Consider the following 42,839-nt stretch of genomic DNA (forward strand, 5'->3'; position numbering starts at 1 on the left):
GGGTCGGCCCGAACTCACGACGGGTCGGCCCGAACTCACGACGGGTCGAGAAAACCGCTTGTGAGTGAGTGCTCACTCATTTACTGTTGCGGACGTGACTCCTCGCGCCGCACCCATGTCTCCCGACGACCGCCGTCGTGCGATCCTCGACGCCGTCATCCCGCTGATCGTCGAGACCGGTGAGGCCCCCAGCACCAAGCAGATCGCCGTCGCCGCCGGCATCGCCGAGGGCACGATCTTCCGGGTCTACCCCGACAAGGCCTCGCTGATGATGGCGGTCGCGGCCGAGGCGATCAGTCCGCGTGAGGGTGAAGCGGCGTTCGACGCGATGCTGGCCGAGGTGCCCGACCTGCGTGGCCGCGTCGAGCGCGCAGCGGTGTCGCTGACCGACCAGATGCATCGAGCGATGAAGGTGATGTTCGCCGTTCGGCGCCAACTCGTGCCCGAGTCGGGCGAGACGAGGAACCCGAAGGGCCCACCGCAGTTCATCCTTCGCGCGAACCGAGAGCTGCTGACCATGCTCACCCGCTTGTTCGAGCCCTACCGCGACCAGCTCACGATGCCGCCCGAGACCGCGGCCGTGGTGCTGCGCAGCCTCGTCTTCGGCTCCCGGCACCCCGGCATGCAGATCGCCGCCGACCTCACCCCCGAACAGATTGCCGACGTCATCATCGACGGCGTCGTGAAGAAGGAGACCCCCTGATGCTCGTGCGACTCCTCCGCACCTACCTCGCGCCCTACAAGACCTGGATCGCGATCGTGGTCGCCCTGCAGTTCGTCTCGACCGTGGCGATGCTGTTCCTGCCCAGCCTCAACGCCGACATCATCGACCAGGGCGTTGCCGTCGGAGACACGGGCTACATCATGCGCACCGGCGGGCTGATGCTCGCCGTCTCGCTCGTGCAGATCCTCTGTTCCGTGGTGGCGGTCTGGTTCTCCGCGCGGACGGCGATGGCGTTCGGTCGCGACCTGCGGGCGGCGGTCTTCCATCGGGTCGGCACCTACTCCGGGCGCGAGGTGGGCCAGTTCGGCGCGCCGTCACTGATCACCCGCAACACCAACGACGTGCAGCAGGTGCAGATGCTGGCGCTGATGACCTGCACGATGGCCGTTGCCGTGCCGATCATGATGGTCGGTGGCGTGTTGATGGCGATGCGTGAGGACCTCGGACTCTCCTGGTTGCTCGCGGTCGTCGTACCAGCACTGTTCCTGGCGGTGGGCGTCGTGGTCTCCCGCATGGTGCCCAGCTTCCGCCTCGTGCAGGAGCGCATCGACGGGGTCAACCGGGTGCTGCGCGAGCAGATCACCGGCATCCGCGTGGTGCGGGCGTTCGTGCGCGAGCCGCACGAGACCCGCCGCTTCCAGAAGGCCAACGACGACCTCACCGACGTCTCGATCAGGGCCGGCCGCTGGATGGCCACGATGTTCCCGCTGGTGATGCTGATCGTGAACGTCTCGAGCGTGGCCGTGCTCTGGTTCGGCGGCCACCGGGTCGACAGCGGCCAGATGGAGATCGGCTCGCTGACCGCGTTCCTCTCCTATCTGATGCAGATCCTGATGTCGGTGATGATGGGCACCTTCATGCTGATGATGGTGCCTCGCGCGTCGGTCTGCGCCGACAGGATCACCGAGGTGCTCGACACGCAGAGCAGCGTGCTGCCGCCGGCGAACGGGGTCACCAGCCTCGACCACGCGGGTCGCCTGGTGCTCGAGGACGTCGGCTTCACCTACCCGGGCGCCGAGCAGCCCGTCCTCCAGGACCTCAGCTTCGAGGCCGCCCCCGGCCAGACGGTCGCCATCATCGGATCGACCGGATCCGGCAAGTCGACGCTGGTCAACCTGGTGCCCCGCCTCTTCGACGCCACCTCCGGGAGTGTGCGGATCGACGGGGTCGACGTCCGTGACCTCGACCCCGAGACCCTGTGGCACCGCATCGGGCTGGTGCCGCAGCAGGCGTTCCTGTTCTCGGGCACCGTGGCCAGCAACCTGCGCCACGGCAAGCCCGACGCGACGGACGCCGAGCTGTGGCGGGCGCTCGAGATCGCCCAGGGACGCGACTTCGTCGAGGCGATGCCCGAGGGGCTCGACTCACCGATCACCCAGGGCGGCACCAACGTCTCGGGTGGCCAGCGGCAACGGCTGGCCATTGCTCGAGCCCTGATCAGGGAGCCGGAGATCTATCTGTTCGACGACTCGTTCTCGGCGCTCGACCTGGCCACCGACGCCCGGCTCCGAGCCGCCCTGGTGCCGGTCACCCGGGAGGCGACCGTCGTGCTCGTGGCCCAACGGGTCTCCACCATCCGCGACGCCGACCTGATCCTCGTCCTGGAGGACGGGGTGGTCGTCGGCCGTGGCACCCACGACGAGCTCCTGGCCGGGTGCGAGACCTACCAGGAGATCGTCGAGTCGCAGATGACCGCGGAGGAGGCAGCATGAGTGAGACCGAGAAGACCACCAAGCCCGGCGGCACCCTCAAGGAGACCGAGCGCATCCAGGCCGGCCCCGGTGGACCCGGTCGTGGTCCGATGGGCGGCGGCATGGTCGGCCAGAAGGCGATGACGTTTGGCCCCTCTGCCAAGCGACTGATCCGCCGCATCTCGCCGTACCGCGTCAAGGCGATCGGCCTACTGGTGCTGGCGATCGGCAGCGTCGTGCTCACCGCGCTCGGCCCCCGCATCCTCGGCCACGCCACCGACCTCATCTTCGACGGGCTGTTCGGCAACCGGTTCGACTCCGGCCTCACCCAGGAGCAGGTCGTCCAGGCTGCCCGCGACCGCGGCGACGGCCGCCTCGCCGACATGATGGCGGCGATGGACTTCGTGCCCGGTCAGGGCGTCGACTTCGGTGCCGTCGGCGCCGTGCTGCTGATCGTGCTGGCGTTGTACGCCGGGGCGTCCCTGCTGTCGTTCCTGCAGGGCTTCCTGCTCAACGACGTGGTGCAGGGCACCGTCATGGACATGCGCTCCGACGTCGAGGACAAGGTCAACGCGCTGCCCCTGGAGTACTTCGACCGCCAACCGCGCGGTGAGCTGCTGAGCCGGGTCACCAACGACATCGACAACATCAGCCAGACCCTGCAACAGACGCTGAGCCAGCTGCTGACCTCACTGCTGACCGTGGTCGCGGTGATCTCGATGATGTTCTGGATCTCGCCGCTGCTGGCGTTGATCGCCCTGGTCTCGGTGCCGATCTCGATGTATGCCACCTCGCTGATCATGAAGCGCTCGCAGAGCCAGTTCATCGCCCAGTGGCGCCTGACCGGCAAGCTCAACGCGCACATCGAGGAGACCTACTCCGGTCATGCCCTGGTCAAGGTCTTCGGCCGTCAGCACGAGGTGGAGCAGCGCTTCGCCGAGGAGAACGAGCAGCTCTACGAGGCGTCGTTCAAGGCCCAGTTCGTGAGTGGGCTGATCATGCCGCTGATGATGTTCATCGGAAACCTCAACTACGTCGTGATCGCCGTGGTCGGCGGACTGCGGGTGGCGAGTGGATCGTTGAGCCTGGGCGAGGTGCAGGCGTTCATCCAGTACACCCGCCAGTTCACCCAGCCGTTGACCGCTGTGGCCTCGATGATGAACCTGCTCCAGTCGGGCGTCGCGAGCGCCGAGCGGGTCTTCGAGCTGCTCGACGCCGACGAGCAACGCCCGGACGGCGACGCCGCCCCGGCCGCCCTCGCGGACCGTCACGGCGAGGTCGTCTTCGAGCGGGTCTCGTTCCGCTACGACCCCGACAAGCCACTCATCGAGGACCTCTCGCTGGTGGCGCAGCCCGGCCAGACCGTCGCGATCGTCGGCCCCACCGGTGCCGGCAAGACCACCTTGGTCAACCTGGTGATGCGCTTCTACGAGGTCACCGGTGGGCGGATCACGCTCGACGGGGTCGACGTCTCGGCGATGCCGCGCGAGCGGTTGCGCGAACAGATCGGCATGGTGCTGCAGGACGCGTGGCTCTTCGAGGGCACGATCCGCGACAACATCGCCTACGGTCGACCGGACGCCACCGAGGAAGAGATCCTCGAGGCCGCGCGGGCCACGTTCGTGGACCGTTTCGTGCACTCGCTGCCCGACGGCTACGACACCGTGATCGACGAGGACGGCGGCAACATCAGCGCCGGCGAGCGTCAGCTGATCACCATCGCCCGTGCCTTCGTCTCCGACCCGGCGCTGCTGATCCTCGACGAGGCCACCAGCTCGGTCGACACCCGCACCGAGCTGCTGCTGCAGCAGGCGATGGCGGCACTGCGCAGTGACCGTACGTCGTTCGTGATCGCCCACCGGCTCTCCACGATCCGGGACGCGGACCTGATCCTGGTGATGGAGGACGGCGCGATCGTCGAGCAGGGCACGCACGACGAGCTGCTCGCAGCAGACGGCGCGTACGCCGCGCTCTACCAGTCCCAGTTCGCAGCGGCGGTGGTCTGAGCCGGGTGACCAGAGATCAGCCCGGAAATGGGAACGACCCGCAGGCGTTGGGATGCGGTTTCCCCGAGGGGACCTGCACCACCGTCTTCCGGCGGACCAAATTGTCCGGAAGCGCCTGCGGGTCGGGTGACTGCCTGGAATTCGCTGGCCGCTTGCAACGCTGCGCAGTGAATTCTGTCGGCAGTGGAGCTGCTAGCGGGCAGCCACCTCACGAGTCCGACAAGAATGCATCTTCTGGACCACCTCCTCTCACGTGTCCTGCCAAGGTACGTCTCCGGGAAGGCGCCCACAAGGGGTTATCTCCCCGCGAAACCCCTCATCGCAGCCAGACGGCGGTGTCGGCAGGCAGCCCGCCGTCGACCGGACCGCTGGTCATCAGCACATCGCCCTCGGGCAAGGGGACGGTCGCGGGGCCGCAGTTGAGCACGACCGTCACCGGACCTCGGCGAAACGCGAGCACGTCGTCCCCGAGGTCGAGCAGCTCGACGTCGTCACCGGCCGTGGTGGCGAACGTGCGGCGTACCCGCAGGGCGGCGCGGTAGAAGGCCAGCGTCGAGTCGGGATCGGCGTCCTGAGCGGCAGCGGTCAGCGAGGACCAGTCGGCCGGTTGCGGGATCCACGGCTGCCCCTCGCCGGGCCCGAACCCGAACGGCGGAGCGTCCCCGGACCACGGCAACGGCACCCGGCACCCGTCGCGGGTCAGCTTGCCCGGCGTTCCGGCCTGCGGGTCCTGCCAGAACTCGGGCGCCACATCGACCTCCTCGAGGCCCAGTTCCTCACCTCCATAGAGGTAGGACGACCCGGGCAGCGCGAGCATGGTCAGGGTGGCGGCACGCGCGCGGGCCAGACCCACGGCGCCGCCGCCGTAGCGGGTCACGTGGCGCACCACGTCGTGGTTGCTCAGCACCCACGTGGGTGAGGCGGCCACGGGTCGTACGGCGGCCAGGGTGTCGGCGATGACCTTCGCGAACGCATCGGCCGACCAGGGGGCGCTGAGCCAGTGGAAGTTGAAGGACTGGTGGAGCTCGTCCGGACGGATGTAGCGGGCCATCGACTCGGCGTCCTTCGTCCAGGCCTCACCGACCGCCATCCGATCGCCGTCGTAGGAGTCGAGGATCGTGCGCCATCGGCGGTAGACCTCGTGCACCTCGGGCTGGTCCCACATCGGCGTGTGCTCCGTGTGCTCGTGCACCATGATCTGGGCGGATTCCCGGGCGGCCCGCTCGGCGGGTGTGAGCCGCTGGTCGGGGAGCGTGGCCTCCTTGAACAGGCCGTGCGTCACATCGACGCGGAAGCCGTCCACGCCGCGATCGAGCCAGAACCTGAGCACCTCGTCGAACATCTCGGCGACCTCGGGATTGCGCCAGTCGAGGTCAGGCTGGGTGGTGTCGAAGAGGTGGAGGTACCACTGGCCGTCGGGCACCCGGGTCCAGGCCGGGCCACCGAAGACCGACTGCCAGTTGTTGGGCGGGGCGTCCCCGCTGCCGTCGCGGAAGAGGTAGCGCGCACGTTCGGGACTGTCCGGCGGCGCGGCCAGCGCCGCCCGGAACCACTCGTGCTGGTCGGAGGTGTGGTTGGGCACCAGGTCGACGATCACGCGGATGTCGAGGTCGTGCGCCTTCTCGAGCAGTTCGTCGACGTCGGCCAGCTTGCCGAACAGAGGGTCGACGTCGCGGTAGTCGGCCACGTCGTAGCCGTGGTCGTGCTGAGGCGACCTGTAGAACGGCGTGATCCACAGGGCATCGACGCCGAGGTCGGACAGATAGGGCAGCCGGGAGGAGATGCCGGGCAGGTCGCCGACCCCGTCACCGTCGCTGTCGGCGAAGCTCCGCACGTAGACCTGGTAGCAGGCGGCGTGACGCCACCACGGCGGTGCGCTCACGTGAAGCTGGCCGGATCGATGGCGATCCAGGTGTGCTCGGCCCGCGCGACCACGCGCCCGTCCGCGTCGTAGAGAGTGCTGGCGGTGAACGTCTTGCGGCCCTGGTGCCCACGGCCCTGCCCCACCACGACGTGCTCCTCGCCGATCGCCGGCAGCGCGTCGACGGCGGCGGTCATCCGGCCGAGCACCATCAACCGCTCCTCGAGGTCGCCGGCCCAACCGCCGACACAGTCCAGGGCCGCCCAGGTGGCGGCGAGCGAGGCACGACCGTGCTCGTCGACGTACTCGTGGAAGTCCTCCTGGACGCTCGGGTGCGGCGTCCAGGTCGCGGCCACCCGGGCCAGGCCTTCGACCTGGTCGACGACCCCCGGGAAGATGCGCAGCCCGTCGCCCTGCTCGCGGTCGACGCCACAGGCGAAGCACCCGGGGAACGGGTGGGAGCGGTGACCGGCGTACGTCGGCTCGGCGGCTCGGGCCTGCTCGGGGGAGACCTCGTCGACCGGGGACAGGGTGTCGTCGGCGAGCACGCGCGCCGAGAGCACCGGGGCCCCACCGAACGCGGCCACGATGCTGCCGTCGTCCGCGCCGGTCACCGACATCGGAGCATCGAGCGGGGGCGGCTGGCGCAGGGTCACCTCGATCACCGGCCACCGCTCGGCCCGGTTGTCGGGGCAGTCGTGCTGGATGAGGGCGGCCAGTGCGCCGGCGCTCCACCCACCGTTTCCGGACGACGGCGGGCCGCAGTAGCGAGCGGGAATGCTCAACTCGGTGGCCGGGAAGTGCTGCATCGGTGGATCTCCAGACTGGTCGTACGACGATCGGCGGTGCGTGGCAACGAACGTAGCCTGAAGTCAGGACGGGCCGAAAGGCGAGGCCGCGAGAGCCGGACACCCGTCGTGCCGACCAGTAGGCCACAATGGGTCGTGTGAGCGACCTGATCGACACCACCGAGATGTACCTCCGCACGATCTACGAGCTCGTGGAGGAGGGAATCGTGCCGTTGCGCGCCCGCATCGCCGAGCGCCTGCACCAGAGCGGCCCGACGGTCAGCCAGACCGTTGCGCGCATGGAACGCGACGGACTGCTCACCGTCGAGGGTGACCGCCACCTCGAGCTGACCGACGAGGGCCTGCGCCTGGCCACCCGCGTGATGCGCAAGCACCGGCTGGCCGAGCGGTTGCTGACCGACGTGATCGGCCTCGACTGGGAGCTCGTGCACGCCGAGGCCTGTCGGTGGGAGCACGTGATGTCCGAGACCGTCGAGCGTCGGCTGGTCGAGCTTCTCGATCACCCCACTGAGTCGCCGTACGGCAACCCGATCCCGGGTCTCCACGAGCTCGGCGAGTCGGACCTGGGCGAGAACTTCATGCAAGGCGTCGAGTCCCTCTCGACCGTCGCCGGCCCCGAGGAGTCGCGGGTCCACATCCGTCGCATCTCCGAGGAGATGCAGAAGGACGAGGACCTCATGGGCGCCCTGCGCCGGGTCGGTGCCGTGCCGGACAAGACCGTCGTGGTGGTCGCCACTGCCGAGGGCGTCCTGATCGGCTCGGGTGGCGAGAGCGCCGAGATCATCCCCGAGGCCGCCGACCACATCTTCGTCAAGCGCCTCTGAGCTCGCTGCCGGCCAGCTCACCCAGGAACTCGCTGCACCCGGCGTCGAGCTTGTACGTCGCCAGGTCGTCGCCGCGGGTCGCTCCACGGTTGACGATCACCACGGGCACGCCGAGCTTCGCGGCTCGTTTGACGAACCTCAGGCCCGACATCACCGTCAGGGACGACCCGGCGACCAGCAGGGCACCGTGCCGGTCGACCAGGGCCTCGACCGCGTCGTAACACCGTTGCACCCGCGGTGTCGGGACGTTCTCGCCGAAGAACACCACGTGCGGCTTGAGCACGCCACCGCACGCGTCACAGTCGGGTACGACGAACGCGGACGTGTCGTCGAGATCGACGTCGCCGTCGGGCCGTGAGGCGACGTCGACGTGCTGTTCGGCGTACCGGGGATTGAGCCGCTGCAGGCGTTCGTGGAGGGACGAGCGACTCGAGATCGTGCGACAGGCGAGGCAGACCACCTCGGCGATGCGACCGTGCAGGGCCAAGGCGTTGCTGCCGGCGGCCTCGTGCAGGCCGTCGACGTTCTGGGTGATCAGCAGGTCGATCCGGCCGCGCGCCTCCAGCGCGGCGAGTGCCCGGTGCCCGGGGTTGGGCACGGCCCCGGTCATCCGGCTCCAGCCGATGTGGCTGCGAGCCCAGTAGCGCTGCCGGGCCGTGGGGCCGGAGACGAACTCGCCGTAGGTCATCGGCAGGCGTGCGGGGGCGTTCGGTCCGCGGTAGTCGGGCACGCCGGAGTCGGTGGAGAGCCCGGCCCCGGTGAGCGTCACGAGAGGTCGGGCGCTGAGGAACTCGAGGACGTGCGCCCCACCTGTCGCACGACCTCGGGTCGCACCCGTCGAGACCACGCTCAACGGGCGTACCGCAGCTCCGCACGCGCCTTGCGCTTGGCCGCCTCCACGTCACGGTCCTTGGGCGGCGCGGTGGTGACCAGGTTGTCGAGGAGGTGTGCGGTGATGTGGGCGATCTCGTGCACGGCCTCGTCGAAGGCAGCCTGGTTGGCCTGCGAGGGCTTGACCGTGCCACTGACCTTGCGGACGTACTGCAGGGCGGCGGCGGTCACCTCGTCGGGGGTGGCAGGGGGCTCGAAGTTGTTGAGCGGTCGGATGTTGCGGCACATGCCTCCCACGGTACGCCGCGCGCGGGGGGCCGGGTGGCACAGTTGCGCCATGGCAGATCGCGACTTCGACATCGTCCTCTTCGGTGCGACCGGCTTCACCGGTGGCCTGACCGCGGACTACCTCGCCCGGCATGCACCGGCCCGCCTCCGCTGGGCACTGGCCGGTCGCAGCCTGGCCAAGCTCGAGGCGGTGCGTGACCGACTGACCGCCGTCGACCCGCGCCTGGAGGTCATGGAGCTCCTGGTCGTCGACGCCGCCGATGCGTCCGCACTGGCCGAGGTGGCCGCCCGCACCCGGGTCGCGATCAGCACGGTCGGTCCCTACGTGGCCCATGGCGAGCCGCTGGTCGCGGCGTGTGCCGGAGCCGGCACCGACTACGTCGACCTGACCGGGGAGCCGGAGTTCGTCGACCGGATGTGGTTGGCCCACCACCAGACCGCAGTCGCCTCCGGAGCCCGGCTGGTGCATTCGTGCGGCTTCGACTCGATCCCGCACGACCTGGGCGTCTTCTACACGATGAAGCACCTGCCCAGCGAGGGGCCGGTGACGGTGCGGGGCGTCGTGCGAAGCAATGCCACGTTCTCCGGCGGCACCTTCCACTCCGCCCTCGGGGCGATGGAGCGAGCCCGTCAGATGAAGGCGGCCTTCGCTGAGCGCCGCCGCAAGGAGGGCCGTCCCGAAGGGCGCTCGAGCCGTGCCGCCGCGGGCAAGCCGCACCGCGACAAGGTGCTGGGCTACTGGCTGCTGCCACTCCCGACGATCGACCCGCAGGTGGTGCAGCGCAGCGGGGCGGCCCTGCCGTCGTACGGCCCGAAGTTCACCTACTCCCACTACGCAGGCACCAAGACCCTCCGCTACGCGGCTGCGGGTGCCGTGGGGGTCACCGCCGTCGCGGCTGCCGCGCAGCTGGGCCCGGTGCGCAACTTCCTCAAGGGCAAGGTCAAGCAGGGCGAGGGCCCGTCGGAGTCGCGGCGTCGGTCGTCATGGTTCACCGTCGACTTCGTCGGGGAGGCCGACGGCGAGCTCGTGCACACGCGGGTCTCCGGTGGCGATCCCGGCTACACCGAGACCTCCAAGATGCTCGCCGAGTCCGCGCTGTGCCTCGCCTTCGACGAGACCCCGAAGACCTCCGGTCAGGTGACCACGGCGGTCGCGATGGGCGACCTGCTGCTCGAGCGGTTGCGCAACGCCGGAATGAGGTTCGAGGTCATCGACCAGGTGTGACGCAGCCGGGGTGGTCCGGCGGTTTCGGCGCGCGAGCAGCGGGGGACAATCTCCCGTGATCGCAGCCCCCTCCATCGAAGGACATCCCATGCGCCATCGCCGCATCCGTTTCGGAACCACAGTCGTCGCCGCCGTCCTGGCCCCGCTCCTGGTGCTCAGCGCCTGCGGCTCGGACGACAAGGACGACGACAAGAGTGACAAGGACGACTCGAGCTCGTCCAGCACCGAAGGCGCGGCGAGCGACGACGCCAGCGCGGACACCACGTCGGAGGACCCGAGCGACGTGGTGGCCGAGTCCCCGTCGGAGTCCCCGGCAGAGACGGGCGACCCCGCCGCCAGTGGGACGCAGCCGACGTGGGCGCTGCCGGTCACCAAGCCCGGTGAGCTGCTGACCACCGGAGAGGTCGGCGACGTCACGGTCGCGATCTACCAGGTCGGCCACGCCAAGGCGACCGACGACGGCATGTTCGTCGACCCCGACACCAACAAGCCGATCCTGAAGAAGGGCGACGACCTGATCGTCGTCAACTACGTCGTCACCAACAACGGCGCCCCCATCGATCTCGGCTCCAGCCGGGTCTCGATCAGCGCGCGGTACGACGACTGGAAGTGGATGCAGGGCATGGACGGCGACACCGACGACTCGATCTACGAGTCGCTGGGCGTCAACGAGGACAAGCTGGCCGACGGCGGCTACAACGAGGCCGGCATCTACCCGTTCGGGCCCGGCCAGACCTACTCCTTCGGCGAGAACTTCAAGTACCAGAAGAAGTCCCCGATCACCTTCGACGTCACCATCACCCCGGTCGACGCCAGGGGCGAGCTGATGCACGACAAGAAGTCCGAGGGCGAGATCAAGACCACCATCAAGTGACCCGATGAGAAGGGGCCCCGCACGTCGAACGTGCGGGGCCCCTTCTCGTCCCCAGGCATGGATCGCGGACCAGGACTCAGACCTGGGCGATTGAGACCTACGGACACCGAAAGGCGCCCGTGGTCAAGGCTAGGCATTGCCCCGGTGTGACGCGCGCCACTGGCTGTCAGGGTGACGGGAATGTCCGAAAAGACCTGAACCGGAGACTCTCATGACCAGCACTTCAGCCACTGCGGAAGTCCGCCGCAGCCGCACCCTCGGATGGGTGGTCGGGCTCTCCTTCGCGGCCCTCCTCTTCGACGGCTACGACCTCGTCGTCTACGGCACCGTGGTGCCCACCCTCCTCGCCGACGACTCCCAGATCGGTCGCCTCACGCCCGAGCAGGCAGGCACGCTCGGCAGCTGGGCGCTGATCGGCGTGCTCGTGGGCGCCCTCACCGCCGGCGCGATCGGCGACCTGGTCGGGAGGCGCCGGATCATGCTGGTCAACATCGCGTGGTTCTCGGTGGGGATGGCCCTGACGGCGACGACCTCGAGCGTCGTCACCTTCGGCGCCGGTCGCTTCCTGACCGGAATCGGGGTGGGGGCGCTCGTGGCCACCGTGGGGGCCCTGGTGGCGGAGTTCGCGCCCGAAGGCCGCCGCAACCGCTACAACGCGATCGTCTACAGCGGCATCCCCGCGGGCGGTGTCGTGGCCGCGCTGGCCGCCATCGCGCTCGATGACGTGGCCGGCTGGCGTGGGCTGTTCTGGCTCGGCGCTCTCCCGATCGTGCTCCTGCTGCCGCTGGCGTGGTTGAAGCTCCCCGAGTCGCCGCTGTGGCTGCTCTCCTGTGGGAAGAATGCGCGTGCCGTCGAGGCCTCGCGCCGAACCGGCGTCGCGCTGCCCGACTCAAGCGCCCTGGCCGCCGCACGTGCGGCCCGTTCCGAGAAGGTCGGGTACGCCGCCCTCGCCTCACGGCCGCTGCTCGTGCCCACCGTCCTGCTCGGCCTGATGAGCTTCTCCGGGTTGCTCCTGACCTACGGCCTGAACACCTGGCTGCCCCAGATCATGGAGGGCAAGGGCTACGGCAAGGACTACGCGCTCGCCTTCCTGCTGCTCCTCAACCTCGGTGCCATCGTCGGCGGGCTGATCGCGTCCTGGGTCGCCGACCGTCGGGGCGCGCGCAGCGTGGTCGCGACGACGTTCCTGCTTGCTGCGGTGGCGCTGGTGTTGATGCCGTTCGACCTGCCGTTCACCGCGGTGCTGGCCGCCGTGGCCGTAGCCGGTGTCGGCTCCATCGGCACCCAGGTGCTGATCTACGGACTTGTCTCGAACTACTACCCGACCTCGGCTCGAGCAGCCGGCGTCGCCTGGTGCGCCGGGTTCGGTCGACTCGGCGGCATCGTCGGCCCGGTCCTCGGCGGCGTCCTCGTCGGCGCCGGAGTCGGGGGCTCGACCGCCTTCCAACTGTTCGCCGCGGTCAGTCTCGTCGGCGCGTTGGTCACCCTGTGCGTGCGCGGCGTGGCCGGCGGGCGTACGACGACCGTCGTCGGCCCGGACGAGTCCGTGGCCGAGCCGAAGGTGAGCGTGGCCGTCTGAGGTGACCATGCACGAAGGCCCGGCACCAGCGAGATCGCGGTGCCGGACCTTCGTCGTCCGTGCCCCAGGCAAGAGTCGAACTTGCGACCTTTCGCTTAGGAGGCGGCTGCTCTATCCACTGAGCTACTGGGGCGGGTGCCGCACATCTTGCCATGCCCGGTCCGAAGCTGTTTTGGCGGATTCCGGGTTGAACCGCACAATTTGGTGGGCTGCATTACCGTTCATCGGGCGCAGCCCGCCCCGAAGACCCCCAGCATTCAGTGAGAAGTCCAGTTGAGCGACGCAGAATCGAACGGCCGCCATCGTGGCGAGACCGAGCACAAGCATCGCCTCTTGAGCCTGCTCGGCTACGGGATCCTCGTCCTCACGCTCGGCATGGGTCTCTTCGCCGTCTACACCTACCGCCACCTCACCGAGAACCTCAACGTGCTCAACGTCGAGAAGCAGCTCGGAGACGATCGGCCCGACGAGGCCGATCTCACCAAGCCCGGCAAGCCCCTCAACGTGATGATCATGGGCTCGGACTCGCGTGAGGGCGCCGGCAACAACATCGACGGGCTGACCGGCGGCGGCCAGCGCTCGGACACCACGATCGTGATGCACCTCTCGGGCGACCGGAAGTTCGCCTACGGCGTGAGCCTGCCGCGCGACGCGATGGTGGAGCGGCCCACCTGCTACAACGACGACATGGAGGAGATCCCCGGGGGCTTCGACATGTGGAACGCGGCCTTCGCCTACGGCGGGCCCGCCTGCGCGATCCGCCAGTTCGAACAGCTCAGTGGCGTGCGCATCAACCACTTCGTGGTCGTCGACTTCAACGGGTTCAAGGACATGGTCGACGCCATCGACGGTGTCGAGGTCTGCATCCCCGAAGACGTCGACGACCCGGTCGGCAACATCCACCTCAAGGCCGGCACTCGCGAGCTCGAGGGACAGGAGGCGCTCGACTACGTGCGCGTCCGTCACAACATCTCCAACAACGGCGACATCGGCCGGATGAAGCGTCAGCAGGCCTTCTTGGCAGCATTGGCGAACAAGGTGATGAGCAAGGGTGTGCTCGCCCGACCCGACCGCCTCTACGACTTCCTCGACGCGACCACCAAGTCACTCACCGTCGACCAGCGTCTGGGCTCGCCGAAGAAGATCGCGGACCTGGCCGGCAAGTTCCAGGACCTCGGCACCCAGAACATCAAGTTCATCACCGTGCCGTGGGACTTCTACGAACCCGACCCCAACCGGCTGGTCTGGGCCGAGGACGCCAACCTGCTGTGGAAGAAGATGAGGTTCGACGAGCCGCTGAGCAAGCGACTGAGCTCGGACGTGATCACCGCGGCCCGACGGCCGGGCTCCACGGCGACGCCCGACCCCGACTCCACCGAGTCCCCGTCGGCCGATCCCTCCGACGACGCCAGTGAGTCCGAGGCGGAGACCGAGGCGGCCGAGTCGGCCGAGGCCAACGGACTGTGCGGCTGACTCGTGCCTGAGCAGGAGGAGCGGGAGCCGGGCAAGAGCGATCGGCCCGAGCAGGAGCCCGAGCCCGAGACCGAGCAGGAGCCGGCCAAGGAGACCGCGTGGCAGCGGCGCAAGCGGCTGGCTGCGATCTTCGGCGACGTGCTGCCCGAGACCACCGGCGACGAGCGTGGGCCCGAGTCCTCGGGCAAGGGCGACGAGTGGTACCGCGGCCAGGTGCCGCCTCATCACGGCTGACCATCGGCCCACCACGACGAACGAGGCCCGCCCCCGAAGGGACGGACCTCGTCAGTGGTGCGCGTGGGTCTGAATCAGGGACGCGCGGCGAGCTGGTCGCGGATCTGCGCAAGCAGGTCGACCTCGGTCGGGCCGGCGGCCTCGCCCGGGAAGAAGCGCTCCTTGGCCTTGGTGTAGGGCACCACGACGAAGAAGTAGACGACGGCACCCATGATGATGAACGCGACGATGGCGTTGAGGAACGCACCGAACGAGTTGATCTCGTTGCTGAAGAAGTCGTCGGCGCTGTCCGGCAGCAGGCTGGTGAGCCAGTTGGTGAACGTGGTGACGACGTCGGCGAAAGCCAGCGCCATGATCAGACCGGTGGCGATCTCCACCAAGTTTCCGCGGAGCAGGAAGTTCTTGAATCCGTCCATTTGTGTTTCTCCTTCTTGATCCGGGCTCCCGAGGGGCGCCGGAATCCCAATGTGGGGACTAGACAGCGCAACACGCTAGCGCGAAATCGTCGCCGTGAGATAGCGCGTCGCCGCAGACGCAGCGACAATTTCGGCGGTCTCAGGTGTGCTTCCCACCACGATGAGGCGTCCGGATGCACCGGTTGCCTGCGAATCCGGACCTTCGCGGGGCAGGGCGATCACGGGCACGTCGTCCCCGACCCGGTCGGTCTGGCCGGTGCGTTGGTCGGTGGCCAGCAGGTCGATTCGATCACCCACGCGCAACAGCGCGGCCGCTCCGTCGTCGGGGACCCGCACCGGGACCGCCACCAGCCCGGGGTAGCCGTCGAGGAGCCCGGCGCCGACCAGGCGGACGTCGGTCATCGGCTCACCGCGTCGCACCGGACCCGTCGTCGTGCGGCCCACGGCGTAGGACGTACTCGTCACCTTGTCGGGCGCGGCGGCCGCGGGCAGCTCGACCGTGGTCAGGTCACCGGCGGTGAGGACGGCGCCGGCGGGTAGGTCGTGCGCGGCGACCGTGACCGGCACGGTGGGTGGCGGGGTCGGGGCCAGCGCCCGGACGGTCGCGAAGACGGCCCCGGCCACGCACAGGGCGCAGAGCAGGCGTCGTCGAGCCAGGATCGCCCGGGCGACGGTGCGTCGGGCATCGGTCAGTCGTTGGCGCAGATCGCTCGGTGAGCTGGCGGGTGAGCTGGCGGGGGAGGAAGAACCGGTGCGGGCCATGACAGCGAGGCTAGGTCTGCCCGGAGGAGCGTGAATCAGTTCTCCACAGGTGCCGTATCATTGGCAGTCGGCCCGCTCGAGTGCCAGCCCGAGCCCCCCGTCGACCCGACCGCTGTCTCCCGGAGGATTTCCAGCCCGTGCCCACCTACCAGTACGCCTGCACCGAGTGCGGCCACGCCTTCGAGCAGGTCCAGAAGTTCACCGACGACGCGCTCACCGTGTGCCCCGAGTGCCAGGGTCGCCTGCGCAAGGTCTTCAACGCGGTGGGCGTGGTCTTCAAGGGCTCCGGCTTCTACCGCACTGACTCGCGCAGCGGCTCCAGCTCGTCGCTCGCGTCCTCCGGCGGCAGCGACTCCGGCAGCAGCGACTCGGGCAGCAAGGACTCCGGCAGCACGGGCTCTGGCAGCACGGGCTCTGGCAGCACGGGCTCGAGCAGCACGGGCTCTGGCAGCACGGGCTCGAGCAGCACAGGCTCGAGCAGCACGGGCTCCGGCTCCACGAGCTCCAGCACCTCGAGCAGCGCGTCCTCCGCCTCCTGACCGCGCGCCACGGGACAATGCCGGGGTGAATCTCAAGCAGGGCTGGAGCACCTTCCGAGGCTGGCCGTGGGCCGCGCGCGCGGCGTCGTACGTCGCTCTGGGCCTGGTGCTCGTGCTCATCGGCGGCCTCGTCACCGGTGTGGTCCTGGTCCGCCGTTCGTTCCCGCAGATGGACGGCGAGATCGCCGTCCCGGGCCTCGAGGGCAAGGTCACCGTCGTGCGTGACGGGCACGGCATCCCGCAGATCTACGCCGACACCACCGGCGACCTGATGCGCGCCCAGGGCTATGTGCACGCCCAGGACCGCTTCTACGAGATGGACGTACGTCGCCACATCACGGCCGGTCGGCTCTCGGAGATGTTCGGCAAGACCACCCTCGACACCGACAAGACGATCCGCACCATGGGGTGGCGCCGGGTGGCCGAGCGTGAGCTGGCCATGCTCAAGCCCGAGACGCGGTCGGCGCTCGAGGCCTACGCCGACGGGGTCAACGCCTATCTCGAGGACCACTCGCTCTCCGAGATCTCGCTGGAATACACGATCCTGCGCGCCGGCGGGCTCGACTACCACCTCGAGGAGTGGACCCCGGTCGACTCCCTGGCGTGGCTCAAGGCGATGGCGTGGGACCTGCGCGGCAACATGGAGGACGAGATCGCCCGGGTGCTGCTCTCGGTCGACCACACCCCCGAGCACGTCGCCGAGCTCTACCCGCCCTACGACTTCACCAAGCACGCCCCGATCGTGGGCCAGGGTGCCCTCGTCGACGGACGCTACGAGCCCGAGGCCACGCGTCCCGGCAGCCGCAACCCGGCGCGGCCGCCGTACACCGCCGGCCAGGTGCGGGCGGTCGCGGCGGCACAACGCGGCATGGACGCGGTGCCGGCACTGCTGGGCAAGGGCGACGGCATCGGCAGCAACAGCTGGGTCGTCGACGGCGACCACTCCACGACCGGTGAGCCGATCCTGGCCAACGACCCGCACCTCGGCACCAGCCTGCCCGGCATCTGGTACCAGGTCGGACTGCACTGCCGCACCGTCTCCGACGCGTGTCCCTTCGAGGTCTCCGGGTTCAGCTTCGCCGGCGTCCCCGGCGTGGTGATCGGCCACAACGCCGACATCGCGTGGGGCTTCACCAACCTCGGCCCCGATGTCAGCGACCTCTTCCTGGAGAGGCTCGACGGCAACAGGTGGCTGTACGACGGCCGCTACCGGCCGCTGAAGACGCGCACCGAGACGATCAAGGTCCACGACGGCGACGACTTCGAGCTGACGGTAAGGGAGACCGACCACGGGCCTCTGCTCTCCGACGTGTCCTCGCAGCTGAGCTCGGTGGGCGCCAACGCGGAGGCGCCGAAGGGCCCCGAGCGCGGCAACGGCTATGCGGTGGCCCTGCGCTGGACGGCACTCGACCCGGCGCCGACGGCCGACGCGATCCTCGAGCTCAACCAGGCCTCCGACTGGAACGAGTTCCGAAGTGCCGCCGCTGACTTCGCGGTGCCGGCCCAGAACCTCGTCTACGCCGACCGCGAGGGTCACATCGGCTACCAGGCACCGGGGCGCATCCCGATCCGCAAGTCCGGCAACGACGGCTCCGTGCCGGTGGCGGGATGGCTCCCGGAGAACGACTGGAGCAGCCTGACCGTCCCGTTCGAGGCGCTGCCCAAGCTCTACGACCCCGACGAGGGGTTCGTGGTCACCGCGAACCAGGCCGTGGTCGACGGCTCCTACCCGAACTACCTGACCGACGACTGGGACCGGGGCTACCGCTCCCAGCGCATTCGCGACCTGATCGAGGCGCGCGACGAACTCTCGGTCGACGACATGACCGACCTGCAACTCGACGACCGCAGTGCGCTGGCCGATGCGCTCGTGCCGCACCTGCTCGACATCCGCCTGCCGGCCGGCTACCAACACGACGGCCAGAGGGTGCTCCGCGACTGGGACCGCACGCAGGGCGCGTCGTCCGCGGGGGCGGCGTACTTCAACGTCGTGTGGCGCAACCTGCTGGAGCTGACCTTCCACGACGAGGTCCGCGAGTCGCTGCGACCCGACGGTGGCGACCGCTGGTGGGCCGTGGTCTCCGGCCTGCTCGAGGATCCGAGCAACGAGTGGTGGGACGACCGGCGAACCGACGAGGTCGAGGACCGCGACGACATCCTGCGGCAGGCGATGCTGGCGGCCAGTGACGAGATCATCCGGCTGATGGCACGCGACCCCGACGACTGGGAGTGGGGGCGCCTGCACCAGCTTGACCTGCGCAACCAGACCCTGGGCACCTCCGGCATCGGCGCCGTCGAGGCGCTGTTCAACCGCGAGTTCCGCGTCGGCGGTGGCAGCTCGCTGGTCAACGCCACGTCGTGGGACGCCGCCGAGGGCTACGAGGTGACCTCCGCGCCGTCGATGCGGATGGTGGTCTCGCTGGCCGACTTCGACGACTCACGCTGGATCAACCTGACCGGCAACTCCGGCCACGCCTACCACTCGAACTACACCGACCAGACCGAGCTGTTCGTCGAGGGGCGCACCCTGCCGTGGGTGTTCAGTGAGGACGCCGTCGACGATGCCGAGGAGCACACCCTGACCCTCACCCCGTGAAGCGGTGGAGGCCGGAGGGGGTGACGGCGGCGGTGACGCGACGGTCGTGCGGTTCGGCAGGCACACCGACGACCCGCTCGTCGTCGTACAGCAGCACACAGGTGAAGGTGCCGACCGGCACTCGGGACAGCGCGCGGTCATAGGAGCCGCCGCCGCGTCCCATCCGCATTCCGTCGGCGCCCACGGCCAGGCCGGGCACGAGGACGACGTCCGGCGTGGCGACGGCGTCAGGGCCGAGACGGGGTCCGGTCGGCTCGAGCAGTCCCCGCCGGGCCGGCGTCAGCGAGCCGTCGTACGCCGCCCAGTCGAGGTCGTCGTCGGCCTGCAGCACCGGCAGGATCACCCGCTTGCCGGCCGCCATCAGCCCGTCGATGAGCAGCCCGGTGCCGGGCTCGTTGCCGATCGAGACGTACGCCGCCACGCTGGCCGCTCGCCGCACCTCGGGGGTGGCCAGCAGGTGCTCGGCGATGGCGACGCCGGCTGCGGACACCTCGGCCAGTGACAACCGGTTGCGCGCGGTGAGCAACTGGTCGCGCAACGCCGTCTTCGGGACGTTCTGGGCTGCTGACATGTCCCACACATTAGGCGGTGGTTGTTGCTCCGGGCGCGGCTCGGCCTACGATCGAAGGTATGGGCAGTTCCGCACTCAACCGTGCTCTCGACAAGATGGCCGCCGCCGAGATCGAACCCGGCGCGCGTGAGGTCTTCGCGCACTACTTCCGGCTCCTCGAGGCGGGTGAGACCGGTATGATCCCGGAGGAGGCGATCGACCCGCTGGAGATGGAGTCGCTGGCCGACGTCAGCGTCGACGACGAGACCGCCGCCGCGGCCATCGCGAAGACCGCGGTGATCAAGCTCAACGGCGGCCTCGGCACGTCGATGGGCATGGACCGCGCCAAGTCGCTGCTCTGCGTGCGTCGCGGGCTGTCGTTCCTCGACATCATCAGCCGGCAGGTGCTCGCCCTCCGCAAGGAGTACGGCGCCCCGCTGCCGCTGATCTTCATGAACAGCTTCCGCACCTCCGAGGACACGATGGCGGCGCTGAGCCGCTACGAGGACCTGCCGGTGGCCGGCCTGCCCCTGGAGTTCCTCCAGAACAAGGAGCCCAAGCTCCTGGTCGACGACCTCTCCCCGGTGGTCTGGCCGAAGAGCCCCGACCTCGAGTGGTGTCCGCCCGGCCACGGTGACATCTACACCGCCCTGGTCGGCAGTGGCCTGCTCGACCAGTTGATCGAGGCCGGCTACCAGCGCGTGTTCGTGTCCAACTCCGACAACCTCGGTGCCGTCCCCGATGCCCGGGTCGCGGGTTGGTTCGCCCAGTCCGGTGCGCCGTTCGCGATCGAGGCCGTCCGACGTACCGCCGCCGACCGCAAGGGCGGGCACTTCGCCCGACGCAAGAGCGACGGCCGCATCATCCTGCGCGAGTCGGCGCAGACCCTCGACGCCGACCGGACGGCGCTGGCCGACCTCGACCGGCATCGGTTCACCAGCACCAACAACCTGTGGTTCGACCTGACCGCGATGAAGCAGACACTGACCGAGCGCCACGGCGTGCTCGGCCTCCCGCTGATCCGCAACCTCAAGCACGTCGACCCCGGCGACAAGACGTCGCCCGAGGTGATCCAGATCGAGACCGCGATGGGTGCCGCGATCGAGGTGTTCGAGGATGCTCGCACCATCGAGGTCGGGCGCGAGCGGTTCGTCCCGGTCAAGACCACCGAGGATCTGCTGGTGCTGCGCTCCGACGTCTACGACATCAGCTCCGACTTCGTGCTCGAGCAGGCGGGGGAGCGGATCCCGCTGATCACCCTCGACCCGGCGTTCTACCGGCTGGTCGGCGAGTTCGACAAGCGCTTCCCGCAGGGCGCGCCGTCCCTGCGTGGTGCCGACTCGTTCAGCATCGACGGTGACTTCACCTTCGAGGCCAACGTGAAGGTGACCGGCGAGGTTGCCCTCGACTCCGCCAAGGGCGCCCAGCGGGTGGCCTCGGGGACGGTGCTCGATGGCTGAGCCGGGGCCGATCTCTGTCGCTGACCACCTCGCCCGCATCCTCGACTCGATCGAGCCCCTGGGCGTCTACGACCAGTCACTGCTCGACGCGGTCGGCCTGCCGATCGCGGAAGACGTGACCGCGCCGATGCCGCTGCCACCCTTCGACAACTCCGCGATGGACGGCTATGCGGTGGCCTTCCACGACGTGGCCGACGCCGCCGAGGACCACCACATCCACCTGCCGGTCGTCGGTGAGATCGGCGCCGGCCAGTCCCGTCTGGTCGCCCTGTCGCCGGGAACCGCGGTCAAGATCATGACCGGCGCCCCGGTGCCGCACGGCGCCGATGCGGTCGTGCCCTACGAGTGGACCGATCGGGGCGTGGCTCACGTCGAGATCAGTCGCGCGCCCCAGCTGGGCCAGCACGTCCGCCGTGCGGGTGAGGACGTCGAGAAGGGCGAGGTGCTGGTCTCCGAGGGCACCGTGCTGGGCCCGCGTCACGTCGGGTTGTTGGCCGCGGTCGGTCGTTCCTCGGTGAAGGCGCGCCCGCGACCCCGGGTCGTGGTGCTCTCCACCGGCTCCGAGCTGCGCGAGCCCGGTGACGCGCTGGCGCCGGACTCGATCTACGACTCCAACTCCTACATGCTGGCCGCCGCCGTCCGCGCGGCGGGCGGCATCCCCTACCGGGTCGGTTCGGTGCCCGACGACGCGGCGGGGTTCACCGAGGCCCTGCACGACCAGTTGGTGCGGGCCGACCTGGTGGTCACCAGTGGCGGTGTCAGTGAGGGCGACTACGACGTGGTCAAGGAGGCACTGCGCGACACCGGCACCATGTGGTTCGGCAAGGTCGCCATGCAACCAGGCAAGCCTCAGGGCTTCGGCTTCATCGGCGACGACGAGGTGCCGATTCTCACGCTGCCGGGCAACCCGGTGTCGTCGTACATCTCCTTCCAGGTCTTCGTGCTGCCCGCGCTGCGCCGGCTCCAAGGTCGTACGCCGTACGAACGGCCCACCCGCACCGCACGGCTCACCCACGGGTTCTCCTCGCCGGAGGGTCGTGAGCAGTTCGTGCGCGCCGACTATGACGCCTCGGTCGTCACGCCGGTCGGTGGTCACGGGTCCCACCTGCTCGGCGACCTGGCGACCGCGAACGCGCTGATCAACGTGCCCGCCGACGTCACCAGCCTCACGCCGGGTGACTCGGTGCAGGTGCTGTTGCTCGACGAGGACTTCTGATGAGGAGCAGCTGATGGGCGACCGGCTGACCCACGTCGACGAGGCCGGGGCGGCCCGCATGGTCGACGTGTCCGACAAGGCGGTCACCGCGCGTGAGGCCACTGCCTCCGGCCGGGTGCTCGTCTCCGCGGCCGTCGTGTCGTTGCTGCGCGGCGAGGGCGTGCCGAAGGGCGACGCACTGGGCGTGGCCCGGCTGGCCGGCATCATGGGCGCCAAGCAGACTCCGTCGCTGATCCCGCTGTGCCACCCGCTGGCGATCTCGGGCGTCACGGTCGACCTGGTCGTGGGCGACGAGTCGGTCGACATCACCGCCACCGTGCGCACCACCGACCGCACCGGCGTCGAGATGGAGGCCCTCACCGCGGTCTCGGTCGCGGCGTTGACCGTGATCGACATGGTCAAGGCGGTCGACAAGGGCGCGGTGATCACCGACGTGCGCATCGAGGCGAAGTCCGGCGGAAAGTCGGGGGAGTGGACCCGGTGAAGGGTGGGCCCGACCGCCTGCCTGCCGCCGTGGTCGTCGCGTCCAACCGTGCCGCTGCCGGCGTGTACGCCGACGAGACCGGCCCGTTGATCGTCTCTGCCTTGCAGGGTTGGGGATTCTCGGCCTCCGAGCCGGCCGTCGTGCCCGACGGTGATCCCGTCGGCGCCGCCATCGCGGCCGCCGTCGAGGCCGGAGCCCGGGTCGTCCTGACCACCGGCGGCACCGGCCTGACACCGACCGACCGCACTCCCGAGGCCACCCGACCGCTCCTCGACCGAGAGGTGCCCGGGTTGGCCGAGTCGATCCGCGCGTACGGCGTGGGCAAGGGCATCCCGACCGCGGCTCTGTCACGCGGCCTGGCCGGGGTCTCGGGAGACTGTCTCGTCGTGAACCTTCCCGGATCGCGCGGTGGCGTGAAAGATGGTCTGGCCGTGCTCGAACCCGTGCTGCGGCACGCCGTCGAGCAGATCACCGGAAGCGATCACACATGAGCCACTGGCCCGTCACCCTCGAGCACGGCGAGGTGACGTTGCGGCCGATCGAGCAGTCCGATGCTCGTGCCTGGCGTGAGGCGCGCACCCGCAATGCGGCATGGCTCAAACCGTGGGACGCGACCGTCCCGCCCGGCGCCAGGGGCCGGCCGGCCACATTCCGGGGCATGGTCAAGCGCCTGACCAAGCTGGCGCGTGAGGACCAGGCGATGCCGTTCGTCGTCGAGGTCGACGGCGTGCTGGTCGGGCAGGTGACGGTCAACAACATCGTGCGCGGATCCGGGCAGTTCGCCTCGGTCGGCTACTGGGTAGACCAGCGCGTGGCCGGGCGCGGTGTGATCCCGCTGGCGGTGGCGATGACGATCGACTACTGCTTCCTGGTCGCCGGACTGCACCGCATCGAGATCTCGATCCGCCCCGAGAACACCAACTCCCTGCGGGTGGTGGAGAAGCTGGGCATCCACGAGGTCGGCTACGCGCCGCGGTTCCTGCACATCGACGGCGCCTGGCGGGACCACCGTCAGTTCGCGATCACGGCCGAGGAGTGTCCCGGCGGGCTGGTGCGACGGCTTGAGTCCGCAGCCGACACCTAAAGCGTGAACAACTTCCTGCAGAGCGCCTGAATCACACAGGTCACACCAGTTGTTTTGCGACACACCTATGGACATCCGCCTCACAGTTCGCTAAGGCTCATAACCTTCGAGGCGTGGAACTGTCCGGAATCATCTTCGTCGCCCTTGCCGTCGCCTGGGCTGCCTACTTGCTGCCCAAGGCTCTCCGTCACCATGACGAGGTCTCGCGAAGTCGCTCGGTCGAACGGTTCTCCAACACCATGCGGGTCCTGGCCCGCCGGGAACCGGTCACCCGTGGCAGCGCGCGTCTGGTCGTTCAGCCCGGTCGCTCCGACAACACCACCGAGGTGAGCGTCAAGGGTGCTGCGGCGTCGTCTCCGGTGGCCACGCCCGAGCATCTGCGTGCCCGGCGCGAGGCGACCCGAGTCGCCACTGCCCGCCGCCGCCGCGTGTTCGGCATCCTGCTCTTCCTCAACGTCGCCGTCGCCGCCGTGGCCACCGCGGGCGCGATCGGCTGGATCTGGCAGAGCGTGCCGGTCGGCCTGATGGTGGTCTGGCTGGTGCTGTGCCGGTTGATGGTCAAGTCCGAGATCGCCGCGGACGCCGTCCTCCTGGGCACCGCGCCGATCGAGAGTGCCGCCGATGACGAGCAGGACGACCTCCCCGACGACATTCCCGAGGACTACGACGTCTCTCGCAACGAGCAGGGCTTCGACGAGGTCGCCCCGTCGGCCGAGACCGCCACGATCGACGCCGTCGATGCCGAACTGTGGGACCCGGTCCCGGTCACCCTCCCGACCTACGTCAGCAAGCCGGCCGCCGTACGCCGCACCGTGCGCACCATCAACCTCGGCGAGCCGGGCGCGTGGACCTCGGGTCGCACCGACGAGGACGCCGCGATCGCCCGTGAGGCCGACGCTGTCGACCAGGCCGCGCGTGACGACCGCGACCAGGGCGACGAGAAGCAGGTCGTCAACTCCTGACGTCCGCCGCCGGTTGAGGAGGTCGCAGGCCGGCACCAATTCGGAACCACCCGGGCGCTGGTGATATCTTTTTGCCTCGCGTGAGTACGTCGACGCGATGGGGCTGTGGCGCAGTTGGTAGCGCGTCTCGTTCGCAATGAGAAGGTCAGGGGTTCGAATCCCCTCAGCTCCACCACATGGTTCTTGATCGAACCCTCGACACGATGAAGACCAAGATCACCGACAGCGGATCCTACGGGTCTGCTGTTTGGCTTCTGGGTTCGTGCACGACGCTCCGCCCTCCTCGTGGAACTGAATGACACTCGATCGGAGCGGCCGGAACCGCATGGCTGCGGCTGAGCTTCGGAGCGGATCTTCCTCGCCCTCCGGCCTACCCGAACGCGTCACCCAGCCTCAAGGCGGGGTGCGACCCGTCGAAGCGTGACCGGGGCCGTCCTATGATGGAACACACCCTCGGGAAGGCGACGGCAATGTCAGAATTCAAGGTCGGCGATCATGTGAGCTGGAACTCCGAGGCCGGAGACGTCTCGGGCACCATCACGAAGGTTCACGTCAAGGAGTTCACCTACAAGGGCCACCCCCGTCAGCATCCGAGGACGACCCGCAGTACGAGATCAAGAGTGACAAGACCGATCACATCGCAGCCCACAAGGGGCAGGCGTTGACCAAGGTATCGCGATGACGCCTGCTCGAACGTGTTGTCGTTGAGCGCACCGAACGCCATCTGTACGATCGGGCACTCCAATCGGGACTTCGACGATGTGCTCGCGATGCTGCGCGCGAACGCGATCACCGACCTGGTCGACATCCGCTCGTTCCCGTCGTCGCGGACGTTTCCGCAATGGAACCAGGACCGGATCATCGACGTCCTTCCCACCGACATCGACTACCACTGGATCCGCAACCTCGGCGGCCGTCGCCACACCCCGAAGGACGTGCCGAGCCCGAACACCGGCTGGAACGTCAAGGCGTTCCGCGACTACGCCGACTACACGGCCACCCCTGAGTTCGGGCAGGGTCTGGCAGAGCTGATCGAGCTCGCCCGGCAAGGCCGGCCAGCGATCATGTGCAGCGAGGCCGTGCCGTGGCGCTGCCACCGCCGCCTGGTCACCGACGCGCTGTTGGTCGCCGGGATCGATGTGGAGCACATCATGTCCCTCACGTTGACGACACCCGCGACTCTCACCGGTCACGCGCATCTGGACGACGGGCACCTGACCTATCCACCGGCGGGTGAGTGAGCGGTGGGTCTGATCGACGATGTGCGCGAGGAAGTGTGCGCCATACCGCCAGGCCAGGTTTGGTCCTACGGCGACATTGGTGAAGTGCTGCACATCAGCGCCCGGCAGGTCGGGCGTGTGATGGGGATACTCGACGACGACGACGCGGTGCCGTGGTGGCGCGTTGTGCGTGCCGACGGCACGCCGGCCACCTGTCACGAGGGCACGGCGCCTGAGCTTTTGGCCCAAGAAGGCACGCCGATGCGCGGTAGCCGGGTCGACATGAGACTCGCCCGACGCCAGCCGCGCCAGTAGGCGTACCCGAGTGCTTCTGCGGCATCCGGACAGGCCGGACCCATCACTTGGGCCCCGCCTGTTGGGTTTGCGGGGTCTGGCCCCGCATGGCGGACCGCTCGACAGGTAAGTCGCTGCTCTGACGCGGATCGCTCCGCCTGAGAGGTCCCATGTGTGTCGCAGTTACCAGTCGTGCGGTCCGTTCAGCCCCTAGGACCACCGACTGGCGTCACCGATTCTCGTTGGCGGTGCGGGTCTCCCCGCGGTCAGTCGGCGCGGGTCACAGTGCGAGTCGGCGTACGTCGGCGGCGAGCTGCGTGAGGTGGGCGGTGAAACGGGCCGCCAGTGCGCCGTCGATCACCCGGTGGTCGTAGGACAGGCACAGCGGCAGCATCAGCCGGGGCGCGAAGGTCTCGCCGTCCCAGACCGGCGCCATCTTGGAGCGCACGACGCCGAGGATGGCGACCTCGGGGGCGTTGACGATCGGGGTGAAGGCGGTGCCCCCGATGCCACCGAGGCTGCTGATGGTGAAGGTCGCGCCCTGCATGTCGGTCGCGGTGAGCCTGCCCTCCCGGGCCCGGGCAGACAGGTCGCCGAGCTCGCGGCTGAGCTCGAGTGCACCCTTGCGGTCCACGTCGCGGACGACGGGCACCACGAGGCCGTCGGGTGTGTCGACGGCGACGCCGATGTGGACGTAGTCCTTGAGCACGAGCTCGTCGCCGGCCAGTGAGCTGTTGACCTCCGGGAACTTCCGCAGGCTGGCGGCCACAGCCTTGAGCAGGAAGCTCAGCAGCGTGACGCGGTATCCCTCGGGGCGGGCCGTGTCGTCGAGCTCGCGGCGGTAGGCGTCGAGGTCGGTGATGTCGGCCTCGTCCGAGTGGGTGACGTGCGGGACATTGAGCCAGGAGCGGTGCAGGTGAGGTCCGGAGAGCTTCTTGATCCGCGAGAGCGGCACCGTGCGGATCGGCCCGAACTTCGAGAAGTCGACCTCGGGGACGGCAGGGATCCCGGCCGTGCCCGCGGAGGCGGAGGGTACGAGCGAGGTCTCGTAGTGGGTGAGCAGGTCCTGCTTGGTCACGCGCTTGCCCGGGCCGCTGCCGGTGACCCCCGCGAGGTCGACCTCGAGCTCACGGGCAAGTCGGCGTACGAGCGGAGTGGCACGCAGGGTGGCGCTGGTCCCGGAGTCCGTGCCGGGTTCATCCCTGACGGGCGCCGCCGCTGCCGGTGCGGGCTGGACCGGCTCGGGAGCCGGCACCTCAGCCGCAGGAGCGGGAGCGGATGCCGGTGTCGGGTCGGGGGCGGCATCCGCGGCCGGGGGCGAGTCAAGGGCCTCGGCGATCGCGATCACGCTGCCCTGGCTGACGGTGTCGTCGACCTGGACCGACAGCGACACGATCGTGCCGGCGATCGGGGACGGAATCTCCATGGTGGCCTTGTCGGTCTCCAGGGTGACGAGCGGGTCCTCCGCCTGGACGACGTCCCCGGCGCTGACCAGGATCTCGATGACGGGTACGTCGGCGAAGTCGCCGATGTCGGGAACCTTGATCTCCATCGTTGCTGTCCTCACGCGTGGGCCGGGTCGGGCCGGTTGGGGTCGATGCCGTACTTCTCGATCGCCTGGGCGACCACGTCCCTGCTGACCTTGCCGTCGGCGGCCAGGCTGCTGAGTGCGGCGACGGTGATGTGGTGGCGGTCCACCTCGAAGTGACTGCGCAGGTTGCGGCGGTAGTCGGACCGGCCGAACCCGTCAGTGCCCAGTGCGGTGTAGCTGCCGGGCACGAAGCGCGCGATCTGGTCGGCGAATGACTTCATGTAGTCGGTTGCCGCCACCACCGGGATCCGGGCGTCGCCGAGGCACTCCTCGACGTACGACGTCCGCTGCTCCTCGAGCGGGTGGAGGGTGTTCCACCGCTCGGTGGCCAGGCCGTCGCGGCGCAGTTCGGTGAAGCTGGGTGCGCTCCACACGTCGGCCTTGATCTTGAAGTCGCTGGCCAGCAGGTCGGCGGCGGCGAGCACCTCCCGCAGGATGGTGCCCGAACCGAGGAGGTTCACCTTCGCGGCACCGCGGCCCTTGCCGGGCTGCAGCCGGTAGAGGCCCTTGAGGATCCCGTCGGTGACGCCCTCGGGCATCGGCGGGTGCTCGTAGTTCTCGTTCATCAGCGTGAGGTAGTAGAAGACGTCCTCCTGCTCGGCGTACATCCGGCGCAGCCCGTCGGCGACGATGACCGCCAGCTCGAAGGCGTACGTCGGGTCGTAGGCCACGCAGTTCGGGATCATCGCGGCCTGCAGGTGGCTGTGTCCGTCCTCGTGCTGCAGACCCTCGCCGTTGAGCGTCGTACGACCGGCGGTCCCGCCGAGCAGGAACCCGCGGGCCCGCATGTCGCCGGCCGCCCAGGCGAGGTCGCCGATGCGCTGGAACCCGAACATTGAGTAGTAGATGTAGAACGGGATCATCGGGGTGTCGTTGCTGGAGTACGACGTCGCCGCGGCGATCCAGGACGACATGGCGCCGGCCTCGTTGATGCCCTCCTGGAGGATCTGGCCGCCGGCGTCCTCCTTGTAGAACATCAGCTGCTCGGCGTCCTCGGGCGTGTAGAGCTGGCCGGACTGCGAGAAGATCCCGACCTGGCGGAACAGCCCCTCCATGCCGAAGGTGCGCGCCTCGTCAGGGACGATCGGGACCACCCGGTTGCCGACGTTCTTGTCGCGCAGCAGCTTGGTGAGCACCTGGACGAACGCCATGGTGGTCGAGATCGCGCGGCCCTTCGACCCAGCGGTCTGGGCGGCAAATGCCTCGACTCCCGGGACCTCCAGGGGCGTCGAGGCGCGCCGCCGCTCGGGCAGGTAGCCGCCGAGCTCCTCGCGCCGTGCGTGGAGGTACTTGTGCTCGACGGAGCCCGCCTCGAAGGAGACGTAGGGCAGGTCGGGGAGCTGCTCGTCCGGGACCGGGATCGAGAAACGGTCGCGGAAGGCGCGGAGCGCGGGGTCGGCGACCTTCTTCGCCTGGTGCGTGATGTTCTGGGCCTCACCGGCGGCTCCGAGGCCGTAGCCCTTCACCGTCTTGGCCAGCACGACGGTGGGAGATCCGGTGTGGGCGTTGGCGGCGGCGTAGGCGGCGTACACCTTCTGCGGGTCGTGTCCGCCACGGGTGAGGCGCCAGATCTCGTCATCGGTCCAGTCCGCGACCATTCGCGCGAGCTCCGGATCGACGCCGAAGAAGTGCTCACGGACGTAGGCGCCGTCCTTGGACTTGAAGGTCTGGTACTCGCCGTCGACGCACTCCATCATCCGTCGCTTGAGGGCGCCGGACGAGTCCTTGGCGAGCAGCTGGTCCCAGCCCGAGCCCCAGATGACCTTGATGACGTTCCATCCGGCACCGCGGAAGACGCCTTCGAGCTCCTGGATGATCTTGCCGTTGCCGCGCACCGGTCCGTCCAGTCGCTGCAGGTTGCAGTTGACCACGAAGACCAGGTTGTCGAGCTTCTCGCGCGCCGCCATCGAGATCGCGCCCAGTGACTCGGGCTCGTCGGTCTCGCCGTCCCCGAGGAACGCCCAGACCTTGCGGTCGGCGGTGTCTGCCAGGCCGCGGGCGTGGAGGTACTTGAGGAAGCGTGCCTGGTAGATCGCCATCAGGGGACCGAGCCCCATCGAGACGGTCGGGAACTGCCAGAAGTCGGGCATCAGCCAGGGGTGGGGGTACGACGAGAGCCCGGCGCCGCCGGTCTCCTGACGGAAGTTGTCGAGCTGCGCCTCGGTGAGCCGGCCCTCGAGGAACGCGCGGGCGTAGATGCCGGGGGAGAGGTGGCCCTGGACGTAGACCAGGTCGCCGCCGTGGTCGTCGGACGCGGCGTGCCAGAAGTGCTGGAAGCCCACGTCGTACAGGGTCGCGGCGGACTGGAAGCTGGAGAGGTGGCCGCCGAGCTCGGTCGACTCCTTGTTGGCCCGGAGCACCATCGCCAGGGCGTTCCAACGGATCACGGAGCGGATGCTGTGCTCGATGTCGCGGTCGCCCGGATGGGTCGGCTCGTCACTCACCGCGACCGTGTTGACGTACGGCGTCGTGGCCGAGAACGGCACCCGGGAACCAAGGCGCTGCGCCTCCTCGAGGACCTGGTCGAGCAGGAACTCGGTGCGCGCCTCACCCTCGAACTCCAGGACGGCGGCGAGTGCGTCGCGCCACTCCTGTGTCTCGGCGGGGTCGATGTCTGTCATCCCGTGTCCTCAGGTTGATGGAGATGTCCGTCCCCCATCCTCAGGGCAGTTCTGGAATGCGTCTAATGCCTAGTTGAGCATCGATTCATGCGTCGGAGACATGAATGCGCGAGCTGGTCCGGAGCGCGTGGTCGCGAAACTGTGCGGAGGCCGGCGGCAGGTGGCGGTCACGGATCCAGGCCAGGCCGATCTCCCGGGAGGCGCGCACGTCGGTGATGCGCAGGGAGGGCGCGATCGGTGTGGCGCCGCTCCGTGGCTCGGGCAGCAGGGCAACGCCGAGGCCCGCCGAGACCAGCCCGCGGAGGGTCTCGACCTCCTCGCCCTCGAATCCGATCTGCGGCGTGAAACCGACCCTGTCGCACAGGTCCTCGGTGACCGAACGCAGGCTGAAACCCGGCTTCAGCACGATGAACTGCTCGCGCGCGACGTCGCCGAGTCTCGCCGTCCGACGGGATGCGAGCCGGTGGTCGGGTGGCACCACCAGGCGCAGGGGCTCGAGGAACAGCCGTCGGCTCTCGATCTGTTTCAGCTGCGGTCGGTCGCCGGTGACGGCGAGGTCCACGACACCGTTGAGCAGGTCGTCGATCAGGCCCGCGTCACCGTGTTGGCGCAGGTCGAACCGCACACTGGGCCGTTCGGCACGAAAGGCGCGGATCAGCTCGGGCACGAGCCAGGTCCCGAGGGTGTGCAGGAAGGCCAGGGGCACGAAGCCGCCCTCGGGGGCGGTGATGTCCTGCACTGATCGCACGCCGCGCTCGTAGGCGTCGAGGGTGTCACGGGCGTGACCGGCCAGCTCTCGGCCGGCCGGGGTCAGGGTCAGGCCGCGACCGACTCGTTGGAGCAGCGGTGTGCCCACCTCGCGCTCGAGCCTGGCCAGGGCGCGGGACACCGCGGGTTGCGTGCGGTGGAGCTGCTCGGCAGTCTCGGTCACCGTGCTGCCGTCGGCCACGGCGAGGAATGCGCGAATCGTCTCCAGCTCCATGAACCCATGATGTCAGGACATGGATCGGGATCTCAGCGGCCGCCCGCGGCCCGCAGGCCGGCACCCACGTGGTGCAGGTGGCCGATCGCCGCGGCGTAGGACGCGACGGCCGAGCACTCGACGTACCGGATTCCGTGCTCCTCGCAGAAGCGTTGGACCACCGGTTGGGCATGGCGCAGGTTGGCCCGCGGCATGCTCGGGTAGAGATGGTGCTCGATCTGGTAGTTCAGCCCGCCGAATGCGGCGTCGGTGAAGAACCCGCCACGGATGTTGCGCGACGTCAGCACCTGCCTCAGCAACGGATCCCGCGCCTGCTCGGCATCGAGGACCGGCATTCCCTTGTGGTTGGGTGCGAAGGAGCAACCCAGATAGAGACCCTGCACGCCCTTGTGGATCGCCACGAACGCAATCGCCTGCCACCAGGTGAAGGCGACCACCAGAAGGGCGAGGTAGCCGAGGAAGTGCGCCAGCATCAGGAGACCCTCAAGCGCGCGTTGTCGCAGACCGGGGACGAACAGCTCACGCACGCTGGCGACGTGCAGGTTGACCGCCTCGCCGAGCAGCAGGGGGAAGAACAGCAGCGCCTGGTGTCGGGTGGCCCATGCGGCGGCGCCCCGCCGCTCGCCGGCCTGGTCGGCGTCGAAGACGAGCATCCCGACACGGACGTCGGGGTCGACCTCCAGGTCGTTGGGGTGCGCGTGGTGGGCGTTGTGCTTGCGCACCCACCAGCCGTAGCTCAGACCGGCCATCAGGTTGGCGACCACGAGCCCGATCACCCGGCTGTGCCGGGCGTTGCGGGTGACCTGGAGGTGGCCGACGTCGTGTCCGAGGAATCCGATCTGGGTGGACACCAACCCGAGCGGAACGGCCAGGAACAGCAGCCACCACGAGTCGCGCCAGACCAGCGGAGGCACCACGACCAGGGCCAGGCCGGCGAGCACGACGGCGCCGTGTCCGGCGTACGACCATGGTCGGCTGCGCAGCAGGCCCAGTGCTCGGATCTGCTTGGTGAGTTCGGCATAGGTGCCGGGGATGTGTACCGATTGCGTGGTCATGAATGCCACCGCCTAACGGGTGTGCTGCCCTCGTCAGAATCGAGGTGTGCTGGGCGTCATGGGGCGCCCGTTGACCTGAGGGTCGCAGTCCTGTTCCTTCCACCGTAGCGCGGAGGACACGACGGAGGGTGGACTCAGCTGCCGCCGGCCGGCAGCGCCTCGAGCATCACGTCCGGGTTGTCACGAGCGGTCGCGGTGGCGCGCCACTGGTCGGTGAAGATGGCCAGGTGGGTGCCGTCGGAGCGCTGCAGCACCTCGCAGCCGCGGGCGCCGGCCAAGGCCTTGGCGCCCTCGGCATCGGTGCGGCGGGCCACCTGGTAGTCGAGTCGCGAGAGCCTGATCGGTGAGTTGAACTCGTTGGTCATGCGATCCTGCACGACCTCGAACTGCATCGGGCCCACGGCCGCCAGCACCGGGCTCTGGTCACCGCGCAGGTCCGAGCGCAGGACTTGTACGACGCCCTCTTGGTCAAGTTGCTCGATGCCGCGACGGAACTGCTTGTAGCGCCCGATGTCGGAGGCACTGGCGGTCATGAAGTGCTCGGGCGCGAAGGTCGGCACGGGCGGGAACTCGATCGGGTCGCCGGTGTAGACGGTGTCGCCCACGCGCAGGGCCTGGGCGTTGACGAACCCGACGATGTCGCCGGGGAAGGCGTGGTCGATCGAGGTCACCTCGCGACCGAACACGGCCTGGGCGTACTTGGTCGCGAACGGCTTCCCGGTCGACGCATGCGTCACCACCATGCCGCGGTCGAAGGTCCCCGAGACGATGCGGGCGTAGGCCAGCCGGTCGCGGTGGGCGGCGTTCATGCCGGACTGCACCTTGAACACGAACGCACTGAACTCGTCGTCGACCTGGCGCAGGGTGCCGTCGACACCGGCCGTGACGTGCGGCGCCGGAGCCAGGTCGAGCAGCAGGTCGAGCAGTTGCGCGACACCGAAGTTCTGCAGGGCGCTGGCGAACATCACCGGGGTGGTCTCCCCGGCCAGGAAGCGTGCCTGGTCGTGGTCGGCGTCGTCGGCGGCGAGCAGTTCGTGCTCCTCGACCGCGTCGGCCCACACATCGGCGTCGGCGGCCTCCACCTCGTCGGCGGGCATCCGGCGTTCGGGTGCGCGGGTGGCGCCGCCTGCGGTGCGGGTGTACTTCACGAACTCACCGGTGCGACGGTCCAGCACGCCGCGGAAGTCGCCGGCCTCACCCACTGGCCAGGTCAGGGGAGTGGGCCGCAGCTTGATCTGCTTCTCGATCAGGTCCATCAGCTCGAGCGCCGCCAGGCCGGGCCGGTCCCACTTGTTGATCACGGTGATCACGGGGATGCCGCGCAGGGCGCACACCTTGAACAGCTTCAGCGTCTGCGGTTCGAGCCCCTTTCCGGCGTCGACCAGCATCACCGCCGAGTCGACCGCGGAGAGCACCCGGTAGGTGTCCTCGGAGAAGTCGCTGTGCCCGGGGGTGTCGACCAGGTTGATGACGTGGTCGCGATAGTCGAACTGCAGGGCCGCCGAGGTGATCGAGATCCCGCGCGCCTGCTCCATCGACATCCAGTCCGAGACCGTCGTACGACGTCCGCCCTTGCCGTGCACCGCACCGGCCTCGGTGATCACCCGGGCGTGGAGGGCGAGGGCCTCGGTGAGCGTGGACTTGCCGGCGTCGGGGTGGCTGATGACGGCGAAGGTACGGCGGGGGCGCTTGTCTGACACGCGCCGAATCTACCGGCGAGAGGTGCGGGGAGCAGTATCGCGATCCGAACCGCGACCCGAATGCTGGTCAGGACGCCGGCAATGCGTACACTGGTCTCCGTAGAGGGCAGGCTTCCCGACCCCTCAGTTCCACCGGTTCAAATCTCTGAACCGCGGGAACGACTCGCTCGGCCGGCGGCTGATGCTCGAACCATGTGGTTCCGACTCCGTCCAGTGTTCGACTCAGGTCGACCGACCAGCGGTGCCGCCTCCACGCCCTGACCGGGCCCTCCAGAGGAGCAGATTCTTGGCAAGACGAGGCCAGCGCCGACAGACCGGTGGCACGCGACCCGCGCAGTCGAACCGGCAACGCGGCAACCAGAACGGCAACCAGCGTCGTAAGCGTCCCCTCGACAACGAGGGCATCATCCCGGTGCTCGCCCGCGCCGTGCGCGAGGTCGAGATCGCCGTCCAGAAGGGTGCCGTGCAGCGGCCCGACCGCACCAAGTTCCAGGTGGTGGCGCTGCTCGTGCGCGAGGAGCGGGCCCGCATCAAGGCCGACACCGAGACCACCGAGGCCAAGCGGGCCGACGAGCTGAAGCGTCTCGACGGCATCGCCACGATCCTGGCCAAGACCACTGCCCGTGACACGTCGCTGCTCGAGCTGCTCACCGAGGAGTCCGAGGTCTCCGACGCCGCCCGGGCCCTGAAGCGCGAGATGCTCGAGGCCGCCGGTCTCGACGTACCGCCGGAGGAGGTGGCCACCCCGGAGCCTGCAGTGGCCAACGGCTCTCATTCCGAGCGTCGCGTGGTGCCCCAGTCGGTGATCTCGCGCCAGCTCTCCAACCCGTTCCTCGTGCCTGACTTCTCCGTGCCGGCGCCGGTGTCACCGAAGACCCACCGACTCGCGTCGTGGGAGCTGCTCGGCCCGCTGTTCCGCTCGTTCGAGTACGGCGGCGCGTCGTCCTGCATGGAGCTGCCCGAACCGACGACCCTGATGACGCCCGGCGGCAAGGAGCTGATGCACCACCAGGCCGAGGTCGTCGCGGCCGCGGCCGAGGGGCACCGCACCTTCCTGCTCGCCGACGAGCCGGGCCTGGGCAAGACCGCGCAGGCGCTGCTCGCCGCACGGGCCGCCGAGGCCTACCCCCTGCTGGTCGTGGTGCCCTCGGTGGTCAAGACCAACTGGGCCCGCGAGGCCGACATCTGGACGCCGCAGCGGCCGGTCACCGTGATCCACGGTGACGGCGACAGTGTCGACGGCTTCGCCGACATCGTGATCATCAACTACGAGGTGCTCGACCGGCACGTCGGCTGGCTGGGCAACTTCGGGTTCCGCGGCATGGTCATCGACGAGGCCCACTTCATCAAGAACAAGTCGTCCCAGCGCTCGCAGCACGCCCTGGAGATCGCGGATCGCATCCGGGCCCGAACCCCGCGACCCTTGATGATGGCGCTGACCGGCACGCCGTTGATCAACGACATCGAGGACTTCCGCGCGATCTGGCAGTTCCTGGGCTGGATCGACGACAAGAAGCCGCGCCCCGAGCTGATGGCTGCCCTGGAGGAGACCGGCCTCTCGCCGGTCGACGCCGGCTTCTACTCCGCTGCTCGTGCCGCCGTGATCGAGCAGGGCATCGTGCGGCGCCGCAAGGTCGACGTCGCCTCCGACATCCCGGCTCGTCGGGTCGCCGACCTGCCCGTGGAGCTCGACGACGCCCTGGGGCGCTCGATCCGCGACTCGGAGCGCAAGCTGGCCAAGCGGCTGCTCAAGCGCTACCAGACCGCGCTGGAGACGCGCACCTCCGGCGTCACCGTCGAGGGCATCGACCACGAGCTCGTGCGCCGGGTGGCGACGTGGGAGCGCGAGGACAACAGCGACAACGCTTCGGGCGAGAACGTCTTCACGATGATGCGCCGCATCGGCCAGGCCAAGGCCGGGCTCGCCGCCGACTATGCGGCTCAGCTCGCCCGCAACGTCGGCAAGGTGGTCTTCTTCGCCAAGCACATCGACGTGATGGACGTCGCGCAGGAGACCTTCGCCAAGCGCGAGATCCGCTACTCCTCGATCCGTGGAGACCAGACCCCACGCGAGCGGCAGAAGAACATCGACGCGTTCATCAACGATCCCGGGGTCGAGATCGTGGTGTGCTCGTTGACCGCCGCCGGCGTGGGGCTCAACCTGCAGGTGGCCTCCAACATGGTGCTCGCCGAACTGTCGTGGACCGATGCCGAGCAGACCCAGGCGATCGACCGCATCCACCGCATCGGTCAGGCCGAGCCGGTCACCGCGTGGCGGATCATCGCCTCGCAGACCCTCGACACCAAGATCGCCGAGCTGATCGACAGCAAGGCAGGTCTGGCTGCGCGGGCGCTCGACGGGTCCGACGAGGAGATCGCCGACTCGGCCGACGTACAGCTCGAGGCGTTGGTCGCGCTGCTCACCGACGAGCTGGAGCGCCTGGGCTGATCGGGGCACCCGCCTCACGGCGGTCGTCGCGGCCTCCGGTTGACTGGCCGCATGAACGGACGACAGATCGGCGGCCTCATCGGCGCCGTCGGGGGACTGGTCTTCGTGCTCGCCAATGCCGGTGAGCTGCCGGCCTCGACGACACTGCGCGTCGTCGGGGTGGTCGCTTTCGTGGCGGTGGTCGCCTGGCTGGTGCTGCGTACGCCGGAAGCGCCGCCGGTGCCGTCACCTGCGGCGCTGCGCATCTATTGGACCTGCGTGATCGGGGAGCTGGTCAGCATTCCGGCAGGGGCCGCGGTGCTGCGCCGACTCGACCACGCCGAGCTCGTGCCGAGCTGGGTGGTGCTCGTCGTCGGCGTCCACTTCGTGCCGTTCGCGCAGGCGTTCAAGGTGCCGCTCTTCCGGACTCTGGGCCTCGTGCTGGTCGCGATCGCGGCGCTCGGCATGGCCGGTACGCTGCTGGGCTTCGACGACGGCGTCCCGCTGGCGGCGGTCGTGGCCGGCTTCGTGCTGTTCACCGCCGTGTACGCCGGTTCGCGGGATCCCGCGGTCAACACCGCAACAGGCGCCCGGAGCTGACCTGGTCGGCGTACCACGCCTTCCTGTGGCAGAACTGAGGTGCAGGGGCTAGCGTGACGTCGACATGGCCCGATCGGTGGGCCGACCGCCTCGCGCGGGAGGTCGCGATGCAACCCTCACTCCGTCAGGACCCGCCCCCGGGACTGCGCATCCTCGTTGCGGACACGCTGCCGCAGCAGGCCCTGGACCAGCTCGAGCAGCGTGGCCACGACTGCGTCGTCGACGCCTCCTTGGGCAAGTCCGACCTGATCGGGAGCATCCCCGGCTTCGACGTCCTCGTGGTGCGCAGCACCAAGGTGACCGAGCAGGCGCTCGAGGCCGCGGACCGGCTCGCCCTGGTCATTCGCGCCGGCGCCGGCACGAACACGATCGACACCGCCGCTGCCGCCGCTCGCGGCGTGCTGGTGGCCAACGTGCCCGGTCGCAACTCCGCGGCGGTCGCCGAGCTCACCATGGGGTTGCTCCTCGCCGTCGACCGGCGGATCGCCGACAACGTCGCCGACCTGCGAGCCGGCGCATGGCGGAAGAAGACCTACGGCAAGGCCACCGGGCTGCTCGGCTCCACGATGGCGATCATCGGGCTCGGCTCCATCGGCTTCGAGGTCGCCGCCCGCGCAGCCGCGTTCGGCATCGCCGTGCAGGCGCTGGACAAGCCCCGTGGTTCCACGGCCACGACGCGCATCGCCGAGCTGGGCATCGCCCTGGTGCCCTCACTCGAGCAGCTCGTCAGGTCCTCCGACATCGTCTCCCTGCACGCCCCCTCCACGTCGCACACCCATGACCTCGTGGACCGGGAGTTCCTCGGTTGGATGCGCCACGGCGCGATCCTGCTGAACACCTCACGTGGAGACCTCGTTGACGAGACCGCCCTGCTCGAGTCACTCGAGGCAGGTGCGGTTCGGGCCGGCCTCGACGTCTACCGCGACGAGCCCGCGGGCGGCAACGGCGCGTGGGAGTCACCACTGGCCCGGCACCCGGGTGTCGTCGGCACCCACCACATCGGCGCCTCGACCGTCCAAGCCCAGGTCGCGACCGCTGCCGGAGTGGTCGAGATCGTGGACGCGTTCACCCAGGGGGCGGTGCGCAACTGTGTCAACCTCGAACCCAGCCGGCTGGGCGCGGTGACGCTCACGGTCCGCCATCTCGACCGCCCCGGAGTCCTGGCCCGACTGCTCGACCTGTTGCGAACGGCCGGACTGAACGTCGAGAACATGGAGAACCGCGTCTTCCGAGGTGGCCAGGCGGCCGTGGCGTCGATGGATGTCGCGGGCGCCGTGCCGCCCTCCCTGGTGGAGGAGATGGCCGCCATCCCGGAGGTCCTCGGTGTCTCCGCGACACCCCTGGCAGGTCGCTCGTGAGCTGGATGGTGCGGCCCGCCGAAGCGCGCGTCGTGCGCTCGGACGCAGCAGCCCGCAACGTCACACCGATGACGGACGCGCTGGCGGCGGGCAGCGGCACCCGTCCCGACCCGATGCATGACCCGGCCGCGGACGACTACCACCCTCCGACGACCGGAATCTGCGTCTACCGGCTCCAGCGCGGTGCGGACCAGCACGTCGGGGTGGTGGCCGACGTGAGCATCCTCGCCTTCACCGACGGACGGGTCCGGGGCCACGAGTCCGTCTGCCCGGCTCGCGTGGAGGGACTCGTCGAACACTTCGCCGCGGTGCCCAGGCGCACCGAGCTGATTGCCCTGCTGCACGACGCCGGTCAGAACGTCGACCGGATCACGGCGGCGGTGCTGGAAAGGCCGCCACTGGTCGACTTCACCGGCTCGGACGGCTGGCGTCAGTCCGTCTGGCGGGTCTCGGAGGCTGCCGGTCGGCAGCTCGTCGACGCCCTGGACAGGGCCGTGCACTACATCGCGGACGGCCATCACCGTGTTGCCGCCAGTCTTGCCCTCTGGGAGCGGGCGGGCCGACCGGCGGAGGCCGCACTGCTGTGCGTTCTCTATCCCCTGCACGGACTCCGCCTGCGGGCCTTCCGTCGACGGGTCAGCGGTCCGGTCGACCCCGTCCGGCTCCGGCGGCTTCTCGATCGGTGCTGCGAGGTCACGGAGAGCGCCTCCGGTGGGAGCCCTGACGCCGGTGGCACCAAGGTGTACGTCGACGGCACCTGGCTCGTTGTCGATCCAGCGGGCGACCGCCCGGCCGGGGTGGAAGGCCTCGACCTCACCATCCTCGAACGCCACGTGCTGGCTCCACTGCTCGGAGCCGCGGCGGCCGACCGGACGGAGAGCATCTCGGTGACGACGCCACTCGGCGAGCTGGCCGGCCTCTGCGATCAGGACGGGGGAGCTCTGTTCGTGTTGGCGCCTCCGGCCCTCGAGCAGCTGAGGGAGGTGGCCGATCTCGGCCAGGTGATGCCACCGAAGACGACGTACTTCGACCCCAAGCCCTATGCCGGCATCATCGTGCGCTGACGCGCACTCAGACCTCGCCGAGGAGCACGACCCCGGTGATGACGAGCAGCACCACCTTGGCGACCTCAAGTGCGATGTAGACCAGGTGCGCCTGCGAACGCTGCCCGGTTGCCCCTGACAGCACGGCGTCGCTGCGCCTGGTGAGCGCCGGGCGCACGGCGACCAGCTGGATGACCAGCACCACTGCCGCCAAGGACGCAACCGCCAACTTGCTGCCCTCCTCGTGGTCGATGAGCAGGGCGAGGAACATCACTGCCGCCAACACGGCCTCGACCGCGTTGAGCGCCCTGAACACCAACCGGCCGATGCCGAGACCGATCCTGCTGGTGACACCGGGCGCCCGGAACTTCAGCGGCGCCTCGATGAAGGAGATCGCCGCCACCATGCCGAGCCAGACGAAGGTGGCGGCGATGGCGATGGCGTGCGCGGTGCTCATGGTGTTGCTCCGGTCCTCGGTGGGTCTCCCCTGCATTGTGCCCGGTCATCGGCTGCCGGACGCGATCCGGTGCCGGGGCCGCCGTCATGCTCACGCCCGGCAGGACCTCGACGGCGAGATTGGTGCCGTCAGCGTGGCGATGGTCACTGCTGGGCGGCGGCCACTGATCGGCGGGTCACCACCAGGAGGCCGAGCGAGATCGCCTGCAGCACGGCGACGATCACGATCAGCAGCGTGAGGTGGTCGCGATAGAGACCACCGGCCAGCGCGCCACCCACGAGTGCGGCACCGCCCTGGAACGCGGCGAAGACGCCGTACGCCGTGGCGAGTGATCCCGAGGGGACAAGGTCGGCCACCAGTGCCTTGACCGTCGAGTCCTGGATGCCGGTGGCCAATCCCCACAACGCCACGCCGCCCAGCACCCAGCCGAGCTGTCCGGCCAGCGAGAGTGCCGGGACGAACGCGATCGTCACCGGCAGGACGTAGAGCACCTTGGCGTGCCAGCGGTCGTAGGCGAACCCGGTGCCCAGGGCGGCAACGGCCTCGATCGCCATCGCCATCGCGTAGATCACCGGGACGGCGGCCGCGCCGGCGAGCCCGGCATCGACCACGTGGAATGAGATCACCCCGAAGGTCATCAGGCCCAGGGTTCCGGCCGCGCACGACGAGGCGAACACGTAGAAGGCCATCGGCAGCCTCGCGGGTTCACGAGGTTCGGGAACGACGTCGGGGACCTTGTCGTCCGCGAGCGTCGTACGCCGTCGCACCTGCGCCAGCAGGACCAAGGACAGGACACCGGGCACGGCGAGCACGGCGAACGCCAACCAGAGCCGCCCGGTGGCGGCGACCACGGCCGCGATCAGCAAGGGCCCGGCGAAGGCGCCCACCTGGTCGAGTGCCTTGTGTACGGCGAACCCACGGCCGCGGCCGACCGACTTCGAGACCTGGGCCAAGAGAGCCGACTTCGACGGGCTGCGTACCGCCTTGCCCGTGCGTTCGAGCAGGATCAGCGTGGTGGCCACAGCCAACCCGGCGACGCCGAGAAAGGGCGTGATCGCCAGCAGGGGCACGCAGATCGCGGTCATCGCGTAGCCGACGAACGTCAGCCGCCAGTAGCGCCCGGTGCGATCGGCCATCCGGCCGGTCAACAGGCGCAGGGCCAGGGCGATCCCCTCGCCCGCGCCGGTGACGATGCCGACTGTCAGCGCCGAGGCGCCGAGGGAGCCGAGCAGCGGCCCGGCCATCGAGCGCATGCCCTCGTAGACCATGTCGGCAGCGAGGCTGACGATGCCGAAGGCGAAGACGGATCGCCACGGGCTCCAGACCGGCCGGTTCGCTCGACCGGCCCGATCCTCGTGTTCAGCCGGACTCAGATCCATCGGGAGAACCACATCCGGTCCAGCCACTCCGAGCGGGTGAGCAGCTCATTGGTCCAGATCGGCCAGAACCACGCGAAGTTCAGCACCACCAGGATGAAGAACGAGCCGGTGATGATCGTGCCGACGGTGCGTCGTCTGGACGGCCCGGGATCTCGCCCGAGGATCTCGCCCATGGCCAGGGTCAGCGCCACGATCGTGAACGGCAGGATCGCCGAGGCATAGAAGGAGAAGATCGGCCGGTCGTCGTTGAGCTCCCACGGCAGCCACATCGTCAGGGCCCCGACGACGGCGAAGCCGTAACGCCAGTCGCGCTTGCCGACCCAGGCGACGGCTGCCCAGATCAACGCCAGTGCGCCACCCCACCACAGCAGGGGCGTGCCCAGCAGCACGACCTCGCGCAGGCAGGTGCTGCCTTCGGCGGCCTGGCATCCCTGGCTCCCGGGCTGGATGTCGTTCTCGACGTTGACCCCGACCGCCCGGTTGAGCAGCAGCCAGCCGCGCGGGTCGGACTGGTACTTGTGGGTGCTGCAATTGAGGAAGTGGGTGTGGAAGATGTAGACGTCGTGGTGGTACGACGCCAATGAGCGCAGCGACTGGGTCACTTCGCCGAACCCCGAGGCGTCCTTCTCCTTCGCGGTCGGCCACTGGACGTCGGGGTCCCGCTTCTCCTTGCAGTCCTCGTCCATCGACACGAACTGGGCGTACTGGGTCTGGGAGAACTCCTTCTCGTACTCGTCGGCATGGATCAACCAGCCGGTCCACGAGGCGACGTACACGACGAACGCGACCAGCACGAGGTGGACGAAGGCCGGCACCCCGTCGACCAGCGCCGACTTCAGTGCCGCGCGTCGTACGCCGAGAGCACGGCGACCGCCGGCATCCCACAACCAGATCAGCACGCCGAACGCGGCCAAGGGGTAGAGCGCGCTCCACTTGGTGCCGATGGCGAGGCCGAAGCAGATGCCCGCGACCAGGCGCCAGGGGCGGAACCACAGTCCCTTCAGTGGGCCCCAACTGCCGCCCGGGAGCCGGGCCATCCGTTCCCGAGTCCAGTCGCGGTCCACCACGAGTGCGGTCACCGCGCAGAGGATCCAGAACGCCAGGAAGATGTCGAGCAGCGCCAGTCGGGAGAGCACCAGGTGCATCCCGTCGAAGCACAGCAGCAGCCCGGCGATGCATCCCAGCAACGTCGAGCCGGTGAGGCGTCGTACCAACCGGCACATGACCAGGATCATCAGTGAGCCGACGACAGCGGCCGAGACGCGCCACCCGAACGGGTCCATCCCGAAGGCCTTCTCGCCCACGGCGATCATCCACTTGCCGACCTCGGGGTGCACGATCATCGACGGCGCCGGGGCGTCCCACGCACCGCGGGTCTGGCCGTTGAGGATCAGCTTGTCAGCATCCTCGACGTACTTCTGGACGTAGCCGTGGTTGAGCATCGACCAGGCGTCCTTGGCGTAGTACGTCTCGTCGAACTCGAACTCCTTGGGGGTGCCGAGCTTCCACAGGCGTAGGAACAGCGCGAGGGCGGTCACCGCGATCGCCGCGATCCAGCCGATCAGCGGATCCTCGAGCCGGGCCAGCGGCCGCCACCGCTCCTTCACCCGCGGCAGCGGCTCC

38 protein-coding genes, 2 tRNA genes and 2 pseudogenes are annotated in these 42,839 nt (G+C 69.2%); 26 read left to right on the forward strand and 16 right to left on the reverse strand.

Going from position 1 to position 42,839, the window contains the following annotated elements; all coding sequences use genetic code 11:
• Positions 1-94 precede the first annotated feature (94 nt).
• Genes NJ4_RS12710 through NJ4_RS12720 form a run of 3 tightly spaced genes read left to right on the forward strand, consistent with a single transcriptional unit; the run spans position 95 to position 4,421 of the window.
• Positions 95-703: a TetR/AcrR family transcriptional regulator gene (locus tag NJ4_RS12710; protein ID WP_157551115.1), complete on the forward strand. Its 609-nt coding sequence runs from the start codon at positions 95-97 to the stop codon at positions 701-703.
• Entirely contained in the window at positions 703-2,436 is a 1,734-nt protein-coding gene (locus NJ4_RS12715; protein ID WP_067435444.1) for an ABC transporter ATP-binding protein, read from the forward strand. The genes NJ4_RS12710 and NJ4_RS12715 overlap by 1 nt, the downstream gene beginning before the upstream one ends.
• On the forward strand, positions 2,433-4,421 hold the full coding sequence (locus tag NJ4_RS12720; RefSeq protein WP_067435447.1) for an ABC transporter ATP-binding protein: 1,989 nt from the start codon (positions 2,433-2,435) through the stop codon (positions 4,419-4,421). Before NJ4_RS12715 ends, NJ4_RS12720 begins: the two co-directional genes overlap by 4 nt.
• 316 nt (positions 4,422-4,737) lie before the next feature.
• Here NJ4_RS12720 and NJ4_RS12725 read toward each other — a convergent pair whose 3' ends face one another.
• A complete protein-coding gene (locus NJ4_RS12725; RefSeq protein ID WP_082748514.1) occupies positions 4,738-6,303 on the reverse strand; it encodes a glycoside hydrolase family 13 protein in 1,566 nt (521 codons plus the stop codon).
• Positions 6,300-7,091, reverse strand: coding sequence for a hypothetical protein (locus tag NJ4_RS12730; RefSeq protein WP_067435450.1), 792 nt, complete (start codon positions 7,089-7,091; stop codon positions 6,300-6,302). Before NJ4_RS12730 ends, NJ4_RS12725 begins: the two co-directional genes overlap by 4 nt.
• A gap of 137 nt (positions 7,092-7,228) precedes the next feature.
• Here NJ4_RS12730 and NJ4_RS12735 point away from each other — a divergent pair, with 137 nt between their 5' ends.
• Entirely contained in the window at positions 7,229-7,915 is a 687-nt protein-coding gene (locus tag NJ4_RS12735) for a metal-dependent transcriptional regulator (RefSeq protein ID WP_067435537.1), read from the forward strand.
• Here NJ4_RS12735 and NJ4_RS12740 read toward each other — a convergent pair.
• Positions 7,902-8,684 (reverse strand): Sir2 family NAD-dependent protein deacetylase, encoded by a 783-nt coding sequence (locus NJ4_RS12740; RefSeq protein ID WP_245644552.1) that lies wholly within the window; start codon positions 8,682-8,684, stop codon positions 7,902-7,904. The genes NJ4_RS12735 and NJ4_RS12740 overlap by 14 nt on opposite strands.
• Before the next feature lie 80 nt (positions 8,685-8,764).
• Positions 8,765-9,034: a DUF2277 domain-containing protein gene (locus NJ4_RS12745; protein ID WP_067435456.1), complete on the reverse strand. Its 270-nt coding sequence runs from the start codon at positions 9,032-9,034 to the stop codon at positions 8,765-8,767.
• A gap of 49 nt (positions 9,035-9,083) precedes the next feature.
• Here NJ4_RS12745 and NJ4_RS12750 point away from each other — a divergent pair, with 49 nt between their 5' ends.
• From NJ4_RS12750 to NJ4_RS12760, 3 genes are all read left to right on the forward strand, one after another.
• The gene (locus tag NJ4_RS12750) at positions 9,084-10,259 is read left to right on the forward strand and encodes a saccharopine dehydrogenase family protein (RefSeq protein WP_067435459.1); all 1,176 of its coding nucleotides are present in this window, start codon (positions 9,084-9,086) and stop codon (positions 10,257-10,259) included.
• An 88-nt stretch (positions 10,260-10,347) separates the two neighbouring features.
• On the forward strand, positions 10,348-11,133 hold the full coding sequence (locus NJ4_RS12755) for a hypothetical protein (RefSeq protein ID WP_067435463.1): 786 nt from the start codon (positions 10,348-10,350) through the stop codon (positions 11,131-11,133).
• A 211-nt stretch (positions 11,134-11,344) separates the two neighbouring features.
• A complete protein-coding gene (locus NJ4_RS12760; RefSeq protein ID WP_082748516.1) occupies positions 11,345-12,712 on the forward strand; it encodes an MFS transporter in 1,368 nt (455 codons plus the stop codon).
• Positions 12,713-12,772: 60 nt separating this feature from the next.
• Here the strand turns inward: NJ4_RS12760 and NJ4_RS12765 are convergent.
• Positions 12,773-12,845: transfer RNA gene (locus NJ4_RS12765), tRNA-Arg, on the reverse strand.
• Positions 12,846-12,985: 140 nt separating this feature from the next.
• On the opposite strand from NJ4_RS12765, the gene NJ4_RS12770 reads away from it, so the two are divergent.
• Both NJ4_RS12770 and NJ4_RS12775 read left to right on the forward strand, forming a co-directional pair.
• Entirely contained in the window at positions 12,986-14,185 is a 1,200-nt protein-coding gene (locus NJ4_RS12770) for an LCP family protein (protein WP_067435467.1), read from the forward strand.
• A gap of 3 nt (positions 14,186-14,188) precedes the next feature.
• Complete coding sequence (locus tag NJ4_RS12775; protein ID WP_067435470.1) at positions 14,189-14,419, forward strand: hypothetical protein; 231 nt, start codon at positions 14,189-14,191, stop codon at positions 14,417-14,419.
• Positions 14,420-14,493: 74 nt separating this feature from the next.
• Here the strand turns inward: NJ4_RS12775 and NJ4_RS12780 are convergent, their stop codons facing one another.
• Positions 14,494-14,835: an MscL family protein gene (locus tag NJ4_RS12780; RefSeq protein ID WP_067435472.1), complete on the reverse strand. Its 342-nt coding sequence runs from the start codon at positions 14,833-14,835 to the stop codon at positions 14,494-14,496.
• Positions 14,836-14,910: 75 nt separating this feature from the next.
• On the reverse strand, positions 14,911-15,597 hold the full coding sequence (locus NJ4_RS12785; protein WP_067435475.1) for an SAF domain-containing protein: 687 nt from the start codon (positions 15,595-15,597) through the stop codon (positions 14,911-14,913).
• 137 nt (positions 15,598-15,734) lie between these two features.
• Between NJ4_RS12785 and NJ4_RS27175 the strand changes: the two genes are divergently transcribed.
• A complete protein-coding gene (locus NJ4_RS27175; RefSeq protein WP_067435478.1) occupies positions 15,735-16,136 on the forward strand; it encodes an FmdB family zinc ribbon protein in 402 nt (133 codons plus the stop codon).
• Between the two features lie 25 nt (positions 16,137-16,161).
• Complete coding sequence (locus tag NJ4_RS12795; protein WP_245644553.1) at positions 16,162-18,732, forward strand: penicillin acylase family protein; 2,571 nt, start codon at positions 16,162-16,164, stop codon at positions 18,730-18,732.
• Here the strand turns inward: NJ4_RS12795 and NJ4_RS12800 are convergent.
• Positions 18,722-19,303 carry a 5-formyltetrahydrofolate cyclo-ligase gene (locus NJ4_RS12800; RefSeq protein WP_067435481.1) on the reverse strand — a complete coding sequence of 194 codons (582 nt, stop codon included), beginning with the start codon at positions 19,301-19,303 and terminating at the stop codon, positions 18,722-18,724. The genes NJ4_RS12795 and NJ4_RS12800 overlap by 11 nt on opposite strands.
• Positions 19,304-19,362: 59 nt before the next feature.
• Between NJ4_RS12800 and NJ4_RS12805 the strand changes: the two genes are divergently transcribed.
• The 11 genes and pseudogenes from NJ4_RS12805 to NJ4_RS12845 all read left to right on the forward strand — a co-directional run bounded on the left by NJ4_RS12805 (position 19,363) and on the right by NJ4_RS12845 (position 26,023).
• Positions 19,363-20,742 carry a UTP--glucose-1-phosphate uridylyltransferase gene (locus NJ4_RS12805; protein WP_067435483.1) on the forward strand — a complete coding sequence of 460 codons (1,380 nt, stop codon included), beginning with the start codon at positions 19,363-19,365 and terminating at the stop codon, positions 20,740-20,742.
• Positions 20,735-21,958: a molybdotransferase-like divisome protein Glp gene (glp, locus tag NJ4_RS12810; protein ID WP_067435487.1), complete on the forward strand. Its 1,224-nt coding sequence runs from the start codon at positions 20,735-20,737 to the stop codon at positions 21,956-21,958. The genes NJ4_RS12805 and glp overlap by 8 nt, the downstream gene beginning before the upstream one ends.
• A 13-nt stretch (positions 21,959-21,971) precedes the next feature.
• Positions 21,972-22,442, forward strand: coding sequence for a cyclic pyranopterin monophosphate synthase MoaC (moaC, locus tag NJ4_RS12815; protein ID WP_067435490.1), 471 nt, complete (start codon positions 21,972-21,974; stop codon positions 22,440-22,442).
• Positions 22,430-22,933, forward strand: a complete 504-nt coding sequence (locus NJ4_RS12820) for a MogA/MoaB family molybdenum cofactor biosynthesis protein (RefSeq protein ID WP_245644554.1) — start codon at positions 22,430-22,432, stop codon at positions 22,931-22,933. The genes moaC and NJ4_RS12820 overlap by 13 nt, the downstream gene beginning before the upstream one ends.
• On the forward strand, positions 22,930-23,526 hold the full coding sequence (locus NJ4_RS12825; protein ID WP_067435493.1) for a GNAT family N-acetyltransferase: 597 nt from the start codon (positions 22,930-22,932) through the stop codon (positions 23,524-23,526). The genes NJ4_RS12820 and NJ4_RS12825 overlap by 4 nt, the downstream gene beginning before the upstream one ends.
• A gap of 113 nt (positions 23,527-23,639) precedes the next feature.
• Entirely contained in the window at positions 23,640-24,488 is an 849-nt protein-coding gene (gene sepX / locus NJ4_RS12830) for a divisome protein SepX/GlpR (RefSeq protein WP_067435496.1), read from the forward strand.
• Positions 24,489-24,587: 99 nt separating this feature from the next.
• Positions 24,588-24,663, forward strand: a tRNA-Ala gene (locus tag NJ4_RS12835).
• A gap of 295 nt (positions 24,664-24,958) precedes the next feature.
• Positions 24,959-25,060, forward strand: a pseudogene (locus NJ4_RS27180) (HVA1 family protein); the annotation flags it as partial.
• A 23-nt stretch (positions 25,061-25,083) separates the two neighbouring features.
• Positions 25,084-25,170, forward strand: a pseudogene (locus tag NJ4_RS27185) (HVA1 family protein); the annotation flags it as partial.
• Between the two features lie 22 nt (positions 25,171-25,192).
• On the forward strand, positions 25,193-25,729 hold the full coding sequence (locus NJ4_RS12840) for a DUF488 domain-containing protein (protein WP_217996853.1): 537 nt from the start codon (positions 25,193-25,195) through the stop codon (positions 25,727-25,729).
• 3 nt (positions 25,730-25,732) lie between these two features.
• Positions 25,733-26,023 (forward strand): MGMT family protein, encoded by a 291-nt coding sequence (locus NJ4_RS12845; RefSeq protein WP_067435499.1) that lies wholly within the window; start codon positions 25,733-25,735, stop codon positions 26,021-26,023.
• A 259-nt stretch (positions 26,024-26,282) separates the two neighbouring features.
• Here NJ4_RS12845 and NJ4_RS12850 read toward each other — a convergent pair whose 3' ends face one another.
• From NJ4_RS12850 to NJ4_RS12870, 5 genes are all read right to left on the reverse strand, one after another.
• On the reverse strand, positions 26,283-27,554 hold the full coding sequence (locus NJ4_RS12850) for a 2-oxo acid dehydrogenase subunit E2 (protein ID WP_067435502.1): 1,272 nt from the start codon (positions 27,552-27,554) through the stop codon (positions 26,283-26,285).
• A gap of 11 nt (positions 27,555-27,565) precedes the next feature.
• A complete protein-coding gene (gene aceE, locus NJ4_RS12855; RefSeq protein WP_067435505.1) occupies positions 27,566-30,214 on the reverse strand; it encodes a pyruvate dehydrogenase (acetyl-transferring), homodimeric type in 2,649 nt (882 codons plus the stop codon).
• An 85-nt stretch (positions 30,215-30,299) separates the two neighbouring features.
• Positions 30,300-31,196 (reverse strand): LysR family transcriptional regulator, encoded by an 897-nt coding sequence (locus NJ4_RS12860; protein ID WP_067435508.1) that lies wholly within the window; start codon positions 31,194-31,196, stop codon positions 30,300-30,302.
• Between the two features lie 32 nt (positions 31,197-31,228).
• Complete coding sequence (locus NJ4_RS12865; protein ID WP_067435512.1) at positions 31,229-32,251, reverse strand: fatty acid desaturase family protein; 1,023 nt, start codon at positions 32,249-32,251, stop codon at positions 31,229-31,231.
• A gap of 134 nt (positions 32,252-32,385) precedes the next feature.
• Positions 32,386-33,951 (reverse strand): peptide chain release factor 3, encoded by a 1,566-nt coding sequence (locus tag NJ4_RS12870; RefSeq protein WP_082748518.1) that lies wholly within the window; start codon positions 33,949-33,951, stop codon positions 32,386-32,388.
• Positions 33,952-34,237: 286 nt separating this feature from the next.
• Here NJ4_RS12870 and NJ4_RS12875 point away from each other — a divergent pair, with 286 nt between their 5' ends.
• The 4 genes from NJ4_RS12875 to NJ4_RS12890 all read left to right on the forward strand — a co-directional run bounded on the left by NJ4_RS12875 (position 34,238) and on the right by NJ4_RS12890 (position 39,401).
• Positions 34,238-36,400 carry a DEAD/DEAH box helicase gene (locus NJ4_RS12875; protein WP_067435518.1) on the forward strand — a complete coding sequence of 721 codons (2,163 nt, stop codon included), beginning with the start codon at positions 34,238-34,240 and terminating at the stop codon, positions 36,398-36,400.
• Between the two features lie 51 nt (positions 36,401-36,451).
• A complete protein-coding gene (locus NJ4_RS12880) occupies positions 36,452-36,979 on the forward strand; it encodes a hypothetical protein (protein ID WP_067435521.1) in 528 nt (175 codons plus the stop codon).
• Positions 36,980-37,086: 107 nt separating this feature from the next.
• Entirely contained in the window at positions 37,087-38,337 is a 1,251-nt protein-coding gene (locus NJ4_RS12885) for a phosphoglycerate dehydrogenase (RefSeq protein ID WP_082748519.1), read from the forward strand.
• 68 nt (positions 38,338-38,405) lie between these two features.
• Entirely contained in the window at positions 38,406-39,401 is a 996-nt protein-coding gene (locus NJ4_RS12890; protein WP_169799252.1) for a DUF1015 family protein, read from the forward strand.
• Positions 39,402-39,408: 7 nt separating this feature from the next.
• Here the strand turns inward: NJ4_RS12890 and NJ4_RS12895 are convergent, their stop codons facing one another.
• The 3 genes from NJ4_RS12895 to NJ4_RS12905 form a co-directional block, all read right to left on the reverse strand.
• Positions 39,409-39,837 (reverse strand): hypothetical protein, encoded by a 429-nt coding sequence (locus NJ4_RS12895; RefSeq protein ID WP_067435548.1) that lies wholly within the window; start codon positions 39,835-39,837, stop codon positions 39,409-39,411.
• Positions 39,838-39,980: 143 nt separating this feature from the next.
• On the reverse strand, positions 39,981-41,216 hold the full coding sequence (locus NJ4_RS12900; RefSeq protein ID WP_067435527.1) for an MFS transporter: 1,236 nt from the start codon (positions 41,214-41,216) through the stop codon (positions 39,981-39,983).
• Positions 41,207-42,839, reverse strand: a 1,633-nt coding sequence (locus NJ4_RS12905; RefSeq protein WP_322787624.1) for a dolichyl-phosphate-mannose--protein mannosyltransferase, incomplete at its 5' end; no start/stop codon positions are given. The genes NJ4_RS12905 and NJ4_RS12900, both read right to left, overlap by 10 nt.

It is taken from the genome of Nocardioides jensenii JCM 1364 = NBRC 14755, from assembly GCF_001552535.1.
In the GTDB taxonomy this organism is placed as follows: Bacteria; Actinomycetota; Actinomycetes; order Propionibacteriales; family Nocardioidaceae; genus Nocardioides; species Nocardioides jensenii.

What these genes read in the sequence shown, in the direction of transcription:
- NJ4_RS12715 (WP_067435444.1), top strand. Translation starts at nt 703, where the DNA reads ATGCTCGTGCGACTCCTCCGCACCTACCTCGCGCCCTACAAGACCTGG.
- NJ4_RS12805 (WP_067435483.1), top strand. Translation starts at nt 19,363, where the DNA reads ATGGGCAGTTCCGCACTCAACCGTGCTCTCGACAAGATGGCCGCCGCC.
- NJ4_RS12750 (WP_067435459.1), top strand. Translation starts at nt 9,084, where the DNA reads ATGGCAGATCGCGACTTCGACATCGTCCTCTTCGGTGCGACCGGCTTC.
- NJ4_RS12785 (WP_067435475.1), bottom strand. Translation starts at nt 15,597, where the DNA reads ATGGCCCGCACCGGTTCTTCCTCCCCCGCCAGCTCACCCGCCAGCTCA.
- aceE (WP_067435505.1), bottom strand. Translation starts at nt 30,214, where the DNA reads ATGACAGACATCGACCCCGCCGAGACACAGGAGTGGCGCGACGCACTC.
- NJ4_RS12865 (WP_067435512.1), bottom strand. Translation starts at nt 32,251, where the DNA reads ATGACCACGCAATCGGTACACATCCCCGGCACCTATGCCGAACTCACC.
- NJ4_RS12890 (WP_169799252.1), top strand. Translation starts at nt 38,406, where the DNA reads ATGACGGACGCGCTGGCGGCGGGCAGCGGCACCCGTCCCGACCCGATG.
- NJ4_RS12760 (WP_082748516.1), top strand. Translation starts at nt 11,345, where the DNA reads ATGACCAGCACTTCAGCCACTGCGGAAGTCCGCCGCAGCCGCACCCTC.
- moaC (WP_067435490.1), top strand. Translation starts at nt 21,972, where the DNA reads ATGGGCGACCGGCTGACCCACGTCGACGAGGCCGGGGCGGCCCGCATG.
- NJ4_RS12900 (WP_067435527.1), bottom strand. Translation starts at nt 41,216, where the DNA reads ATGGATCTGAGTCCGGCTGAACACGAGGATCGGGCCGGTCGAGCGAAC.
- NJ4_RS12755 (WP_067435463.1), top strand. Translation starts at nt 10,348, where the DNA reads ATGCGCCATCGCCGCATCCGTTTCGGAACCACAGTCGTCGCCGCCGTC.
- NJ4_RS12720 (WP_067435447.1), top strand. Translation starts at nt 2,433, where the DNA reads ATGAGTGAGACCGAGAAGACCACCAAGCCCGGCGGCACCCTCAAGGAG.
- NJ4_RS12860 (WP_067435508.1), bottom strand. Translation starts at nt 31,196, where the DNA reads ATGGAGCTGGAGACGATTCGCGCATTCCTCGCCGTGGCCGACGGCAGC.
- NJ4_RS12730 (WP_067435450.1), bottom strand. Translation starts at nt 7,091, where the DNA reads ATGCAGCACTTCCCGGCCACCGAGTTGAGCATTCCCGCTCGCTACTGC.
- NJ4_RS12880 (WP_067435521.1), top strand. Translation starts at nt 36,452, where the DNA reads ATGAACGGACGACAGATCGGCGGCCTCATCGGCGCCGTCGGGGGACTG.
- NJ4_RS12885 (WP_082748519.1), top strand. Translation starts at nt 37,087, where the DNA reads ATGCAACCCTCACTCCGTCAGGACCCGCCCCCGGGACTGCGCATCCTC.
- NJ4_RS12825 (WP_067435493.1), top strand. Translation starts at nt 22,930, where the DNA reads ATGAGCCACTGGCCCGTCACCCTCGAGCACGGCGAGGTGACGTTGCGG.
- glp (WP_067435487.1), top strand. Translation starts at nt 20,735, where the DNA reads ATGGCTGAGCCGGGGCCGATCTCTGTCGCTGACCACCTCGCCCGCATC.
- NJ4_RS12780 (WP_067435472.1), bottom strand. Translation starts at nt 14,835, where the DNA reads ATGGACGGATTCAAGAACTTCCTGCTCCGCGGAAACTTGGTGGAGATC.
- NJ4_RS12895 (WP_067435548.1), bottom strand. Translation starts at nt 39,837, where the DNA reads ATGAGCACCGCGCACGCCATCGCCATCGCCGCCACCTTCGTCTGGCTC.
- NJ4_RS12745 (WP_067435456.1), bottom strand. Translation starts at nt 9,034, where the DNA reads ATGTGCCGCAACATCCGACCGCTCAACAACTTCGAGCCCCCTGCCACC.
- NJ4_RS12800 (WP_067435481.1), bottom strand. Translation starts at nt 19,303, where the DNA reads ATGTCAGCAGCCCAGAACGTCCCGAAGACGGCGTTGCGCGACCAGTTG.
- NJ4_RS12850 (WP_067435502.1), bottom strand. Translation starts at nt 27,554, where the DNA reads ATGGAGATCAAGGTTCCCGACATCGGCGACTTCGCCGACGTACCCGTC.